We start from the raw sequence: 57,251 nt of genomic DNA on the forward strand, positions 1-57,251 counted from the left end.
GCGTGCCGCACGCGCCTGGGCCAGATGAGCCCGCAATGTAGGATCGCGGGCGGGGTCGGCAATCACTTGGTCGATCGGCTCTCGGGCCTGCAACAGCCGTAGCTGTCCACTGGCGAGCTGACTGTAGTAACCCACGCTTGCACAACCGTTGAGTAACAAAAGCAGGAGGCCTGGAAACAAAATCCGGAAAACACGGTCGAGTAACCGATGGCTTGAATGCGGCCTGATCAATTGGAATCACCCTGGGAAAGTCTGCCCACAAGACTATCCCGCCTGCCTGGAGCTTCGCTATGCGCGTATTGATGCTGACGAGTGGCCTGTTGCTGCTGAGCGGTTGCGCCGGTTTGCCCGATCCCGATCCGTCGCAGGCATGGATCGACCTGGGAAGCCATCAGGACACGGCGCTGCAAGCGCTGGAAGTCGATGACAAGACGTCTCTCGACCGACGTTATTTTGAAGTGCAGCCGGGCAGCCATGAGCTGACGGTGCGTTATCAATTTGCCGTCGAGCCCGGCAACATCGGCCCGAATGCCGAGCCACTGTGGCGCGATTGCCGGTTGAATGTGAAGTTCAAGGACTTCAACGCAGGCCAGCGTTATCAGTTGCAGGCTGGCAACATCGGTTTCCGTCCATGGGCCAAGCTCTATGATCAACAGCGAAAAGTCGTGGGCCAAGGCACGCCAGCAGGCTGTCAGCAAAGCTGATCGGCGCTATGCTCATTGTCTGACTTCAGGAAATCATCATGCGCCTACCTCTGCTGCTATTGGCCTTTGTCTCCATGAGCGGCTGTGCAACCAGCCCGCCGCCCAAGATTGATCCGAACATGGCCTGGATCGACTTCGCCACGCCCATGCCGGGCGGCAAGATGCTGATGGCTGAAAGCCTGGATGGCCAACGACTGCCGGACGGACGTTTCTTCCAGGTTTCTCCGGGCAGCCACGAACTGAAAGTGCGTTTCGACTTCGAGGTGCCTGGCGGTGGTGGGCTGGGTATGCAAGCCGAGCCGCAAGAGCGGCTGTGCTACATGCTTGTGCGTTACGACCATTTCGAGGCGGGCCAGCGTTATCGCCTGGAGGGTCGCAATCTGGCGTTTACCCCCAGCGCCCGACTCTATAACGCCAAGCGTGAAATCGTGGCCGAAGAACGGCAGGTCAATTGCGTTCCGTAGGACGGCTTAGCTGTCGTTCTTCTGGTAGATGATCTTTTTGGTGCCGTTTTCGCAACTGCCCACGACCATATTTTCATCATGCACTTCATCATTGGTCACGATTTCCAATGTGTAGGAAGGCACGTTATTCGCCTGGATCTTCGCTTCGATTTCAGCTTTCAGTTCTTCACAGGATTTGGGGGCCGCGAGGGCCGACGTGGCCAATGCGCAACTGATGACCGCCAGGGCGAATCGTTTCATGCTCGAATTCCTCATGACAGCGCGCACTGCCTGTGCGCTGAAACTGCAGGTGTGCATTCGACCACAATTGCTGCAGGGTAAACAGATCACAGCCTTCAGCCGCAGTTGAAGGCTGTGATGGGTATCGCATCAGCTCACCAGCGTCGCATCCAGCGTAATCTTGGCGTTCAGCACTTTGGAAACCGGGCAACCTTCCTTGGCCTTGTTGCTCAGCTCTTCGAATTGCTCCTGGCTGGCGCCGGGGATCTTCGCTTTAAGCGTCAGTTTCACTGCCGTAATCGCAAAACCGCCCTCGACCTGATCGAGGGTGACATCGGCGTTGGTATCGATACTGCTGGCTGTGAGCCCAGCCTCGCCAAGGATCATCGAAAACGCCATGGAGAAGCAGCCCGCATGGGCCGCGCCGATCAGTTCTTCCGGGTTGGTGCCCTTGCCGCCTTCGAAGCGCGCCTTGAAGCCATAGGGGGCTTCGCGCAGCACGCCGGTTTCCGTGGAGATGGAGCCGATGCCGGTTTTCAGGTCACCTTCCCAATGAGCCGATGCTTTCTTGATGATAGCCATGTCTGCCTCCTCAATATCCGGCGCGAGGGTTCGCGCCTGGGTGTTTTTCGTTGTCAGGGTTGTGAGGATAGACCGCCCGATAAAGTTCATCCTGTCGATTAGCCGACCGATTTAGTAGGAAATTTCATGGTAGCTATTGAAACTCGGGTATATGCCCACATTGCATGGAACACACCTATAGAAACGGCAGGCTTTTGCCCGTAGGAAAAGCCCCTCATGCCGTTGGAGATGCCGGCCCATGAAACAGCTGTCCGAAGTGAAGTTCTCGACCCTCGACCTCGTGCCTGTGCGCGCTGATGGCAACGCTGCCCAGTCCTTGCGCAACTCGCTGGACCTGGCGCAGCACGTGGAAAAATACGGCTACACCCGCTTCTGGGTCGCCGAGCACCACAACATGGATGGCATCGCCAGCTCCGCGACGGCGGTCCTGCTGGGCTATCTGGCGGGGGGCACTTCGACCATTCGGGTCGGCTCCGGCGGCGTGATGCTGCCCAACCATGCGCCGTTGATCATCGCCGAACAGTTCGGCACGCTCGAAAGCCTCTATCCAGGCCGTATTGATCTTGGCCTGGGGCGCGCGCCCGGGTCCGATCAGATGACTGCCCGGGCGTTGCGTCGCGAGCGCTCCGGTAGCGCGGACGATTTCCCTGAAGACGTGGCCGAACTGATGCGCTACCTCGGCCCACGTACGCCGGATCAACGCATCATCGCCATGCCCGGCACCGGGACCAACGTGCCGGTCTGGCTGCTGGGCTCGAGCCTGTTCAGTGCGCAACTGGCCGGCGAGCGCGGCTTGCCCTACGCCTTCGCTTCCCATTTCGCACCGCGCTACATGCATGAGGCGATCCGTATTTATCGCAATCACTTCAAGCCGTCGGCGGTGCTCGACAAGCCTTACGTGATGCTCGGCGTGCCTTTGGTGGCAGCCGACACGGACGAACAGGCTGATTACCTGGCGACCTCGGTGTATCAGCGGATCCTGGCCCTGATGCGTGGCCAGAGCCTGGTGCAGCGCCCGCCTGTGGAAACCATGAACGGTCTCTGGTTGCCCCATGAGAAAGAGGCGGTTGGTGACTTCCTGGGCCTGGCCATGGTCGGCGGCCCGCAGAAAATTCGCGCCAAGCTCGAAGTGCTGATCGAGCAAACCCAGGCCGATGAATTGATCTTCACCAGCGACCTGTATGAGCATGCTGATCGCCTGCACTCCTATGAGTTGCTGGCGCAGGTCATGAAAGGCTGATCACGCGCATAAAAAAGCCGACGCATGCGTCGGCTTTGACCTTCCTGAAGTATCAGCCCTTCTTGTAGACGATTTCCTTCGTGCCGCCTTCGCAGGAGCCGACGACGTCTCCGTCAGTAGCCGTACCCTTATCGACAATTTCCAGCGTATAACCCGATGCACCTTTGGCATCGATTTTCGCTGCGATCTCGCTTTTCAGCTCCTCGCATGGCTTGCCGGCGGCAAACGCAGTACCCGCAAGGCTCAGCAAACCCAGGGCCAACATCAAATTTTTCATCGCTCGCACTCCTTGGTCGGATCAATAGGGCAGGGATCGAACAGACATGACGCGCTTGCCAGATAGCGCATCGCCATTCCCTATGGCACTCCGCCAGCGTGCAAGTTCACAGCCCGTCAGCTATTGGCAATGCGGAAGCCGACTTTAATGGTCACCTGAAAGTGCGCGGCCCGGCCATTTTCGATGTGTCCACGGGTTTCCGTGACTTCGAACCACTCCAGGTGCTTGAGGCTTTTGCTGGCTTCGGCCAGCGCATTGTTGATGGCGTCTTCGATGCTGGTGGGAGAGGAGCCGACCAGCTCGACTTTTTTGTACGTGTGGTGATCACTCATGACGTTCTCCTTGGTTGTCTTTAACAGCCTAGCAGCGAATTTTCGCCTTACGTGTGTCGCCTTTTACCGGGTGAAAGTTCAGATTTACTGCACTTTCAGAAACGGCTGGAGTCCCAATTCACACACGCCACTCAACCACTGCAGGAGAGAGCCACCATGGCCAGCAATTCGTTACGTAAAGCCTCGTTGCAAAGCATGGAAGCGGAGATCGAGAGTCTGCTCAAGTCGTTGGAAAGCCTGAAGGACGACGCTTCGGACGAGTCGCGTAAGACCCTCAAGTCGCTGAAGGCAAACGCCGAAAACGCGCTGAAACATTCCCGGCATCTGCTGAGCGACGCGTATGAAGAGGTCAAGGTGAAAACCCGTGAAACCGGAATCGCCACCCGTGATTACGCTCAGGAGCATCCTTGGACCACCGCTGGCGTCGCGGTCGGGGCCCTGGGTTTGTTGGCGGCTTATTTGCTGTGCAAGCGCGGCGACTGAGTCGGCTGGTTCAGCTCATGCCTGAGCCATTGCGCCAATTGCCGAGCGCGCCCGTCCGCGGCGCGCTTGGGTAGCCACAACGCCAGTCGCGCCGGGGTTTCGTCAAAGCCCCACGGCGCGACCAGGCGCCCGGCGCGCACATCCTCGGCGACCAGCGGTTCGGGTGCGATGGCCACCCCGAGCCCCGCCACGGCCGCCTCCAGCAAGTAATACAAATGCTCGAAACCCTGCCCGAATTTCAGGGCCTTGGGTTCAAGGGCGTTTTGCCGTGCCCAAGTGGGCCACGCCTGGGGACGAGAGGTGGTATGCAGCAGCGCCTCGCCCAGGATTGCACTTGGCGGGGCGTTTTGCAGGCGGGCGAAACCGGCGTAATGAGGGCTCATGACCGGACCGATCCGCTCGCTGACCAGTTCATAGACCTGCATGTCTGCCGGCCACGGCGGTTCTGCGAATACCAGCAACGCGTCAAGCCCCGGTCGCCTCGGGTCCAGGTCGCCTTCGCCAGCGGAGAGATGCAAACGCAGATCCGGCAGGTCGGCGTTGAGCCGGCCCAGGCGAGGAATGAACCAGCGCGCCAGCAGACTACCGGAACAGCCCAATACGAATGGTGCATCTGCCGTGCTTTGCGTCAGCTGCGCACAGACGGTGCGTAATCGCTCGAACGCCTCGGCGCTGGCGACGCGCAGACGCATGCCTGCATCTGTGAGTTTAAGGCCGCGTCCCTCCTTGATGAACAGGCTGACGCCCAAGTGTTCTTCCAGCACCTTCAACTGTCGGCTAACTGCACCATGGGTGACATGCAGCTGTTCGGCCGCCTGACTGACGCTGTTCAGGCGGGCAGTGGCTTCGAAGGCGCGCAAGGCGTTGAGAGGGGGAAGGTCATGGCTCATTTTATCTGTGAGTTTTCCTGACAGGTTGCGGCGATCTTATCGGTTTTCAGCGCGGGATGTCAGGGGTAGAGTGAACCTCATTGTCTTTCTACGCATTCGCCTGGAGCCCCCGATGACCCAGCCTACAACCCCTTTCAACCTGCGCAGTGGCCCGGACGCCAACGGCCTGTTCGGTGCATTCGGCGGTCGTTATGTGGCCGAAACCCTGATGCCGCTGATCCTCGATCTGGCCCGCGAATACGAAGCGGCGAAGGAAGATCCGGCGTTCATTGAAGAACTGGCCTACTTCCAGCGTGACTACGTCGGACGCCCAAGCCCGCTGTATTTCGCTGAGCGCCTGACCGAATACTGCGGCGGCGCCAAGATCTACCTCAAGCGCGAAGAGCTGAACCACACTGGCGCGCACAAGATCAACAACTGCATCGGCCAGATCCTGCTGGCGCGGCGCATGGGCAAGAAACGCATCATTGCCGAGACCGGCGCCGGCATGCACGGCGTGGCCACGGCCACCGTGGCCGCACGTTTCGGTCTGGATTGCGTGATCTACATGGGGACCACCGACATTGAGCGCCAGCAGGCCAACGTGTTCCGCATGAAGCTGCTCGGTGCCGAAGTCATCCCGGTGGTCGCCGGCACCGGTACCCTCAAGGATGCTATGAACGAGGCGCTGCGCGACTGGGTGACCAACGTTGACAGCACGTTCTACCTGATCGGCACCGTGGCCGGCCCGCACCCGTACCCGGCCATGGTTCGCGACTTCCAGGCAGTGATCGGCAAGGAAACCCGCGATCAGTTGCAAGCGCAGGAAGGTCGTTTGCCCGACAGCCTGGTGGCGTGCATCGGCGGCGGTTCCAACGCCATGGGCCTGTTCCATCCGTTCCTGGACGACAAGAGCGTGGAAATCATCGGCGTCGAAGCCGCCGGCTACGGTATCGAGACCGGCAAGCATGCTGCCAGCCTGAACGGCGGCGTCCCCGGTGTATTGCACGGCAACCGCACCTTCCTGTTGCAGGACGATGACGGCCAGATCATCGATGCCCATTCGATTTCCGCTGGCCTCGATTACCCGGGCATCGGCCCTGAACACGCCTGGTTGCACGACATTGGCCGTGTCCAGTACACCTCGGTCACCGACGCCGAAGCCTTGGAAGCCTTTCACAAATGCTGTCGCCTGGAGGGAATCATTCCTGCCCTGGAAAGCGCTCACGCCCTGGCTGAAGTGTTCAAGCGTGCCCCGAACCTGCCCAAGGATCACCTGATGGTGGTCAACCTGTCCGGCCGTGGCGACAAAGACATGCAAACCGTAATGCACCACATGGAACAGTCCCAGCAGGAGAAACACTGATGAGCCGCCTGCAAACTCGTTTTGCCGAACTCAAAGAACAGAACCGCGCCGCCCTGGTGACTTTCGTGACCGCTGGCGACCCGGACTACGACACTTCGCTGGCGATCCTCAAGGGCCTGCCGGCGGCGGGTGCTGACGTGATTGAGCTGGGCATGCCGTTCACCGACCCGATGGCCGACGGTCCGGCGATCCAGTTGGCGAACATCCGCGCCTTGGGCGCACAGCAGAATCTGGCGAAAACCCTGCAGATGGTTCGCGAGTTCCGTGAAGACAATAGCGATACGCCGTTGGTGCTGATGGGCTACTTCAATCCGATCCATCGCTACGGCGTGCAGCGTTTCATTGGCGAAGCGCTGGACTCTGGCGTGGACGGGCTGATCGTGGTGGACATGCCACCTGAGCACAACAGTGAGCTGTGCGAGCCGGCCCAGGCCGCCGGTCTGGACTTCATTCGCCTGACCACGCCGACCACCGATGATGTGCGTTTGCCGACCGTGCTCAACGGCAGTTCTGGCTTTGTGTATTACGTCTCGGTGGCCGGCGTGACCGGCGCCGGCGCCGCGACGTTGGAACATGTGGAAGAAGCCGTGACGCGCCTGCGTCGTCACACCGATCTGCCGATCAGCATTGGTTTCGGCATTCGCACGCCGGAACAAGCTGCGGCCATCGCACGCTTGGCCGACGGGGTTGTGGTCGGTTCGGCCCTGATCGACCATATCGCCAGCGCTGAGACGCCGGAGCAGGCGATCGATGGGGTGTTGAGCCTATGTGCTGCCTTGGCTGATGGGGTGCGTAAGGCGCGGATTAGCTGATTGCCTGATTGAGTCTGCCAGTAATAAAAAAGGGGTTCAGAACTCGGTTCTGAACCCCTTTGTGGCTTCAAGGCAACTCCAACCCGCCACCCGCCTTGTGCAGCTTACGCAAATGCTCGCCTATCTCTTTGACGTTAGCCTCACTGGCACTGATTTCTGCCGCGCGGCTTGGCTCAAGCAAGGCCCTGACTTCCTTATCCAAATCCCCTGTCAGTGTTTGAAGCTGTTTCTGACGCAAGCTGCTTTCGGATTCCAGTCGCTGCCATTCGCTGGGCTGCGGCAGCCCGTAACCGCTGCTGCCCAGCAACTCGGCGGGACGGCTCAGGAAACCGCTGTTGGCGAGGATCTGTTGCAGTGTTGCGTTGGCCCTTTCCATGCCGCCGTTCTGTAATTCACGGGCACCGAGGTAGCGCTGCTTGACCTCATCCTGGGCCAATAACAGTTGTCGGCGATAGCTGGCCTGTTCCAGCAGGAGTAACGCCGCGCTGGTGCGCAGGTCGGCCCGTTCAAACCATGGCCGGCGTTCTGCGGCGCTCAGGGCCAGCCAGTCTTCCACGTTTTGTTGCTTGATCGGCAAGTGTTTCTTCAACACCTCGAACATGGCCTGGTACCGCTCGCGGAAAGAGTCGAAGCGGTAACCCAGGCGCAAGGCCTCCTTGGGATCATCGAGCACGCTGGTATCCGCCAGACCTCGCCCCTTGAGCACTTCCAGCAAACCGTTGGGCATGATGCTGTCCAACCCCTTGAGCTGCGCATTGTTGCTGCCGCTGCGCAGCAATTTCAGGCTTTCCACCGCGCAATTGTTGGACAGGAAGTAATAGTTGCCGTCATAGCTCCAGTGCATTTCGGCGGCGTGTTCAACCGTTTCCTCGATCTCGGACCGTGTCAGGTTCAGCGGCACCGAGGCCAGGCTGCGCAGTTCGGTCTTGGTGTATTCATCGATGACCTGGGCCAGCGGCAGTACGAACAGGCGCGACGGGTATTTGCCCACCAGGCCATCCCAGCTCGACAGCTGCACATCGCCCACGAAGGCGCGGTATGACAGCACCAGGTGTTGATCCAGATCCAGACGGCAATCCGGCCCACGGGGGCGGTCCGGCGCGCAGATCACCAGCCGCAGCATGCTGTGGCCCCAGCGGCTGACCCAGTTCTGGTTGGCTTCGGCCAAGAGGTAATCGATGGCGTAGACCCGCTCTGGATCAACCTTGCCCAGTGGCGTCTTGGCAAAGTCGTTGCCGGCGTTGAGGAACGCGAATGACGGGGCGCAGGTATTCTTGGCGGCGGGGGCCCAGCCAAAGTGTTCCTGATAATAGCGATACAGTGCTGGCCGTCGGCAGGCGTAACTCGGGTCCAGGAGAAAGTACTCCATGTTGACCGCGACGAACTCCTTGGGGCTGCTCGTTTCGTAGATGTCCGGGCTGCGGGCGACCTGGCGATTATGCTGTTCCCGTTCACCACGACGGCCGACGTATTGCGGCCAGCCGGCGAGGTCCAGCAAGCGGGGATCATCACTGAGGGTGAAGCGGCGGTCGTTCTGGCCCCGGCATTCATCGGGAAGGCCGATCAGCCCGGCGCTGCTGGTGCGTCGGGTGCAGCGTTGGATCAGCGCGCGTTCGGCGTTTGGCCATAAACGCGAGCGATCATAAATGTGGGTCAGTTCATGCAGGACCGTGGCGAGCATTTCCCGCCGCACGGTGCCGTGGGGGCGATGGGTCTTTTGCGTTGCGGCACTGCCGTCGGTGAGGCTGTCGAGCAGGTTGCGATTGAGGTCCAACTGCGACACCAGCGAGGCCTGGCCGTAGGCGTTGGCGGGCATCCGGTCAGTCCAGCCCACATTGATGCGTCGGTCCAGCTGTTCGATGAATCGCGGCGGCAGGGCCTGCATCGCTTCATCGAGCAGCGCCTGGCTGGCCTGCTGTTGCGCCGGGGTCAGTCCTTCGTCGTTAAGGTGCAGTTGCAGGCCAGCCTGGGCGGTGCTGCTCAAGAGCAGCACGACCCCGGCCGTCAGCCAGACGGCGAACGGCCTCACAATGCGAGGATGGCTTCGGCGAGAACCTGGTCACTGGCGTCGCGGGCTTCCGGTACGCGGGTGCGCAAGGTGTCGAAGGCGGCCTCGAGGTGAGCGCCACGAATTTCCCCGTTACTGGCGACGAAACTGGCCGCATCGTCATGGGCTTCACGAACGATTTTCGAGTCACGGATGGATGTGGTGGTGTCGGAGGTGAAATCGATCGTGCGCTGGGAGGCGCGAACGACGATGTTACTGGTGGCTACCAGGGTTTGTGCCTGGGCCACATCGGCCAACACCAGCAGGCCTAGGGTGGCAGCAATCAGCGGGCTACGCATGGAACGACTCCGAAGAATAAAGATAACTATTGGACGAGAATTGCCTGTGCCAGTTCAAGGTCGCTGACGTGAAGTTTTGGGTGGGTCCGGTGTAGATAATCCAGGGCCGACTCCAGTTGCGCACCTCTCAACTGCCCATCGCTGGCAACGAATGCCGCAGCGTCATCGTGGGCGGCGGCGATCAGTTTATGGTCGAAGGGCGCGGAGGTCACCATGCTCGTGGCATAGCCGCTGATCACGACCTGCTGGGTGGAGACATCGAAAGCATGGGCCGGAACGGACCAGCATACAGCGCTGAAGAAAAAAGCGAGGGACAGATCTGAGTAGAAACGCATAGGACTCGACTGTTGATGGTGAGTCCGAAGGCTAGCGCAAACCACTGCGCCAGAGCCAGCGCTGAAACATCGGAACACCATTGGCGTCCCGATGTTTCATGTCTGGAATCAGATCACCAGGATGGCTTGGGCCAGCTGCGCGTCGGAGGCGTTCAACTGGGGCGCCTGCTGACGGATGTAATCCAGAGCGCTTTCCAGTTTCACACCGCGGATGGCGCCGTTACTGGCGACGAAACTGGCAGCATCGTCACGAGCGGCCAGGACAATTTTGTCGTCGCGAAACGACGAAGTGATATCGGACGTTGCGTCGGAAGTGGCCTTGAGCGCACCCACGAGGGAGTCGGTGGTGACGATAAAACTACTGGCATTGGAGTGGGCGGCTACGGCCAGCAGGGCGGCGGCGCTGAGCAGACGAAGACGGATCATGATGAAACTCCTTGAATAATGAAGTGGTGCCGGTGCGTGTAGCTGGAAGAGAAGACGCATGCTCGACCCGCTTCGCCACGTTCGTTTCGATATTAGGTCAGAACGAGGTGGATGACAGCTTGGCCATTGGCAATTTCCACGCTTCTACTACAGCTCGATAAAACTGTACTGGTTATTTTCTAACTATTCTTAACTGTGCAGGTGCGTGGTTTTTGGCAAAACCAGGCCTCTGAAACGACAAGACCCGTCGCGGTTTCCCGCGACGGGTCTTGTTTGTTCAATTCGGTGCTGGCGGTGGACCCGGTGGGTCAGGGCCAGCGACGCTGAGTTAGCGCCAGAACGGCTTGCTCAGCTCTTCGTAGCGTTGTGCTTCGCTGATACCGGCGTCAGCCAGCAGGCGTGCATCCAGACGGGCCAGTTGGTGGCGGCTGGCGATGCGGCGCTGCCACAACATCAGGTTAGCGATAACGCGAAGAGGCAGGGAAGCCTGGTTTTTTTCAGCTTTGTCTTCGAAGAACAGCTCGGAACTGAGTGTACGTTCCATGGTTGACATCCTTCCGCTTATGGCGGGATTAGGTAGTGGTTTAACTGGTGCCCATGATCCTCTCGTTTGGCCAGTCTCTCTAGATACAGTTCACCTGTAATGTGAGAGACCAGTTAACTGTTAAACGGTGGTGTACTGGTCAATATTGAGGCAACTGTACCTGTGCGCACTATTTTCGTGCGTTTTTGCTGTGAAAGCGGAGATGTGTGGGAGTTTGCTGTAGGAAATCACAGGTACAGTAGTACAGTTTTTGTGGTTTGTGGGCTGAAAGCGATGGCCAGTGAAAACTGTATTTGCTGCCAGGGTGATCCAGCTGTATTAAACCGCCAGCATCTGCCCGGTCTCTTCCAGATTCAGGTGCCAACTCAGTGCATCGCGCAGGATGTGCGGTGTATGTCCGCCCAAGGCGCACGCCGCTTCAAAATACTCGTTCAATGCCTGGCGATAGGACGGATGCACGCAATTGTCGATGACCACCCGCGCCCGCTCCCTTGGCGCCAGGCCACGCAGGTCGGCCAGGCCAATCTCCGTCACCAGGATGTCGACATCGTGCTCGGTATGGTCCACGTGGCTGACCATCGGCACGACACTGGAAATTGCGCCGCCCTTGGCGATCGACTTGGTCACGAAAATCGCCAGATGCGCATTACGCGCAAAGTCCCCCGAGCCGCCTATCCCATTCATCATCCGCGTGCCGCAGACATGGGTGGAGTTGACGTTGCCGTAGAGGTCGAACTCCAGTGCCGTATTGATGGCGATGATGCCAAGGCGGCGTACCACCTCGGGGTGGTTGGAAATTTCCTGGGGGCGCAGGACCAGCTTGTCCTTGTACTTCTCCAGATTGCCGAATACGTCGGCATTGCGCCGGCCCGACAGCGTAATGGAGCTGCCAGAGGCGAAGCTCAGTTTGCCGGCGTCGATAAGGTCGAATGTAGAGTCCTGCAGGACCTCTGAATACATGGTCAAGTCTTCGAATGGGGAGTCGATCAGCCCGCACATCACGGCATTGGCGATGTTGCCGATCCCGGCCTGTAATGGACCGAGTTTATTGGTCATGCGCCCGGCGGCGACTTCCTGTTTGAAGAAGCCGATCAAATGATCGGCAATGGCCTGGGTGTCGCTGTCCGGCGGCATGACTGTCGAAGGCGAATCCGGCTGATTGGTGATGACAATGGCGGCGATTTTTTCCGGCGGTATCGGGATGGCGGTGCTGCCGATACGGTCGTCGACCTTCACCAAGGGAATCGGTGTGCGGGTCGGGCGATAGGTCGGGATATAGATGTCATGCAACCCTTCCAGATCAGGGTTGTGGGCCAGGTTGATTTCAACAATGACCTGCCTGGCGAAAATAGCGAAGCTGGCCGAGTTGCCCACCGAGGTGGTGGGCACGATATGGCCTTGCTCGGTAATGGCCACGGCTTCGATCACTGCAATGTCCGGCAACTTGAGCTGGGCGTTACGCAATTGCTCGACGGTTTCCGACAGGTGCTGGTCGATGAACATCACCTCGCCAGCGTTGATCGCCTTGCGCAACGTGCTGTCGACCTGGAATGGCATGCGCCGGGCCAGTACGCCGGCTTCGGTGAGTTCCTTGTCGAGGTCGTTCCCCAGGCTCGCACCGGTCATCAGACTGATTTTCAGTGGCGTGACCTTGGCGCGCTCAGCCAGGGCGTGGGGCACTGCTTTCGCTTCTCCGGCGCGGGTGAAACCGCTCATGCCGACGGTCATGCCGTCCTGAATCAGCAAGGCTGCTTCTGCAGCGCTCATCACTTTGTTCAACAACGAGGGCAGGCGGATGCGATCACGGTACATGGGTGGTTATCTCGGGCTGGAAGCTGGATGCGCAGTCTAGTAAATTCGCGCCGTGCCCGACCCGCTACAAAAGTCGCATTTAAGGCGTCTATTACGGGCGTTTCAGGCAAAACATTATTACCGGATCGGTAACGTTCGGCCTTGATACAAATCAAAACGCCCCGACAAGTCGGGGCGTTAGTGGCGAAGCAGTGAGCGTTATTCCACCGCTTTGACCATGTCTTCGATAACCTTCTTGGCGTCACCGAACACCATCATGGTCTTGTCGAGGTAGAACAGCTCGTTGTCCAGGCCGGCGTAACCGCTGGCCATCGAGCGCTTGTTGACGATGATGGTCTTGGCCTTGAAGGCTTCGAGGATCGGCATGCCGGCAATCGGCGACTTCGGATCGTTCTTCGCCGCCGGGTTGACCACGTCGTTGGCACCCAGTACCAGCACCACGTCGGCCTGGCCGAACTCGGAGTTGATGTCTTCCATCTCGAACACCTGGTCGTAAGGCACTTCGGCCTCGGCCAGCAATACGTTCATGTGCCCGGGCATACGACCGGCCACTGGGTGGATCGCGTATTTGACGGTCACGCCGTGATGGGTCAGCTTCTCGGTCAGCTCTTTCAGCGCGTGCTGCGCCCGTGCCACCGCCAGACCATAGCCCGGCACGATGATCACGGTATCGGCATTGGTCAGCAGGAAGGTGGCGTCGTCAGCCGAGCCGGATTTCACCGGACGGGCTTCTTTGGAGCCTGCCGGGCCAGCGGCATCCGCCGTGTTGCCGAAACCGCCGAGCAGCACGTTGAAGAACGAACGGTTCATCGCCTTGCACATGATGTACGAGAGGATCGCACCGCTGGAACCCACCAGGGAGCCAGCGATGATCAGCATCGAGTTGTTCAGCGAGAAGCCGATACCCGCTGCAGCCCAGCCGGAATAGCTGTTGAGCATCGACACCACCACCGGCATGTCGGCACCGCCGATCGGGATGATGATCAGCACGCCCAACACAAACGCCAGGGCCAGCATCAGGGCGAATGCCCCGAGGTTGCCGGTGAACATGAACATCAGGCCCAGACCCAGTGTTGCCAGGCCCAGGATCAGGTTGAGCTTGTGCTGGCCGCCAAACTGTACCGGTGCGCCCTGGAACAGGCGGAACTTGTACTTGCCCGACAGCTTGCCGAAGGCGATCACCGAACCGGAGAAGGTGATTGCACCGATGGCGGCGCCAAGGAACAGCTCCAGACGGTTACCGGCCGGAATTGAATCCCCTAGTTGCTTGACGATGCCCAGGGACTGCGGCTCGACCACGGCGGCGATCGCGATAAATACCGCGGCCAGGCCGATCATGCTGTGCATGAACGCCACCAGCTCGGGCATCTTGGTCATCTCGACGCGCTTGGCCATGATCGACCCGGCAGTGCCGCCGACCAGCAGACCGACGATCACATAGCCGATGCCTGCGGTAGCCAGCTCGGCGCCCAACTTATAGATGAGACCCACGGTAGTGAGCACCGCCAGCGCCATGCCGAGCATGCCGAACAGGTTGCCTCGGCGAGATGTAGTGGGGTGCGACAGGCCTTTGAGGGCCTGGATGAAGCAGATCGACGCGATCAGGTAGAGCGTCGTTACCAGGTTCATGCTCATTACTTGGGCGCCTCTTCTTTTACGGCTTTCGGGGCTTTTTTCTTGAACATCTCAAGCATGCGGCGCGTCACCAGGAAGCCGCCGAACACGTTCACTGCGGCCAGGGCCACGGCGAGGGTGCCCATGGTCTTGCCCAGCGGGGTCACGGTCAGTGCGGCGGCAAGCATGGCGCCGACGATCACGATGGCCGAAATGGCATTGGTCACCGCCATCAGCGGTGTGTGCAGCGCGGGCGTTACGTTCCAGACCACGTGGTAACCGACATAAATCGCCAGCACAAAGATGATCAGGTTGTAGATACCGGGGGAGATAAGCTCTTCCATTGTCTGAATCCCTGCTTAGGCGTTTTTGCGGATGACTTGGCCGTCGCGGCACATCAGGCACGCGGCGACGATGTCGTCTTCCAGGTTCACGTCGAACTGACCTTCCTTGGTGAAGACCAGCTTCAGGAAGTCCAGCAGGTTACGGGCGTACAGCGCCGAAGCGTCTGCCGCGACTTCGCCGGCCAGGTTGGTCGGACCGCAAATGGTCACGCCATTTTCGATCACCACCTGATCGGCCACGGTCAGCGGGCAGTTACCGCCCTGGGCGGCCGCGAGGTCAATGACCACCGAGCCGGGTTTCATCTGTGCGACGGTTTCGGCACTGAGCAAAGTCGGTGCCTTGCGGCCCGGAATCAATGCGGTGGTGATGACGATGTCAGCCTGCTTGGCGCGCTCGTGCACGGCCTGGGCCTGGCGCTGCATCCAGCTGGCGGGCATGGGTCGGGCGTAGCCGCCAACGCCGACGGCGCATTCACGCTCTTCGTCGGTTTCGTAAGGTACATCGACGAACTTGGCGCCGAGGGATTCGATTTGTTCCTTCACTGCCGGACGCACGTCCGACGCCTCGATCACCGCACCCAGGCGCTTGGCCGTGGCAATCGCCTGCAACCCAGCCACGCCAGCACCGAGAATCAGCACCCGCGCCGCTTTCACGGTACCCGCGGCGGTCATCAGCATCGGCATGAAGCGTGGATAATGGTGGGCGGCCAGCAGCACGGCCTTGTAGCCGGCAATGTTCGCTTGAGACGACAGCACATCCAGGCTCTGGGCACGGGAGGTGCGTGGTGCAGCCTCAAGGGCGAAAGCGGTAATGCCGCGTTCGGCCAGCTTGGCAATGGTTTCGTTATTGAACGGATTGAGCATGCCCACCAGAACGGTGCCGCTCTTGATCAGCGTCAGTTCGCTGTCGCTGGGGGCGACCACCTTGAGAATCAGTTCGGCCCCGAAAGCATCACTGGCGCTGCCAATGGTGGCGCCCGCTGCTTCATAGGCACTGTCGATAACGCTGGCCTTGATGCCGGCGCCGCTTTGAACAGTGACCTTATGGCCTTGGCCGATCAGCTTCTTGATGGTTTCCGGGGTTGCAGCAACCCGCGTTTCACCCGTCTGGGTTTCGAGAGGAACACCAATGTGCACGTCAAATCTCCTGCGTGATCTTATTGAGTAAACCCAGGCACTTCGGATGGTGCGGCTGGGGCGGCCGATCAGCACGATCCCGCCGAATCAGGCGGGGCGCGGCATTTTGCAGGCGAAAATTCAGCCCTTCAAGGGATTATGACGGGTGACGGAAAATTAACTACAAGTCACCCTGTGACCGAATGTCGCAATGATCGGCATATATCCCTTGTAGGCTGGGCTTTCCAGGGTTTCAGGCCAAATTTGACGATTTTTCCATTGGCGACGTGAATGAACCCTGATGAGCTGCGTAACGTGGCTCAAAGCCACGTATTTGAACGGTTATGAGACTACGGTACTGATTTCGTAACAGATTGACTGTATGCGACATAAATTTATATCTGTAGCGCTTTTGATTAGCTTACTACCGGAGTCGGATATAGAGTTTTTCCTTTTTAATCAAGGCTGTAGCTACTAGCTTGATTGACCAGCCAATCGCGAAAAGCCCTCAGAGAGGCCGATTCGACCTTTCGTTCGGGGATCATCAGGTAGTAGGCCTTGATGCTCGACAAGGCATTTCGATTGGCAACGACCAATCGTTTCTCGGCCAGCTCGCGCTGGATCAAAAAAGGTGGAATCAAGGCGATTCCCATGTCATGCATCGCCGCTTGGGCAAGCATGGAGAATAGTTCATAACGCGGGCCTGTCAGGTCTCGCGCGATATTGAGGTTTTGAGCGTTGAACCACTGGCGCCACGCATACGGGCGGGTGGTTTGCTGAAGTAGGGGCAGTTCGGCGATGGCTTGCGGTGTCAGGCTGTTCCGGTTGCCCAGTAAGGTAGGGCTGCACACGGGCATCGGGTTTTCTCCCATCAGCTTGTGGGATTCGGTACCGGACCAGTCCGCATCGCCGAAATAAATGGCTGCGTCAAAATCCGTATCCGCAAAGAGAAACGGCCGCGTGCGATTGGTCAGATTGACCGTGACTTCTGGATGCTGCTGTTGGAAGTCCTTGAGGCGCGGTAGCAGCCATTGAGTACCAAACGTCGGAACCACTGCCAGCTCTATCACGTTGGCGCCGGTATGCCCCATCACTGAAAGAGTATCGCGCTCCACGGCGTCCAGTTGAGTGGCAACGCGGCGGCTGTAGGAAAGTCCGGCCTCTGTCAGTTTGACCCCCCGCCGTGAACGTCGGAACAACTCCACACTGAGGAAGTCCTCCAGACTGGCGATCTGTCGACAAATAGCGCCCTGTGTGAGGGAAAGCTCCTGTGCGGCCTTGGTGAAGCTCTCATGACGTGCGGCGGCCTCGAAGCTGACCAGGGCGGCGGTGCTGGGGATTTTTCTGCGCATGTACATCAACCTCACTCGTCAGGATCGTAAACGGGGGTCAGGGCGTTTACGGAGTGAGAAATTAGCACAAGAGCGTGCGTAATCCTCGTTTGCTCTGATAGGAAAGCGCGCCTAGGATCAATCCACGATTTTTAATCTGATTGGCGAGGATTCTTTCATGGCCGGTAAAGCGAGTTTCAACTGGATTGATCCATTGTTGTTGGACCAGCAACTCACCGAAGAAGAACGCATGATTCGCGACACTGCCGAGCAGTTCGCCCAACAGAAGCTCGCGCCGCGGGTGTTGGAAGCGTTCCGTCATGAAAAAACCGACCCGGCGATTTTTCGTGAGATGGGTGAGGTCGGCTTGTTAGGCGCAACCATTCCTGAACAGTACGGCGGCAGCGGCTTGAACTACGTCAGCTATGGCTTGATCGCTCGTGAAGTGGAACGCGTTGATTCAGGTTATCGCTCGATGATGAGCGTGCAGTCCTCGTTGGTCATGGTGCCGATCAATGAGTTCGGTACCGAAGCTCAAAAGCAGAAGTACCTGCCGAAGCTGGCTTCCGGCGAGTGGATCGGCTGCTTTGGTCTGACAGAGCCGAACCACGGTTCCGACCCGGGAGCGATGATTACCCGTGCGCGCAAAGTAGAAGGCGGCTACAGCCTCACGGGTAGCAAGATGTGGATCACCAACAGTCCGATTGCCGATGTATTTGTCGTCTGGGGTAAGGATGACGCCGGTGATATCCGCGGCTTTGTTCTCGAGAAAGGCTGGAAAGGCCTGAGTGCACCGGCGATTCACGGCAAGGTCGGTCTGCGCGCTTCGATCACTGGCGAGATCGTCATGGATAACGTCTTCGTTCCAGAAGAAAACATCTTTCCGGATGTGCGTGGGCTGAAAGGGCCTTTTACCTGTCTGAACTCGGCTCGCTATGGCATCTCCTGGGGGGCCTTGGGTGCTGCCGAGTTCTGCTGGCACACCGCTCGCCAGTACACCCTGGATCGGCAGCAGTTTGGTCGTCCTTTGGCTGCCACTCAGTTGATCCAGAAAAAGCTGGCCGACATGCAGACTGAAATCACCCTTGCCCTACAAGGATGCCTGCGTCTGGGGCGTATGAAGGATGAGGGTACGGCCGCTGTTGAAATCACATCGATCATGAAGCGCAACTCCTGCGGCAAGTCCCTGGATATTGCTCGCATGGCGCGGGACATGCTGGGCGGCAATGGCATCTCCGATGAGTTCGGCATCGCTCGCCATCTCGTGAACCTGGAAGTGGTGAACACTTACGAAGGTACTCATGACGTTCATGCACTGATCCTGGGGCGTGCGCAGACCGGTATCCAGGCGTTCTATTAATAGGGGGAACGGCATGGGCGCGCTTTCGCATCTGCGGGTACTGGATTTATCGAGGGTGCTGGCCGGGCCGTGGGCTGGTCAGATCCTGGCGGACCTGGGAGCTGAGGTCATCAAGGTCGAGCGGCCGGGTGGTGGCGACGATACGCGCGCCTGGGGACCGCCGTTCCTGAAGGATGCGTCTGGCGAGAATACCACCGAGGCGGCCTATTACTTGTCGGCCAATCGCAACAAGCAATCGGTGACCATCGATTTCACGCACCCCGAGGGGCAAAGGTTGGTGCGGGAGTTGGCGGCCAAGTCCGACATTCTGATTGAGAACTTCAAGGTAGGTGGGCTGGCGGCCTATGGCCTGGACTACGACTCGCTGAAGGAGATCAACCCACAACTGATCTATTGCTCGATTACCGGGTTTGGTCAAACCGGTCCTTACGCCAAGCGCGCCGGATATGACTTCATGATCCAGGGGTTGGGGGGCTTGATGAGTCTCACCGGTCGGCCTGAAGGTGATGCGGGGGCGGGCCCGGTGAAGGTAGGGGTGGCGCTGACGGATATCCTGACCGGTGTCTATTCGGCCGTGGCCATCCTGGCAGCGTTGGCTCACCGCGATCATGCCGGCGGCGGGCAGCATATCGACATGGCCTTGCTGGACGTTCAAGTGGCTTGCCTGGCGAACCAGGCGATGAATTACCTGACTACGGGTAACGCGCCGAAGCGGTTGGGGAACGCTCATCCGAACATAGTGCCTTATCAGGATTTTCCTACGGCGGACGGTGACTTCATCCTTACGGTGGGCAATGACGGTCAGTTCCGAAAGTTCGCCGAGGTCGCGGGTCAGCCGCAGTGGGCTGATGACCCTCGTTTTGCGACAAACAAGTTGCGGGTGGCGAACCGTGCAGTATTGATACCTTTGATTCGCCAGGCGACGGTATTCAAGACCACTGCCGAATGGGTCGCTCAGTTGGAGCAGGCTGGTGTCCCCTGTGGGCCGATCAACGATTTGTCCCAGGTGTTTGCTGATCCTCAGGTCCAGGCGCGTGGGCTGGCGATGGAGTTGCCTCATGCACTGGCGGGTAAAGTGCCGCAGGTTGCCAACCCGATCCGGCTGTCCGCGACCCCGGTGGAATATCGCAATGCGCCTCCTTTATTAGGGGAGCACACGCGGGATGTCCTGCAGCGAGTATTGGGGTTGGATGAGGCGATGGTGACGGGGTTGAGAGAGGCTGGGGTGCTCTGATTCTCTCTGCTATATAGAAGAGGCTTTTTGAGGGGCACGGTGGCTTTTTCGAATGCCCTGCAACTTATTGATAGAAAAACGAAATTAAGTGTTGACGGCAAATCCTGGACGTCTATAATTCGCCCCACTTCCGGCGCAGTCGAAACGAAAAACTCCTTGAGTTTCAATGAGTTAAACGATTTTAGGCAGCGCAGGGCTTCAGGTCATCGAAGCTTTGGAAGCAGTTAGTGGGGCGGTTTTCCTGGCTCCGTTAACGATTCGATCTTCTCGATCGAAAGCGTCAAAAAGAGGTGTTGACAGCAGCGAGTAACGCTGTAGAATTCGCCTCCCGCTAACGAGAGATCGGAAGCGCAAGTGGTTGAAGTTGCAGAGGAAACTTTGAAAACTTCTTAAAATAACCGCTTGACAGATACACCGGGCGCTGTAGAATGCGCGCCTCGGTTGAGACGAAAGGCTCAACCCACCGCTCTTTAACAATTGAATCAAGCAATTCGTGTGGGTGCTTGTGGAGTCAGACTGCTAGTCAACAGATTATCAGCATCACAAGTTACTCCGCGAGAAATCAAAGATGTAACCAACGATTGCTGAGCCAAGTTTAGGGTTTTCTCAAAACCCAAAGATGTTTGAACTGAAGAGTTTGATCATGGCTCAGATTGAACGCTGGCGGCAGGCCTAACACATGCAAGTCGAGCGGTAGAGAGGTGCTTGCACCTCTTGAGAGCGGCGGACGGGTGAGTAAAGCCTAGGAATCTGCCTGGTAGTGGGGGATAACGCTCGGAAACGGACGCTAATACCGCATACGTCCTACGGGAGAAAGCAGGGGACCTTCGGGCCTTGCGCTATCAGATGAGCCTAGGTCGGATTAGCTAGTTGGTGAGGTAATGGCTCACCAAGGCGACGATCCGTAACTGGTCTGAGAGGATGATCAGTCACACTGGAACTGAGACACGGTCCAGACTCCTACGGGAGGCAGCAGTGGGGAATATTGGACAATGGGCGAAAGCCTGATCCAGCCATGCCGCGTGTGTGAAGAAGGTCTTCGGATTGTAAAGCACTTTAAGTTGGGAGGAAGGGCATTAACCTAATACGTTAGTGTTTTGACGTTACCGACAGAATAAGCACCGGCTAACTCTGTGCCAGCAGCCGCGGTAATACAGAGGGTGCAAGCGTTAATCGGAATTACTGGGCGTAAAGCGCGCGTAGGTGGTTCGTTAAGTTGGATGTGAAATCCCCGGGCTCAACCTGGGAACTGCATTCAAAACTGTCGAGCTAGAGTATGGTAGAGGGTGGTGGAATTTCCTGTGTAGCGGTGAAATGCGTAGATATAGGAAGGAACACCAGTGGCGAAGGCGACCACCTGGACTGATACTGACACTGAGGTGCGAAAGCGTGGGGAGCAAACAGGATTAGATACCCTGGTAGTCCACGCCGTAAACGATGTCAACTAGCCGTTGGGAGCCTTGAGCTCTTAGTGGCGCAGCTAACGCATTAAGTTGACCGCCTGGGGAGTACGGCCGCAAGGTTAAAACTCAAATGAATTGACGGGGGCCCGCACAAGCGGTGGAGCATGTGGTTTAATTCGAAGCAACGCGAAGAACCTTACCAGGCCTTGACATCCAATGAACTTTCCAGAGATGGATTGGTGCCTTCGGGAACATTGAGACAGGTGCTGCATGGCTGTCGTCAGCTCGTGTCGTGAGATGTTGGGTTAAGTCCCGTAACGAGCGCAACCCTTGTCCTTAGTTACCAGCACGTCATGGTGGGCACTCTAAGGAGACTGCCGGTGACAAACCGGAGGAAGGTGGGGATGACGTCAAGTCATCATGGCCCTTACGGCCTGGGCTACACACGTGCTACAATGGTCGGTACAGAGGGTTGCCAAGCCGCGAGGTGGAGCTAATCCCACAAAACCGATCGTAGTCCGGATCGCAGTCTGCAACTCGACTGCGTGAAGTCGGAATCGCTAGTAATCGCGAATCAGAATGTCGCGGTGAATACGTTCCCGGGCCTTGTACACACCGCCCGTCACACCATGGGAGTGGGTTGCACCAGAAGTAGCTAGTCTAACCTTCGGGGGGACGGTTACCACGGTGTGATTCATGACTGGGGTGAAGTCGTAACAAGGTAGCCGTAGGGGAACCTGCGGCTGGATCACCTCCTTAATCGACGACCGCAGCTGCTCCATGAGCTCCCACACGAATTGCTTGATTCATTGAAGAAGACGATTGGGTCTGTAGCTCAGTTGGTTAGAGCGCACCCCTGATAAGGGTGAGGTCGGCAGTTCGAATCTGCCCAGACCCACCAATTTCATGGTGTTCCCTGTAGAAATACGGGGCCATAGCTCAGCTGGGAGAGCGCCTGCCTTGCACGCAGGAGGTCAGCGGTTCGATCCCGCTTGGCTCCACCATTACAGATTGGCACCAACGTTTAAAGCTTAGAAATGAGCATTCCACCAAGACGGTGCTGAATGTTGATTTCTAGTCTTTTGATTAGATCGTTCTTTAAAAATTTGGGTATGTGATAGAAAGATAGACTGAACGTTACTTTCACTGGTAACGGATCAGGCTAAGGTAAAATTTGTGAGTTGCTCTTTGAGCATGCGAATTTTCGGCGAATGTCGTCTTCACAGTATAACCAGATTGCTTGGGGTTATATGGTCAAGTGAAGAAGCGCATACGGTGGATGCCTTGGCAGTCAGAGGCGATGAAAGACGTGGTAGCCTGCGAAAAGCTTCGGGGAGTCGGCAAACAGACTTTGATCCGGAGATGTCTGAATGGGGGAACCCAGCCATCATAAGATGGTTATCTTGTACTGAATACATAGGTGCAAGAGGCGAACCAGGGGAACTGAAACATCTAAGTACCCTGAGGAAAAGAAATCAACCGAGATTCCCTTAGTAGTGGCGAGCGAACGGGGACTAGCCCTTAAGTGGCTTTGAGATTAGCGGAACGCTCTGGAAAGTGCGGCCATAGTGGGTGATAGCCCTGTACGCGAAAATCTCTTAGTCATGAAATCGAGTAGGACGGAGCACGAGAAACTTTGTCTGAATATGGGGGGACCATCCTCCAAGGCTAAATACTACTGACTGACCGATAGTGAACTAGTACCGTGAGGGAAAGGCGAAAAGAACCCCGGAGAGGGGAGTGAAATAGATCCTGAAACCGTATGCGTACAAGCAGTGGGAGCCCACTTTGTTGGGTGACTGCGTACCTTTTGTATAATGGGTCAGCGACTTATTTTCAGTGGCGAGCTTAACCGAATAGGGGAGGCGTAGCGAAAGCGAGTCTTAATAGGGCGTCTAGTCGCTGGGAATAGACCCGAAACCGGGCGATCTATCCATGGGCAGGTTGAAGGTTAGGTAACACTGACTGGAGGACCGAACCGACTACCGTTGAAAAGTTAGCGGATGACCTGTGGATCGGAGTGAAAGGCTAATCAAGCTCGGAGATAGCTGGTTCTCCTCGAAAGCTATTTAGGTAGCGCCTCATGTATCACTGTAGGGGGTAGAGCACTGTTTCGGCTAGGGGGTCATCCCGACTTACCAAACCGATGCAAACTCCGAATACCTACAAGTGCCGAGCATGGGAGACACACGGCGGGTGCTAACGTCCGTCGTGAAAAGGGAAACAACCCAGACCGTCAGCTAAGGTCCCAAAGTTATGGTTAAGTGGGAAACGATGTGGGAAGGCTTAGACAGCTAGGAGGTTGGCTTAGAAGCAGCCACCCTTTAAAGAAAGCGTAATAGCTCACTAGTCGAGTCGGCCTGCGCGGAAGATGTAACGGGGCTCAAACCATACACCGAAGCTACGGGTATCACTTAGGTGATGCGGTAGAGGAGCGTTCTGTAAGCCTGTGAAGGTGAGTTGAGAAGCTTGCTGGAGGTATCAGAAGTGCGAATGCTGACATGAGTAACGACAATGGGTGTGAAAAACACCCACGCCGAAAGACCAAGGTTTCCTGCGCAACGTTAATCGACGCAGGGTTAGTCGGTCCCTAAGGCGAGGCTGAAAAGCGTAGTCGATGGAAAACAGGTTAATATTCCTGTACTTCTGGTTATTGCGATGGAGGGACGGAGAAGGCTAGGCCAGCTTGGCGTTGGTTGTCCAAGTTTAAGGTGGTAGGCTGGAATCTTAGGTAAATCCGGGATTCTAAGGCCGAGAGCTGATGACGAGTTACCCTTTGGGTGACGAAGTGGTTGATGCCATGCTTCCAAGAAAAGCTTCTAAGCTTCAGGTAACCAGGAACCGTACCCCAAACCGACACAGGTGGTTGGGTAGAGAATACCAAGGCGCTTGAGAGAACTCGGGTGAAGGAACTAGGCAAAATGGCACCGTAACTTCGGGAGAAGGTGCGCCGGTGAGGGTGAAGCACTTGCTGCATAAGCCCACGCCGGTCGAAGATACCAGGCCGCTGCGACTGTTTATTAAAAACACAGCACTCTGCAAACACGAAAGTGGACGTATAGGGTGTGACGCCTGCCCGGTGCCGGAAGGTTAATTGATGGGGTTAGCTAACGCGAAGCTCTTGATCGAAGCCCCGGTAAACGGCGGCCGTAACTATAACGGTCCTAAGGTAGCGAAATTCCTTGTCGGGTAAGTTCCGACCTGCACGAATGGCGTAACGATGGCGGCGCTGTCTCCACCCGAGACTCAGTGAAATTGAAATCGCTGTGAAGATGCAGTGTATCCGCGGCTAGACGGAAAGACCCCGTGAACCTTTACTATAGCTTTGCACTGGACTTTGAATTTGCTTGTGTAGGATAGGTGGGAGGCTTTGAAGCGTGGACGCCAGTTCGCGTGGAGCCATCCTTGAAATACCACCCTGGCAACTTTGAGGTTCTAACTCAGGTCCGTTATCCGGATCGAGGACAGTGTATGGTGGGTAGTTTGACTGGGGCGGTCTCCTCCTAAAGAGTAACGGAGGAGTACGAAGGTGCGCTCAGACCGGTCGGAAATCGGTCGTAGAGTATAAAGGCAAAAGCGCGCTTGACTGCGAGACAGACACGTCGAGCAGGTACGAAAGTAGGTCTTAGTGATCCGGTGGTTCTGTATGGAAGGGCCATCGCTCAACGGATAAAAGGTACTCCGGGGATAACAGGCTGATACCGCCCAAGAGTTCATATCGACGGCGGTGTTTGGCACCTCGATGTCGGCTCATCACATCCTGGGGCTGAAGCCGGTCCCAAGGGTATGGCTGTTCGCCATTTAAAGTGGTACGCGAGCTGGGTTTAGAACGTCGTGAGACAGTTCGGTCCCTATCTGCCGTGGACGTTTGAGATTTGAGAGGGGCTGCTCCTAGTACGAGAGGACCGGAGTGGACGAACCTCTGGTGTTCCGGTTGTCACGCCAGTGGCATTGCCGGGTAGCTATGTTCGGAAAAGATAACCGCTGAAAGCATCTAAGCGGGAAACTTGCCTCAAGATGAGATCTCACTGGGACCTTGAGTCCCCTGAAGGGCCGTCGAAGACTACGACGTTGATAGGTGGGGTGTGTAAGCGCTGTGAGGCGTTGAGCTAACCCATACTAATTGCCCGTGAGGCTTGACCATATAACACCCAAGCAATTTGCTGACCCGATACAGGGCACCAGATTGCGGTGTGTGAAGACGCTATGAACCGAAAGTTCGCACAACACACAAACCTATCGCATACCCATTTGCTGGAACGTGACCGTAAGGCACGCGCTGGCTACCGAATTTCTTGACGACCATAGAGCATTGGAACCACCTGATCCCATCCCGAACTCAGCAGTGAAACGATGCATCGCCGATGGTAGTGTGGGGTTTCCCCATGTGAGAGTAGGTCATCGTCAAGATTAAATTCCAAAACCCCTATCTGCTGACGCAGGTAGGGGTTTTGTTTTAGTAGAAGTTATCGATTTTCGCTGGCACGTTGCTGTTGAACGGGCCGGTCACAGAATTTCTTGACGACCATAGAGCATTGGAACCACCTGATCCCATCCCGAACTCAGCAGTGAAACGATGCATCGCCGATGGTAGTGTGGGGTTTCCCCATGTGAGAGTAGGTCATCGTCAAGATTGAATTCCCAGAACCCCTGTCTGCTGATGCAGACAGGGGTTCTGTCGTTTTGGGCCGGTAATCGGATCGCCCCTCATGATTGCTGTCCACACACGGCAAACCCTGTGGCCATTGCTATGCTGTGATAGTCGGGGCATCTGAAAAATGGCCCGCGATGTCACTGGTCATGGGGATTCCAATAATGAAAAACCCTTATGCTCCTGGCTTCTGGTGCGCCCTCGCAGCGTTGGTGTTGCTTTCGGCCACTTATTTCTATGGCGTCATGCTGACTCACCAGATCGACAAAGCACTGATCTTCCTCGATAGCGCGGCTGCGCTGATCGGTGTGATATCCATCGCAATCGTGGCCTGGGCATCGCTCCAAGGGCAACGCATCAAAAAAAAGCATCTTGAGCAGGGTAAGACTCTGGTGCTGATCTGGGATACCAAGGTTGCATTACGCCGGGTCGAAACGGTCTTCGATCGTTATTTCTGGGGCAGTTACTGGCAGCCTGGCCGCACATTCCAGGAAGTCATGGGTGAACTCACCGGTACTCCATTGGAAAAAAGTCTCGAGGCCTTGAAGACCCAATGTGCGGCACTGGACAAACAGGTCGCCGAAGACGACTGGCATTGGCTGAACAACGCTCGTGAGCTCTGCGACGTCGCTAACGCTATGGCGCGGGAGCGCTATCAACTGGACTTCTGCGATCCTCGCGCGGACTCATCGGGCGCGACGGTGATCAATCGTGATTTCGAAGTGTTGGTGTACACCTGGACGGCACGGCTGAAGACGTTCGACCATCAACTCGATGAGATTGAAGTTCAATATTCGTAGACCCTCTCTCAAGAAAACGCTTCCCCCCTTTAAACATTGGGCCCGTTGGCATGCCTGATGGTAATCTCCCTCCACTTCGCGGCGTCGAGCCACACCCTTAGCGGTGTCAGGGAAGACGACGGCTTTTTCAACCATGGATATGATCGGATCACTCATGAATAAATCAGCAAGCGTACTTCTGGGAATCGTTGTGGTCGTCGGTGCAATCAGCGCGGGTGGCGCCTGGTACACCGGAACGAAACTCGAAGGAGTGCTGCAAACCGCCATTGCCGACAGCAACAAGCAAATGCAAACGGCCCTGGCTGGGTCAAATGGCACGGCTTCGATCGAGCTGGTGTCATTGGACCGTGGGACTTTCAGCAGCACCGCCCATTATCGCCTCAAAGGTGAAGGCGAGATGTTTGGTGATGAACCGGTTGAATTGCTGTTCGTCGACAACATCGAACATGGCCCGCTGCCGTTCTCGCGCCTGATGACGCTCAAATGGTTGCCGGTCATGGCTACCAGCCACACCGAACTTGAACGCACGCCGTTGACCGAGAAATGGTTCGTCGCTGCCAAGGACAAGTCGCCGCTCAAAGGTGTGGTCAACCTGGGCTACGACCAGTCGACCCACGGCACGTTCGAGTTGCTGCCCCTGGACACCAAGCTGGATGAACAGTCCGAGCTCAGTTTCTCTGGTCTGAAGATCGACCTGGCCTCCAGCGCCCAGGCAGAGAAAATCAAGGCTGACGGTTATATGGACAGCTTCAAGCTGACCACCGTCGCTGAGGACCAGACGCCGGTGCAAGTCGAGCTCAACGGCCTGACGCTCGCCAGCAACCTGAGCAAGAGCACTTATGGTTATTACATGGGTGATAACGTTTTGATGCTCAGCAACAGCAAGACTACTTTTGGTGAGCAGAAGTCGGTCTTGGGCCTGAAGAACTTCGAAATGAAGAACAACAGCACCGAAAATGGCACCAGCGCATCGGGGCGTGCTGATTACAAGGTCGGTGAGTTGTCCTTCAACGATAAGGCTATCGGTTCTGCGCAGATGGCGGTCAGCCTGAAGAACCTGGACATCCCGGCCACCATGTCGCTCATGCAGGTCTATCAAACCAAGCTGCAACCCTACGAGCAGGCGGCGGCTGAAGCGGCAGCAGCCGGTGAGCCAGCGCCGGAGCTGGTGCTGAGCGAGGCTGAGGAGGCGCAGGTCAAGGCCGACCTGGAAAAACTCCTGGCCGGCGGCCCGCAAGTGGCACTGGAAAATCTGTCGTTCACTACAGCCAATGGCGAAAGCCGCGCGACGCTGGTCATCGACCTTACCAAGCCGCAATCCATGGACCTGCCGCCTGATCAACTGGGTCGTCAGTTGCTCGCCTTGCTGGATTTCAATTTGAAAGTCTCCAAGCCGATGCTGGTTGATCTGTTGACCGTGCAGGCGCAAATGGAAGGCCAGACCGACGCCAAGTTGATCGCCGATCAGGCCACTGCCACCAGCGATATGTTCAGCGCGATGGCGGTGGGCACAGAGCTGGCAACGCTTGAAGGCAACGATGTGGTCACCAAGCTGCACTACGCCAACAATCAAGTTGATTTCAACGGTCAGAAGATGACAGTCGAACAATTCACCGCGTTTGTGATGAACAAGTTGGGTGGCGGCGTAACCATCCAGTAATCGACTGGAGCAACATCCAAAGCCCGGCCTGTGCATTGCGCACAGGCCGGTTTTTTTTGCCCGCGAAAATCTGCATCGATTCTGAAGAATTATGGCGTTTTGGAAAACGACCCGCTCCAGAGTGCAAAACTAGGTCCATTAGAGCTTGGCTGGATTCCTTTGATCCGGCTTCCTGTTTGATGGGCAAGGGGGCACTGCGACCCGGCTGGCCATGTAAGGATGCTGACGAATGCCGCGTACTGTGGGTCCCTTTATTCAATGTGGTTTGCGCCCGTTGTTTCGCCTCGCGCTGTGCAGCCAATTGTGCTGGCCGGTGCTGGCGTTTGCCGATACCGCCTATGACCAGATGGTGCATGACGCTCGCGCCGGCCATTACACGCCTGCATTGTCCGCCTTGCGCCAGGTCCCGGTCGATCAGGCCAGCACCGCGCAAATCAGTGACCATCTGCAGATTGCCAGCTGGGCCGGTTTTGATGCCGAGGTGGTGAAAGTCTATGAAGCCCAAGGCCGCTATCGCGACCTGCCCGTTGCGGCGCTGACTGCAACGGCACGTGCCTATCGCAATCTCAAGCGTTGGGACTCGGCCACCGCGCTCTATCGCCAGGCTTTAATCGTCGAACCTCAGAATCCCCATCTGCAACTGGGTCTGGCCTTAACCCAGGCCGACGCCGGTAAACCCGACGAAGCAGTCAGTCGTGCCAGGACCATGGTTGCAGCCAAACCTGAGGACCCGACGCGTCGACTGGCCTTGGGTTATGCCCTGACCCGTGCCAACAGTCCACACGAGGCGCTGTTCGAATACGACCAGGCCTTTACTCGCGCCGGTAACAATCTCGAGGTCGCCCGCGAATACATCATTGCGCTGCAACGTGCCCGCTTGCCTGAGCCGGCCTTGCGCCTGGCTCGTCTGCAACCCGGGTTGATCGATCAGGGCGTGCAGCGGCGACTGGAGGGCGATGTTGCGGCTGAACGGGTGCGCCTGGCGGACATGGCGAGCCGCAGCGAGAAGGATCGCTTCGTTATCGCAGACCGCGCCCTGGCCGATTACGACAAACTGCTCGCCACCTGGACTCCGGTGGCCGAGGCTCATGACGATGTACTGCGCTGGCGCATCGACCGCATCGGCGCCCTGAACGCCCGTGCTCGACGAGCTGAAGTGATTGCTGAATACCAAAGGCTGCTCGCCGAAGGGGTTGCCATTCCCACTTATGCCTTGCGCTGGGTGGCGTCCTCCTATCTGGAGCAGCGTGAACCGGAGATTGCCGTCGATCTGTACCGCCGGGTACTGACGGCACCCGATGCCGATCCGGCGGACCGCTTCGAAGACAGCACCGCGCTCTACTACGCACTGCTGGAAAGTGAAAAATCCGAAGAGGCCCGTGCCCTGGCTGAAGACTTGGCCAAATCCCAGCAACCACGCGTCGAGCTCAAGGGGCTGCCCATCGGCAACCCCAATGACGAGTGGATGGACGCACAACAACTCGCCGCTCAGGCCGGCACATATGGCGCCGACCTGCCCACCGCCGAGACGCGTCTGGCGACCCTGGTCAATCAAGGCCCCGGCAACATCGGGTTGCGACTGGCCCAGGCTGATCTGTACCAGGCCCGGCAATGGCCGCGACGTTCTGAAAGCCTGCTCAAGGAAGTCGAGACCACGACCCCGCGTAACCGTGAGCTGGAAGTCGCCCAGGCCCGCGCCGCCATGGATCTGCAGGAGTGGCGGCAGATGGACGCGCTGACCGATGACGTGGTCGCCCGGTACCCGGAGAACGCCCACGTCAAACGCCTGCAACGCCAGCGCGAAGTGCACGACATGGCCGAACTGCGTATCGAAGCCTACACCGGCAAGAGTTATGGCGGCGGCAGCGGCGATGCCGGTGCAGTCACCGGTAGTCGCGACTTCGGCATTGAAACGCTGCTCTACAGCCCACCCATCAATGAAGACTGGCGGCTATTCGGTGGCGTCGGTTACGCCACCGGCGATTTCGAAGAAGGCACCGGCCACCATCGCTGGCAGCGTCTGGGTGTGGAGCGCCGCACCCGTGACATGACGCTGGAAGCGGAAGTCTCCAACCACTCTTACGGCTCCGGTGACAAGCAGGGGGCACGTCTGGCCGTGGCCCGGGACATCAACGATCACTGGCAGTACGGTGGCAGCCTGGATTACCTCTCGGCCGCCACCCCGCTGCGGGCGCTCAACAGCGGTATCCGCGCCAACGGCGGCAGTGGTTTCGTTCGCTGGCGTGCCCACGAAAGCCGGGAGTGGCAACTGGCGGTCAGCCCATCGCATTTCAGTGACGGTAACAACCGTCTCGAAACCCTGCTCACCGGTCGCGAAGGCATTTACAGCGCTCCGCGGCTGCAAGTGGAGCTGGGCCTGGAAGTGGGTGCCAGTCGCAACAGCGGCTCTGACGAAGTCCCCTACTTCAACCCCAAGTCAGATCTGAGCGTCATGCCGACCGTCAGCGCCAATCATGTGTTGTACCGCCGCTACGAAACGACGTGGAGTCAGCAGTTCCAGGCCGGCGCCGGTACCTACAGCCAGCGCGACCACAGCACCGGTGCCATGGGCCTGCTCAGCTACGGCCAGCGTTTTATCTGGAACGACGTGCTTGAGGCAGGTGCCGCACTGAGTTGGCTCAACCGCCCCTATGACGGCGACCGCGAAAGCGATCTGCGCCTGCTTGTCGACCTCACCTACCGCTTCTAGAAGAGTTTGAAGATGCCTGTCATTTCGCGATTCATCCTTCTGCTGGGGGTCTTGCTGATCAGCGCTTGTGCCCAGCAAGCCCCGGCGTTCACACCGCCCTCACAGCGCCCGCTGGCGGCCAACGACGCCCCGTGGCCGAAAAACCATGTGCTCGGCATCGCCTATCACGACGTGGAAGACCGCGACCCCGACCAGGCGCTCGTGGCCGTGCGTACCGAACGCCTGATCGAGCAATTGGCTTGGCTGCGGGAAAACAACTACCAGCCGGTCACCGTGGACCAGATCATCACCGCTCGCAACGGTGGCCCGGAACTGCCGCCGCGGGCGGTGTTGTTGAGTTTTGACGACGGTTACTCAAGCTTTTACACCCGCGTCATGCCGATCCTGCGCGCCTATAACTGGCCGGCGCTATTGGCCCCGGTCGGTAGTTGGATCGACACGCCGTCGAACCAGCCGGTGGACTTCGCTGGAGTGCCGCGCAAGCGCTCCGAGTTTTTGACCTGGGAGCAAATTCGCGAGGTCTCGAAATCGGGCCTGGTGGAAATCGCCGCCCACACCGACGCCAATCACAAAGGGGTACTGGCCAACCCGCAAGGCAACCTGCAACCGGCGGCGACGACCCGGCGCTACGATCCCGCCACCGGTCGTTATGAAAGCGAAGCTGATTTCCAGGCTCGCCAGCGCAAGGACGTGGTGGCCATTTCCGAGAAGATCCGCAAGGTCACCGGCTACAGTCCGCGCGTGTGGGTCTGGCCCTACGGTGCCGCCGATGGCACCGCCTTGCAGGTGATTGGCAGCGAAGGCTACCAAATGGCCCTGACTCTGGAAGATGGTCTGGACAGCCTCAATAACCTGATGAGTGGCCCGCGTTTTCTGGTGGCCTCCGATCCGGATGGTGCGCACTTCGCCGAGAGCGTCGTCGGCGTGCAGACCATGGACCCCTTGCGGGTGGTCCATGTCGACCTGGATTACGTCTATGACCCGGATCCTGTGCAGCAGGAAGCCAATGTCGGCAAGCTGATCCAGCGCATTTACGACCTGGGCGCCAACACCGTTTTCCTGCAAGCCTTTGCCGATCCGAAAGGTGATGGTCTGGTGCATTCGCTGTACTTTCCCAACCGTCATCTGCCGGTACGGGCCGATCTGTTCGATCGGGTTGCGTGGCAACTGAAAACCCGGGCCAACGCCAAGGTCTTCGCCTGGATGCCAGTGCTCAGTTTTGGCCTGGATTCGAAACTGCCCCGCGTACAACGTTGGGACCCGGAAACCGGCCGCACGGGTGTGGACCCGGATCAGTACGTACGTTTGTCGCCCTTCGATCCGAGCGTGCGGCGGGTCATCGGCGAAATCTACGAAGACCTGGCGCGGATGAGTTCGGTGGACGGCGTTCTGTACCACGACGACGCCGTGTTTTCTGACTTCGAGGACGCCGGCCCCGCTGCCCTGAAAGTCTATGCCGCCAACGGCCTGCCGACGTCCATCGCCGCTCTGCGGGACGACCCAGCGGCGATGCAGCGCTGGACCCGTTTCAAGAGCCGCTACCTGATCGACTTCACCCACGAGCTCACTGCCAAGGTCCGCGCGATTCGTGGCCCGCAGGTGCTGACAGCGCGCAATATTTTCGCCGAACCGATGCTCAATCCCGAAAGCGAAGCCTGGTTCGCCCAGAACCTGGACGACTTCCTCGGTGCCTACAACTGGACGGCCCCGATGGCCATGCCGTTGATGGAAAAGCAGACCCGCGAGCAATCCGGTCCCTGGCTTGAGCGCCTGGTGGAGACCGTCAAGGCCCGCCCCGGTGCGCTCAAGCGCACGGTGTTCGAATTGCAGGCCCGTGACTGGCACAGCAAACCGGTCAGCGACATCGACGGCGAACAATTGGCCGAATGGATGGGACGCCTCAAGCGTTCAGGCGTGACCAGTTTCGGCTACTACCCGGACAACTTCATCGAAGACCAGCCCGCTGTGAAAACCGTGCGGCCGGCGCTCTCCAACAAGTGGAATCCTTGACATGCTCGACAGACTGCTCGCCCTGCTGGTGCTGGCGATCGTCCTTGGGGTGCCCCTGGGCCTGATCTTCCTGGTCACCGGGCAATTCCTGATGGACTTCGTGTTCTTTTACCCGCTGTTCATGTCCGGGCTGTGGATCGCCGGCGGCCTGTATTTCTGGCTGCACTGGGAGCGTCACTGGCCGTGGAAGGACGACACCCTGCCGCCGCCGCTGGCCGGGGAACCGCTGATCAGCATTCTGATTCCGTGCTTCAACGAGGGCGACAACGTCGCCGATACCATACACGCCGCGCTGGGCCAGCATTACCCGAACATCGAGGTCATCGCCATCAACGACGGCTCGAAAGACAACACCGCGCAAGTGCTCGACCAACTGGCGGCTGATGACCCGCGCCTGCGCGTGCTGCATCTGGCGGAAAACCAGGGCAAGGCCGTGGCCCTGCGCATGGGCGCCATCGCGGCGCGCAGTGAATACCTGGTGTGCATCGACGGTGATGCGCTGTTGGCACCCAACACTTGCGCCTACCTGGTGGCACCGATGCTGGACAATGCCCGCCTCGGTGCAGTGACCGGTAATCCGCGTATCCGTACTCGTTCGACTTTGATCGGCCGGGTGCAGGTTGGCGAGTTCTCCTCGATCATTGGCTTGATCAAGCGTACCCAGCGCGTCTTCGGGCGGATCTTCACCGTCTCCGGTGTGATCGTCGCCTTCCGTCGTACGGCCCTGCACCGGGTCGGCTACTGGAGCCCGGACATGATCACCGAAGACATCGACATCAGCTGGAAGCTGCAACTGGACCACTGGAGCATCTTCTACGAACCCCGTGCCCTGTGCTGGATCCTCATGCCCGAAACCCTGCGCGGCCTGTGGCGGCAGCGCCTGCGCTGGGCCCAGGGCGGGGCCGAAGTGCTGTTCAAGAACATCCGCGGCATCTGGCAATACCGCCACCGCTACCTGTGGCCGCTGCTGTTCGAATATTGCCTGTCCACCGGTTGGGCGTTCACGTTCCTGCTGTCGGTGATCTTCTGGGGCGCCGGTAAATTCGTCGAAATGCCAGCGGCCATCGCGGTCGATCACCTCATGCCGCCGGCCTTCACCGGGTTGCTGTTGGCGGTGGTGTGCCTGATGCAGTTCGCGGTGAGCATCCTGATCGATCGCCGTTACGAAAAGGGTTTGTGGCACATCATGTTCTGGGTGGTGTGGTACCCATTGGTGTTCTGGCTGATCAGTCTGTTCACCACCTTGGTGAGTTTCCCGAAAGTGCTGTTCGGGCAGCATCAGAAACGCGCGCGCTGGGTCAGCCCGGATCGCGGCATCAAACCGTTCGATGACGAAGAAGAGGAAGTGATCCGATGAAAATTATCAGGACCCGACAAAGACCTTTTCTGGTGGTCATCGATGCGCTCTTTACCGTGCTGGCGTGGCTGGGGCTGTTGTATCTGTTGGTCAACGGGCTCTGGCCCCTGTTTGACAGCCAGGCAGGCCCGCGCCTAGGTGGCTCGCTCATGGACACGCTCGGGACGTTGCAGATATATGGCTGGATCGCCTTGGTCAACGCGGTGATCCTGATTACCTGGGCGCGCTATCAGCAGCGCAAAAGCCGCAGCTTCGCCCAGCGTCGGCTGCCAGCGCCGGTGGTGGACGATCAAGGCTTGAGCGAAAGCTTCAAATTGACCGACGCGCGTCTGGACACGTTGCGCCGGCCCGGCTCCAAGATCATCCATAACAACCAGGACGGTGATATCAGCCACGTCGTGGCGCATTTCCATCTGCTGAGCCCGGAACTGCAACCGCCGCCACTGGCACCACTGGAAAGGCCCCGGGTGATTCACCTGCCGGTCGATCACTCGGTGTAAGCGCTGCCGCAGGCTGTGATTGTTGATCTTGTTGCTTTCCAGTTCCTCGGAGATTTCCTTCAAAACTCCGCGCTCGCTCCCACAGAGTACGGTCAGCACAAATCAAAATGTGGGAGCGAGCCTGCTCGCGATAGCGGTATTTCAGTCAACATGGATGCCAACTGAACCATCGCCATCGCGAGCAGGCTCGCTCCCACAGGGGGATGGGTGATGTCGCGAATCACGGTCAACGCAGATCAATGTGGCGGATTCGAAGTTCATCGTAATTGTCACTGAAACCTGGCAGGCGCTGCGGCTATAGTTCGCAGGCCGTCCATGGCCTGATCTGCATAAGGTGCCCGGTATGACTCGATCGACTTCCCTTACTCCCTGGCTGGCGGCCATCGCCCTCGTGCTGTGCGCACAAGGGGCGGCCCAGGCTCAGGAACGTTTCACCCTCAGCATGCCAGGTGTGTCGGATAACCGGCTGTTCACCGCGGCGGCCGCCAGTGACGCCAACAACTGCGGCGGTAAGAACATTTCCCCGGCCTTGAGCTGGACAGCGGGCCCGCCTGGCACCCTCAGCTACGCCATTGTCATGCACGACCCGGACGGCCAGAAAGGCCAGGGCGTCGACCACTGGGTTCATTACGGCATCAAGGCCAGCACGCGGCAAATCCCGACGGGCATGGGCACCCAGTCCGCCCTTGAAGGCATAAGTGGCACCAACAGTAAAAACACCCGCGGCTACATTGGCCCTTGTCCGCCCATTGGCGACAGCGCTCATCATTACCTGATTCAGATATACGCGCTCGACCTGCCCCCGCACGCCCTGCCAGCCGGCCTCACACGCCCTCAACTGATGGAAAGAATCAACGGTCACGTCTTGCGCAACAGCAGCGTAGTGCGTCGCTACCACCGCTAATCCAAGCAACAGCTCCCTGTGGCCAGGGAGCTTGCTCCCGCTGGGTCGGGCAGCAACCCTCAACCACAAAATTGGCATCACGCGCCAAAAGCGAGCACTATCGAGCCCCTGTTCATTCATACCGGAGGATGGCGATGACGCAGAAACCCGACGGCATCGCCCGCCTCAAGAACTGCCCCACCAAAGGCGACGAAATACGCCGGGCCATCGCCCAGAGCCGCAAGGATTTCCTGCCTGCTGAAGAGGCCGAAGACGCTGAGCCAGACCAACCACCGGCACAGCCCATGGACGACGGCCAAGACGCCTGAACCGTCCTTCTCAAAAACTTTTCTTGTTTAAATCTGCCCATGACTGCCACAACTCATCTGCCAGACGCCCGATTCAGCCGATCCGACTACAAAACCCTGGGCCTCGCCGCCCTGGGTGGCGCGCTGGAAATCTACGACTTCATCATCTTCGTCTTCTTCGCCCTGGTGCTCAGCCAACTGTTCTTCCCGCCGCAAATGCCCGAATGGCTACGCCTGTTGCAAAGTTTCGGGATTTTCGCCACCGGCTACCTGGCACGCCCCCTGGGCGGCATCCTCATGGCGCACTTCGCCGATCGCCTGGGGCGCAAGCGGGTGTTCAGCCTGAGCATCCTGATGATGGCCTTGCCCTGCCTGCTTATCGGCGTGATGCCGACTTACGCGCAAATCGGCTATTTCGCCCCGTTGTTGCTGCTGGCGCTGCGCATCCTGCAAGGCGCGGCGGTGGGCGGCGAAGTACCGAGCGCCTGGGTGTTCGTGGCCGAACATGCACCGCTGCGGCATCGCGGCTACGCACTGGGTTTCCTCCAGGCTGGTCTGACCTTCGGCTATTTGCTGGGCGCCCTGACCGCCACGGCGCTGGCGCAGATATTCACGGCAGCAGAAATTCTCGATTACGCCTGGCGCTTGCCGTTCCTGCTGGGTGGGGTCTTCGGTGTAATCGGCGTCTGGCTGCGTCGCTGGCTGAGCGAAACGCCGATCTTTATGGCCCTGCAAGCCAAGCGCGAAGGTGCGACGGAACTGCCGCTACGCACCGTGCTGCGGGACCATCGCCACGCCTTGTTGCCCGCCGCCATCCTCACCTGCGTGCTGACGTCCGCCGTGGTGGTGTTCGTGGTCATCACCCCGACCGTTATGCAAAAAAGTTTCGGCATGACCCCCAGTCACACGTTCGCTTTGAGCAGTCTGGGCATCGTCTTCCTGAACATCGGCTGCGTTCTGGCCGGCCTCATCGTCGACCGCATCGGCGCCTGGCGCACTGTCATGCTCTACAGCCTGCTGTTGCCGATGGGCATCGCCGTGCTCTACGCCAGCCTGATCAGCGGCGGCGCCTGGCTGGGCCTGGCCTACGCTGTGGCGGGCCTGGGTTGCGGCGTGGTTGGCGCGGTGCCATCGGTGATGGTCAGCCTGTTTCCGCCGAAAATCCGCGTGTCCGGCATCTCGTTCACCTACAACATTGCCTATGCCTTGTGGGCCAGCGTGACGCCTTTGGTGCTGATCGCACTGGTGCCGTGGAGCCCATGGGTGTGCGTGGGGTATTGCGTGGTGATGGGCGCGGTGGGTGTGGCTGCGGCGGCGTATTTTCCCGCCCGGCATTCGAAGACCGCGCAGGCCTCGTTGGCCTGTGAATCGTAAGGACTCTGCCCCAGGTGCACGACTACACTCATGAATGACCCCGTTTCCAACTCGAGGAGGACGGCCATCATGAAGGCGCACAAGCACGACCTGCTGGAACAAGTCCTGATTGCCCACGGCGGTCTCGAGCGCTGGAACACTTTCAACACTGTCCAGGTCACCCTTGTGACCGGCGGTTCGTTGTGGGCCATGAAGGGGTTAACGCAAGACAATGCACCCCGGCAGATGACTGTCTGGCTGCATGAACAGCGCGCCTCGGTCATGCCGTTCGGTGCGCTGAACCAGCGCACCGCCTTCACGCCTGATCGCATCGCCATCGAAACCACCGAGGGCAAAGTGATCGCTGAGCGTTCGGACCCTAGGGCTTCGTTCTTCAAGCACGAGCAAACCACTCCGTGGGATCCGCTTCACCGTGCCTACTTCAATGGATATGCGCTCTGGTCCTACCTGACCATGCCGTTCCTGTTTACTTTTCCGGGTGTCACCAGCCAGGAGCTGGAACCCTGGAAGGAAGGTGGCCAGGTCTGGCGCCGCTTGCGGGTGAACTTCCCGGACACCCTCGCCACTCACTGCCCGGTCCAGGACTTCTACTTTGGCGATGACTATCTGCTGCGCCGGCATGATTACACCGTGGACGTGAGCGGTGGCCTGCCGGCGGCCCAGTATGTGGAGGACTACATCAAGGCCGATGGGCTGTGCATGCCCAGCAAGCGCCGGGCGTATCGGCGGGATGCGGACGATCAGGCGGTGGAGGGGGAATTGCTGGTGGCGATTGATATCAGTCAGGTTCGTTACGCATAACCGGCTGCTCAAAGACGCTCGCGCAGAAAATCCACAAAGGCGCGAGTTCTTGCCGAGCGGCGCCGGTCTTGGCTGAACACGGCGCTGATGGGCAGCGCTACGGGTTGATAAGCCTCCAGCAGGCTGGACACGGTTCCCTGGCGAACATCCGCGGCGAATAACCACTGCGGTGAAAGCGAAATGCCCAGCCCGCTAAGAACCATCTCGCGAATTGCCTCGCTGCTGTTGCTGGTGACATTGCCCTTGATCGTCACTCGGTGCTGTTTGTCCTGCTGGTCGAAACGCCAAACGTCGTAATGCTCCAGCAGCGTGAAGCCCAAGCAATTGTGGCGGGCAAGATCCGCCGGCTCCAGCGGGGTGCCGTGTTGTTGCAGGTAGGCGGGAGCGGCATACACCCGGCGCGGACTATCGCCGAGGGAAACCGCGACCAGCCCTTCGTTTTTCACCACGCCGATACGAATGGCGACGTCGATGTTTTCTTTCAGCACATCTTCATTTTGGTCGTTCAGTTTCAGGTCGATTTGAACCTGTGGATGGCGCGCCAAAAACTCCCTCATCAAGGGCGCAATGCACAGCCGCCCGAAACTCACCGGGGCGGCCACACGCAAAGGGCCGGCGATCTGCTCCTGGCCACGGGTGAAACTGAGCCGGGCCGTGTCGAGGCTGCTGAGTATTTCCTTGCTGTGGATATAGAAGCGCTGGCCTTGGTCGGTCAGCGCGAGATGGCGAGTACTGCGGGCAAACAACGCACCGCCAAGGTGTTGTTCCAGCGCGCGGATCTGCTTGCTAACCGCTGGTTGACCCAGGTTCAGCTCCCGGGCGACCGCCGAGAACGAACCGCGCTCTACCACTCGCACGAACATCTGCATCGCGTCGAATAGATCCATCTGGATTTGGCCTCTGGTTGGAATAAATCCTATCCATAGTTGCTTACTTATCGGAATGCATCGACGGCCGCAACATGTACTCACCCACTCATTGGAGGTTTACCGTCATGAACAACACCATGTTCGCCGCCATTGCCCAAACCGCTCAGGCTCCGCTGGTCGTTCGCCACATCCCCCGGCCTGTTCCCGGCAAAGGACAGGTATTGATCAGGGTTCACGCCGCAGGGATCAATCCTCTGGATACCAAGATCGCGGCAGGTGGCGGCGCTCATGCCCGCCAGCCGCTGCCCGCCGTACTGGGCATCGATCTGGCCGGAACAGTCGTTGAGCTGGGAGAGGGCGTGCACGATTTCGCCCCCGGCGATGACGTGTTCGGCATGGCCGGCGGCATCGGCGGCGCCCAGGGTGCGCTGGCCGAATACATTGCCGTCGATGCTCACCTGATTGCGCTCAAGCCCGGTTCGTTGAGCATGCGCGAAGCGGCAGCCTTGCCATTGGTCTTCATCACCGCCTGGGAAGGGTTGGTAGACCGGGCAAATGTTCGGGCCGGCCAACAAGTGCTGATCCACGGCGGCGCGGGCGGCGTCGGTCAAATGGCCGTGCAAATTGCCAAGGCCCGCGGCGCCGAGGTCTATGCCACCGGCTCGGCCACCAGCCTGGATTTCATCCGTGAACTGGGCGCGACCCCTATCGACTACCGGGCGCAGGACACCGACAGTTATGTGGGCCTGCACACCGATGGCGAAGGTTTCGACATCGTCTACGACACCGTCGGCGGCTCGACACTGGATGCGTCCTTCAACGCAGTGAAAACCTATACCGGCCACGTACTCAGCTGTCTGGGCTGGGGACAACACAGCCTGGCACCGTTGTCGTTCAAGGGGGCGAGTTATTCCGGGGTGTTTACCTTGATGCCGTTGCTGACCGGCAAGGGGCGCGAGCACCATGGTCGGATAATGCGCAAAGCGGCGGCTTTGGTTGAGGCCGGGGTGCTGCGCATCAAGGTAGACCCACATCGGTTTGGCCTGGGAGACGTGAATGAGGCGTTTGCGCAAGTAGCTCAGGTGCGTGGGCAAGGGAAGACGGTGGTAGAGATGGCGGGGGAGTGACGCGGTCTGCAACTGTTATCCGGAAGCCGCACCCATAAAATCGCCCCGGTCTGCAGCGGCCGGGGTTTTGCCGCCATCCGCTGCCGCCAAAACTTGAGAACCCGTCCAAACTCCGTAGAATGCCGCTGTCACTATGCCACTACCTTTCAGGGACGAATTCAGACATGCGCGTTTTTGCCATATTCCTGGCCCTCTGCCTTATGGCGGGCTGTGCCTCCAAACCCGATTACTACGTTTCCGCCACTCCGGTAACGATCCCCAAGACCGCCACCTTCTGGATCGACACCTTCGACGTTGAAGTCGTAGGCAAGAACGATCGCTTTTTGCCTGACGAAAAGGTCCGTGAGCAATTGCACACCGACCTGATCGGCCGCCTGCTCGAGGACAATCGCTATGCCTCCAGCAAGGAAACCGCCGACTATCTGCTGGACGTCAATGGCGTCTACGCGCGACGTATTCAAGATACCCAAGGTGGCTTCATGAGCAAAATCGTCGCCGATGGCACATTCCTCGCCAGTGTCGATTTCAGCTATCAGGTCAAGGTGAAGAAGGCCGGCGCAGAGGTTTTGCACTTTGCCCAGGCCCGGCAGGGCCTGATGCCGGGCGGCGCGATCGGGCAATTCCAGAACATGAGAAGCATGGTGGGCGCTCTGACCAACAGAGGTAACTCGGATGTCGAAGGCTTTTACACCGGCCAACTGAGCCGCTTTATCGCCGACGACCTGCGGGCCATTCCGTCCCGTTAGGCATGCTCGCATATTAAAAATCTCGTGGTCGTTAACCCGAACCACGAGTGCCTCGCGTCTGACCTTGTGAACGGATCATTCATTCACGAGGTTCAACCCATGTCCCGTCCTCCTTCATTCCTACGTCCTGCAGCCCAGGGCTTCGCCGTGACCTTGCTGGTGGCATTGGCCGGTTGTGGGTTGTCTTCGTCCCGGGAGGCTGCCACGCCGGCCGAACCACCGTCTGCGTCCCCCGCCCCGGTGCGGCAAAGCGAAGTTGCTAACGTGCGCGAGCCTCTGGTCAAGCGTATGGCCGCTCCGGTTTCGATGCCCTCGCCAAGGGTGAGGACCGATGCTGTCGCGGGGGATTACCGCGCCGAGCCCCGCGAGCAGTATGAAAAACTGCAGGACAATCCTATTCATAGTGTTGCCCAAACGCCGGTCTCGACCTTCAGCGTCGATGTCGACACCGGCAGCTATGCCAATGTGCGACGTTTCCTCAATCAAGGTAGCCTGCCGCCCGAAGGCGCCGTGCGACTGGAGGAAATGGTCAACTATTTCCCTTACGACTATGCCGTGCCCACCGACGGTTCTCCCTTCGGCGTGACCACTGAAGTGGCCCCGTCGCCATGGAACCCTCACACGCGCCTGTTGCGTATTGGCATCAAGGCGAGCGATCGCGCCGTGGTGGACCTAGCACCGGCCAACCTGGTGTTTTTGGTGGATGTTTCCGGCTCCATGGACCGACGCGAGGGCCTGCCGCTAGTCAAGAGCACCCTGAAGTTATTGGTGGAGCAATTGCGCGAGCAGGACCGGGTGTCTCTGGTGGTGTACGCCGGCGAATCCCGGGTGGTGCTTAAGCCGACCTCGGGCCGCGACAAGGTCAAGATCCGCAACGCAATCGATCAGTTGGACGCCGGCGGTTCCACCGCAGGTGCGTCGGGTATCGAGCTGGCCTATCAGATGGCTCAGGATAGCTTTATCGACAAAGGCATCAATCGCATTCTGCTGGCCACCGATGGCGACTTCAATGTCGGCGTCAGTGACTTCGACAGCCTCAAGCAAATGGCGGTGGACCGGCGTAAAAGCGGTGTATCCCTGACCACGCTGGGCTTCGGTGTGGATAACTACAATGAGCATCTGATGGAGCAATTGGCCGATGCCGGTGATGGCAATTACGCCTACATCGACAACTTGCTTGAAGCGCGCAAGGTATTGGTCGACCAGCTCAGCTCAACCCTGGCGGTGGTGGCGCGGGATGTGAAGTTGCAGGTGGAGTTCAACCCCGCTCAGGTCAGTGAGTATCGGCTGTTGGGGTATGAGAACCGTGCGCTCAAGCGTGAGGATTTCAACAACGACAAGGTTGATGCGGGCGAAATCGGTGCTGGGCACACAGTGACCGCGTTGTATGAAATTGTTCCGAAAGGCGAGCAGGGCTGGTTGGAACCGTTGCGTTATGCGAGCACACCTAAGCTGGGCGACGAGACAGGGGAGTTGGCGATGCTGCGCGTGCGCTACAAGCCCGTTGAGGGCGGGAGCAGCCGATTGATCGAGCATCCTGTCGCCAGTACGCAAAAAAATGACAAGGCCAGCGATGACTTGCGCTTCTCGGCCGCTGTGGCCGCCTTCGCCCAACAGCTCAAGGGGGATGGCCGCTACACTGGGACGATGAGCTTGAAGGACACCGCGCAATTGGCCCGTTCCGCCCGGGGCGATGATCCGTTTGGGCTGCGCGCCGAATTTGTCCAGTTGGTGGAACTCGCGCAGAGCCTTGAGCGCTGATCCTGACCACGACGAGGATCAAATGTGGGAGCGAGCCTGTTCGCGATAGCGGTGGATCGATCACGATCATTATTGACTGATCCGACGCAATCGCGAGCAGGCTCGCTCCCACGGTATTCTCTTGTCGCCTGCCAGAACTGTGTTAACCGCAAAGGAGTTCGTCACCGACATGCCCGCTCCGCATGATTGTCCCAGCGACGAATCGCTGCTGGCCCGCTACCGCGATGGCGACGGGGCGTGTTTTGAAGTCCTGTACGCCCGCCATCGACAGGGGCTATATCGTTTTCTGGTGTCCTTGAGCAACAAAGCCGAACTGGCCGAGGAAGTCTTCCAGGACACTTGGCTCAGCCTGATCCGCAGCACTACCCAGCCACAAGGACGGGCGAGTTTTCGTACATGGTTGTTCCAGATTGCCCGCAACCGCTTGATTGATCACTGGCGCAAACACGGTGTCCGCAACCCGCTGCACGACAGTTACGACGAACAGGTTCATGTCCAGCCCGACGACACCAGCAACCCCGAACAGCAGGTGAGCCTGAGTCGCGATCAGGCCCGCCTGGACGCCGCGTTGCAAGCCTTGCCCGAAGACCAGCGGGAAGTCTTCCTGCTGCGACTGCACGGCGACCTGGAGCTGCCGCAGATCGCCGCCCTGACCGGCGCCCCGCTGGAAACGGTAAAAAGCCGCTTGCGTTACGCCCAGCAGAAATTGCATCGACTGCTGGCCGAGGAGGTACCCGCATGATTGATTCCAAACAGACCTCGAATTCCACTGATGAAGCCCTGATCGAGCATTTTCGCCAACACACCAGCGGCGAACCGCCCGCGTCCCTGGATGCCTTCATCCTGGCTGCCGCCCGTCGCGAAGCCCCGACGCCTACGCCCAGTTTGTGGAAACGCTGGCTACAGGCCTGCCAACGGCCGCGCTGGCAGATGGCATTCGCCACGGTCGCCGGTGTCGCGTTGATGATCGGTCTGGTGGTTCGCTTGCCAGTACCTCAGAGCGACCTGTCTGCGCCAGCTCCGATGGAGTTTTCCGCCAATCGACAGGAGTCCGCCGTCGCCGCCGCACCGCCGCCCGCCATGTCCGCTCCCGCGCCGATAGCTCGCATGGCAGCACCCCAGGGCGAAATCGCTCAAGCCCCGGCAAGCGCTGACCAGGCCCAGGCGGAAAAGCCTGCGGCGAAAATGAGCAAACGCGTGCCCGCTGCACGGCCGTCGCTGGAGCAGGAACTGCTGGAAATCCTGCGCTTGCGCGAGGCGGGTGAGGACAAGGCTGCTGATGAAAAGCTGCTGGCGCTGCATCAGCGCTTTCCCAAGGAGGACTTGCCGGCGCGGTTGGAGGCGTTGCGCAAGCGTTGAGTGAAATCAGCGTCCACAAAAAAGCCCCAGGTCGCAAGACCTGGGGCTTTTGATTCTGCAGATGGTGCACCAGGCGGGATTCGAACCCACGACCCCTGCCTTCGGAGGGCAGTACTCTATCCAGCTGAGCTACTGGTGCGACGCGGGCGCCATGATACTCATATGCAATGCGGGCGTCCATGCTGCTGATTTGCCGGTGTTTTCATAAGCATAGGCGGGCATGGGCTACGCTGATCAGAAAAAGCAGGCAAATTCAGGTTTTTCGTTCTTTTTTTCGAACAGCCTATTGTCCTTCCCCCCCATCGGCCCTAGGATTCGTTTGAGATTTCAAACGCTCTTGTCTGGGTGCTGAACCGCACGTCTGTGCTTATGTGCGTTATTTCTGTGCTTCAGCCCGGTGGATGATTTCCCTGACGGCAGCCCTTGGGGCGCCTTTCTACAAATCTAATTCGCTCCGCGTGCGCGCGGTGCTGTTAAGGAAAGCCGACATGCAGCTTAAAGACACCCAGTTGTTCCGCCAGCAAGCCTTTATCGATGGCGCTTGGGTCGACGCGGACAATGGTCAGACGATCAAGGTTACCAACCCGGCAACGGGTGAAGTGCTGGGCACTGTGCCGAAGATGGGCGCTGCCGAAACCCGGCGGGCGATTGAAGCCGCCGACAAGGCGTTGCCGGCCTGGCGCGCCCTCACCGCCAAAGAGCGCGCCAACAAGCTGCGCCGCTGGTACGAATTGCTGATCGAAAACCAGGACGACCTCGGCCGCCTGATGACGATGGAACAAGGCAAGCCGCTTGCCGAAGCCAAGGGCGAAATTGTTTACGCCGCCTCGTTTATCGAATGGTTCGCCGAAGAAGCCAAGCGCATCTACGGTGATGTGATTCCTGGCCACCAGCCCGACAAGCGCCTGATCGTGATCAAGCAGCCAATCGGTGTGACTGCTGCCATTACCCCATGGAATTTCCCGGCTGCGATGATCACCCGCAAGGCCGGCCCGGCTCTGGCCGCGGGCTGCACCATGGTCATCAAGCCGGCTTCGCAAACCCCGTTCTCGGCGCTGGCGCTGGTTGAGCTGGCCCACCGTGCCGGCATCCCGCAGGGCGTGCTGAGCGTGGTTACCGGCAGTGCCGGCGACATCGGCGGCGAGCTGACCAGCAATCCGATCGTGCGCAAGCTGTCGTTCACCGGCTCGACCGAAATCGGTCGTCAGTTGATGGCCGAATGTGCCAAGGACATCAAGAAAGTCTCCCTGGAACTGGGCGGCAACGCGCCGTTCATCGTGTTCGACGACGCGGACCTGGATAAGGCCGTCGAAGGCGCAATCATTTCCAAATACCGCAACAACGGTCAGACCTGCGTCTGCGCCAACCGTCTGTACATCCAGGATTCGGTGTACGACGCCTTCGCTGAAAAACTCAAAGTGGCAGTCGCCAAGCTCAAGATCGGCAATGGTCTGGAAGATGGCACCACCACCGGTCCGTTGATCGACGAGAAAGCGGTTGCCAAGGTGCAAGAGCACATCGCTGATGCGGTCAGCAAAGGCGCGACCGTGCTGGCTGGCGGCAAGGCCATGGAAGGCAACTTCTTCGAGCCGACTATCCTGACCAACGTACCCTCGAGTGCCGCCGTGGCGAAGGAAGAGACCTTCGGCCCGTTGGCGCCGCTGTTCCGCTTCAAAGACGAAGCCGAAGTGATCGCGATGTCCAACGACACCGAGTTCGGCCTGGCCTCGTACTTCTATGCCCGCGACCTGGGCCGTGTGTTCCGCGTGGCCGAAGCCCTGGAATACGGCATGGTTGGCGTCAACACCGGGTTGATCTCCAACGAAGTCGCGCCGTTCGGCGGCATCAAGGCCTCCGGTCTGGGCCGTGAAGGCTCCAAGTACGGAATCGAGGATTACCTGGAAATCAAATACCTCTGCCTCGGTATCTGATCCTGCTGCAAGCGCAAAGGGCACGAGAGCGCTGTCCCTTTGCGCGTTTTACCCGTTCTGTTTCTTGTGGCCGGAACGCTGTGACAGTCGATCATCGCATGCTGTCGCAGTTGCCTCCCGTCCATGTACGCCTTGACCCACGCCGACCGATGAGCGGCGAATGAGGACATATTCAATGAGCAACAAGACCAACGCTTCCCTGATGAAACGCCGCGAAGCCGCTGTACCACGCGGTGTTGGCCAGATTCACCCGATCTTCGCCGAATCGGCGAAGAATGCCACGGTAACCGACGTTGAAGGCCGTGAATTCATCGACTTCGCGGGCGGTATCGCGGTGCTGAACACCGGCCACGTACATCCGAAAATCATCGCCGCCGTGACCGAACAGCTGAACAAGCTGACCCACACTTGCTTCCAGGTGCTGGCTTACGAGCCGTATGTGGAGCTGTGCGAAAAAATCAACGCGAAGGTGCCAGGTGATTTCGCCAAGAAAACCCTGCTGGTGACCACCGGTTCCGAAGCGGTGGAGAACGCGGTAAAAATCGCTCGCGCCGCCACGGGTCGCGCGGGTGTCATCGCTTTTACCGGCGCCTACCACGGCCGCACCATGATGACTCTGGGCCTGACCGGTAAAGTCGTGCCGTATTCGGCCGGCATGGGCTTGATGCCCGGCGGCATCTTCCGCGCGCTGTACCCGAACGAACTGCACGGCGTGAGCATCGACGACTCCATTGCCAGCATCGAGCGTATTTTCAAGAACGACGCCGAACCACGTGACATCGCGGCAATCATCATCGAGCCAGTACAGGGCGAGGGTGGTTTCTACGTGGCGCCCAAGGAATTCATGAAGCGCCTGCGCGCCCTCTGTGATCAGCACGGCATTCTGCTGATCGCTGACGAAGTACAGACCGGCGCCGGTCGGACTGGCACCTTCTTCGCCATGGAGCAAATGGGTGTTGCCGCCGACCTGACGACTTTCGCCAAATCCATCGCCGGCGGTTTCCCGTTGGCCGGTGTCTGCGGTAAGGCCGAGTACATGGACGCTATTGCCCCTGGTGGCCTGGGTGGCACCTACGCCGGCAGCCCGATTGCCTGCGCTGCTGCGCTGGCGGTGATGGAGGTGTTTGAGGAAGAGCACTTGCTGGATCGCTGCAAGGCGGTGGGCGAGCGTCTGGTGACTGGCCTCAAGGCCATCCAGAAGAAATACCCGGTCATCGGCGAAGTCCGTGCCCTGGGTGCGATGATCGCCGTGGAGTTGTTCGAAAATGGCGATACCCACAAGCCGAACGCGGCGGCCGTGGCTCAGGTTGTGGCCAAGGCCCGCGACAAGGGCTTGATCCTGCTGTCCTGCGGCACCTACGGCAACGTCCTGCGGGTGCTGGTACCGCTGACCTCGCCAGACGAGCAATTGGACAAAGGCTTGGCAATCATCGAAGAGTGCTTCTCCGAGCTCTGATTTTACGAGCCCTGAGCTGTGCGCTGACCCACAAAAAACCCGCTTCGCAGCGGGTTTTTTCATATTCGGGAACATATTCCCAAGGGTAGAGCTGTCTGCAACGGCCACCATTGGCTAAGGTGCAAGTATTGCGAGGGAGCGATGCTGCATGACTGCCGTGGATTTACCCGCTGTACCCCGTGTGTTGATCGCCGAGGCCGATCCGGTGTCTCGGGAGCTGCTTGAGCAGGTGTTATCGGGCATACGCTGCGATGCTCGGGTGGATACGTGCGGCGAGGGCCAGCAGGCCCTGAATCTGCTTGCGCACAACGCCTATGACCTGGTGATCGCCGATTGGGAATTGCCGGGCGTCGATGGCCTGAGCATCCTGCGGGGCCTTCGCCAGCAGCATCGAAAACCGGTGTTGCCGTTCATTCTCATGAGCCGGCGCAACGATAGCGCCAGCGTACGTGAGGTCTTGCCGCTGGCGCCTGCGGCCTACCTGACCAAACCCTTGAACCGGGAAGACCTGACCCAGCGTTTGCAGGGGCTACTGTTGAGCAGCGCAGAGGATTGCTCCACCGACGTGTCAGCCCCGGAGCAGACCCTGACAACCTTTCTGGAGCGTCGACGTGATTCTTCCGAAGGCGCGCCGCTGATGACCGATGTGCAAGTGGCAGTCAAGCGCAGCCTCAACCCCGGCGGTCTGGACCTGAAACTGCTGGAAGAAGAAATCCGCACCGACCCGCAAATTACCGCCGTGCTGATTGCTGCGGCCAACGGCGCTGCGCAGCATCAGGGCGGCGGCCTGGTGCAGACGGTCGCGCAGTCGCTGCATCAGCTTGGTACCGGGCAGAGCATGAACCTGATTCTGGGGCTGACCCTCAAGCGCTGTGCCCGACTCAGTGTCCCGTGCCTGGCAGACTATGCCGAGCGTTACTGGGAGTTGTCGCTGCACACCGGTGAGTACGCCCGGATGCTGGCGCGGCTGCTGGATCTGGAGCAGGAGCGTTGCTATTGCGCCGGGTTGTTGCATCGCTTGGGGGACTTGGCGTTGTTGCGATGCCTGGAGGAATGGACGCAGGCCGGCGGCGAGCTCGACGAATCGGAGGAGGTGGGCAATTTGCTCGATCAGTTCGGTGCCAGCTTCGGTTCCGCGCTGCGCACCCGCTGGCGTCTGCCGCTGGAGCTGCGGGAGTTGATTGCGGCGGCCTATGGCCTGGGCGGCGGGGTTTACTCCCGCGAGGCACTGGTGATGAACATGGCGGCGCAAATGGCCCATCTGACCGAGCATGAAGGGCTTGAAGAACTGGCCCGTGGGCGCACGGCGCGTTTGCTGAAGATCGGATTGCCGGAGTTGATGCGATTGCGCCGCAAGTAAGGCCGCTGACCAACCCTGTGGGAGCGAGCCTGCTCGCGATGGCGGACTGACAGCCAGCGCATCGGTGAATGGCACACCCCTCATCGCGAGCAGGCTCGCTCCCACAGGGGGTATGACTGGAGTTTTGCTGACGCCTTGGCGACGAGATTGCTCAAGCCGCAATGATGCGATTTTTCCCCTGGCGCTTGGCTTCGTACATGGCCGCATCGGCGCGGGAGAACAGGGTGTCGAGGCTCTGATCTTCGGCGGTAAGGCTGGTCAAGCCTTGGCTGACGGTGATGCCGAAGCCTTTCTCCCCGCTGCGGAAAGCCAGGCGCTGAATCTCGCGCTGCAGACGCTCGGCGACTTGCAGTGCCATGTCCGGGGCACAGCCAGGGAACACCGCGGCGAATTCTTCACCACCGATTCGTCCAAACAGATCACCGCGTCTGAGAACGGAACGTCCGCTTTCGGCGATTTTCTGCAGCACGTTATCGCCTTCCTGATGACCGTAGGTGTCGTTGATCACTTTGAAATCATCGATGTCCAGCAACAGGAACGCCATGGGTGTGCCCTGCAGTCGTGCCTGCTCGAATTCACGGTGAGCGCATTCGAAGAAGTGGCGGCGATTGCTGCTCTGGGTCAGCACGTCGGTGGTTGCCAGTCGTTGCAGTTCGCTTTCCAGCAGCTTCTTTTCAGTGATGTCTTCGGCAATGCCCACCACGATCACCGGTTGCCCCGACTCAGCCTTACGGTTGATGAAGCATTTGTCGCTCAGCCAGCGGATCTGGCCATTGGCAGCGATGATGCGGTACTCACGATCCTCCACGGCACCTTTGACCAGCACTTCGGCCAGGCTGCGCTCCGCGTATTCGAGGTCGTCGGGGTAGATTGCATCGCGCCATTCGTTGAAATCAGCCAGCACCAGACCTGCCGGCCGACCGAAGATTCGTTCATAGGCGGGGCTGACATACAGGACTTGTCGGGTTTCCCAGTTGAACGCCCAGAGCACCGCGTTGACGCTGACCAGCAATGAGCTGAATAGCTGCTCACGCTCGCTCAGGCGCGCGACTTCGCCCTGGGCGTGCATCAGCGCCATGAGCGTCTGGGCCGCTTCGGGCCAATGAGGGTGGGATGAATCCTGTAGGTTCTTGTCGACCATCGGCACAAATCTCAAAGAACGTGCACTGCTGTGGATTGGCACGCGCTTGCTCCAAAGCCCGCCAGTATGGCGAAGTGCTCTTTGAGATAAGGGATTCGGGGCGAAGTTCCTTTTCAGGCGACGAAGGGCCGGGTGCAGTGTTGGAGTTGCCGAAGGCTGCGATCTTTTGATCCTGATCTTTCGCTCACGACTCAATTGTCGAGGGATTCTGGCGCAGTTGTAGGCACGGTCTGAAGGATGCCTGCAATTTGTGGCGAGAGAGTGGCGCTTGTACCGTGCCCGTTTGCATTTTTGTTCAATAGCCTGAGCCACCGGTAACGAACAGAGGCTGATGCGTCATTCCTTGTGGGAATGCAGCGCATAAAAACAATGAATTTTTATAATCGCGGCGCATGACGTAGCGTGATTGGCGGACAGGAGAACCGCCTTGAAATCATCCACCCACACCTCAGTTGATAAATTCGATACTTCTCGCGCCAATGAGTACGGCCGACAGAGCCGTATAGCGCTGGCTGGGTATGACGCCTGCCAGGATCTGGCGGCGTGCATGCTGGCGGCGAGCCTTGGGGATCAACGCTCAGCAAACATACTGGTGGTGGGTGCTGGCGGTACGGCGCAGGAAATTATCGCGATGGCTTCGCTGGAGCCGGGGTGGCGCTTCACGGCGGTTGATCCATCCGAGCCGATGCTGGAGGCCGCCAAGCAGCAGTTGCAGGCCCACCATTTGCTTGAAAGAACCCGCGTGTACTTGGGGCATGTCGAGGACCTGGCGGCAGATGAGTCATACGACGCCGCGACGTTGGTCGGTGTGTTCCATCATCTTGATGGCGATGAGGCCAAGCGCCAGATTTTTCAAGCCATTCGGGCTCGTCTCAAGCCGGGGGCGCCGCTGATCGTCGCGGGCAATCAATACGCTTACGCCAGCCAACCGTTGTTGCTCGCCGCCTGGGGCCAACGTTGGCGGCAGCACGGCGCAAGCCCGGATGAAGTGAAGGCCAAGCTTGGGAAAATCCTCCAGGGCGCGGACCCGCCGCATTCCGAGGCGGCGGTTCAGCAATTGTTGCATGAGGCGGGATTCGGCGATGCCACCCGCTTCTTCAGCAGCCTGTTCTGGAGTGCTTGGTTGACGTGCAAAAGGGCCTGAGGCGTGCGTCCAGGTAGACCGCGTGGGTCATCGGTCTTAATCCAGATCAGCTTTTGATTTTTAGTGATCTTGAGCAGCGAAACAGACCGGCCGAGCGATGCGAGCGTGGCCCCGCTAGCGCCATGGTGCGGCGTGTCCGGTCAACCTTTTCGGGGTGGCTTCGCCGCCTTGGCGGGAGCAAGTTCCCGCGCCACAGGCCTGAGGGGTAGAGGCCATCGCGGGGTGACGTTCTCCAGCACGCGGTTCTGCTACTGGTGGGTTAAGGCATGCTCATCAAGGCCATTCTCAGACGCTTGATCAGTTTCGGGGTCTTGAGACAATCGGCCGGGCGTTTGTTACCCAGGGCGGGCACGGTCTGTTCCAGCCACCAGAACCCTTCCTTGAGCCCCCTTTTTCCGTAGAGCACCACTGCCATGTCGAGGTTGTCATCCATGGCCTTGGCCAGCATGCGGGCGTTGTCGTCGAGGTAGTCCTCTTCGTACAACCGCACGAAAGTTTGCCAATCGGCATCGCCGACGTATTCGTCTTCCAGTCCCATTTTAAAAACCTGCAAAGGAAATCAAGTTGCTGCCGGTCGGGTTTCGCGCCGACGGTGCCAGGATCCCATCATAACCATTGGCCTTGGCCCAGGCGCCTATTTGATGAGTCTGGGTGTATTTGTTGCCGGTAATGCTCTTTAGCGAAACCCCCAGTTGTTTACGCACGTCAGCCCGGGTCAGATCCAGAACGTTGTTGAGCTGCACTTTCTTGCTTACCAACACCCGGGTGGAAAGGTCCACACCCCAGTGGTTGACTTCGCCCATGGCGGTCTTGCGTGAGTTGGCGCCATAGACACCACCCAGTCCGGGGGCGGTGTAACGGTGTCTGGAGGCAACGTTCCACTTGTGCGACGTCCAGGTTGTGCTGATCCGTCCTGGCTCTTCAAAGCGATAAACCGTCCGGTTGACCTTGCGGCCCTTAGGTGGCGTCGAGCACTTCATCAGACCCGAGGGGTCGATCCAGCTCACCGGGTTTGGCGCGTACTGGTAGAGGTTCAGCCCACCGGCCAAACCGATGGGGTCCGGTGTGGTAAAGCGACCGATGTCCGGGTCGTAGAAGCGCAAGGTGTTGTAGTGCAGCCCGGTTTCCCGGTCCAGGTATTGGCCCTGGAACCGCAGGTTCTGCTCTTCGATGTAATACGGTTCGCGTAGCTCTTCTACGGTGTTGCCCCACACCTGGTAACGGGCCCGCCAAAGCGTGTGCCCGTCGGCTTCCGAGAGTTGTTCGGGCAGGCCGTTGGAGTCGTTGTGGTAGTAACGGATTTTCTGGTGTTCACCCAGGCCGTCGACCCTTGCCAACGGTTCGTGGCTGTCGTCGGCGTAGATGTACAGGCTGGTCTGGTTGTCGCGGTGTTCCTGCAACAGTTGCAGTGCATCCCAGGTGAAGCGGGTGCGGCTAAGCAGGGTGGCATGGCGGTCGTATTCGGCTTTTTCGATGCGCCGGCCCAGCGGGTCGTAGGTCATTTTCACGACCGAGCCATTATCGTTACTCACCTCCACCAAACGCTGTTCGGCGTCGTAGCGCATGCGCTGGACACCCCGCCGGGCGCTGCGCTTTTCCACCATGCGGCCGAAGCCGTCATAGCGGTAGCGCTTGTCCTGATAGGTCAGCAAACGGTTATGAGCGACCCGTTCGGTGCCCAGGCTATCGAGCAAGTTGGCGGCCGGATCATAGGCGAAGCCTTCACGCTGGCCCTGGAGGTTGTCCTGGCTGGCGAGAATGCGTCCGGTGGCGTCGTAGTGCAGCAGATGGCGATGAGGGGCGTCAGGCTGGCTGTCGAAGCGTTCTACCAGTTGATCACTGCTGTCATAGCCGAACAGTGATTGCGCCGCCGGTGGTAACAGCGCGGACTGGCCCTGTTGCCGACGTTGGCGTGCGCGCAGGCGACCGCTGCGGTCGTATTCGCTGCGGGTGCTGAGGCGCCCTTGGGTGCGCAGCACTTCACGGTGCAGGCGGTCGCGTTCAAAGTCGCTGATGACCTGGCCGTCAAGGTTGATCTGGTGCAGGTGGCCGCTGCCGTAATGCAGTCGGTTTAGCCAGCGACCATCGGGGAGCAGCGTCTGGGTCAGATTGCCCAGCTCATCGTAGCGATGCTCCAGGCGTCCGGCCCAGCCTTGCTCGGCGATCAGTTGCCCAAGAGCGTCGTAGTTCAAGCCGATGCTTTGCTGCTCACCGGTAAGCGCGGTGAAGGTGATGGTGTTGACCTGATCGAGCGCGTCATAGCAGTACTCGGTGCGCCCGTCTGTGGTGACTTTGGCCACCAGCCGACCCATTGCGTCGCGCTCCAGCTCATGGGTGATCGATGCTTGCGGCGCGAGGTCCAGGTCGGTGCTGCCCGCAACCGCGAGCGCTTCCATGCGGGTGACGTTGTCCAGCGGGTCGTAGGCGTAGCGTTTGAGGCTGCCGTCCAGGCTGTGCTGGGCGGTCAAACGGTCGCCAGCGTCCCAGGCAAACCGGTAGCATTCACCGTTTTCGTTGGTCAGCGCCAGCAGGCGGCCGTAGTTGTCGTAGCTCAGCTCTACCCGTCGACCATGCGCGTCGGTACGCACGCGCAGTTGCCCATTGAGGGTGTGCTGGAAATGCGTAGTGTGCCCGGCGGGGTCGCTGTAGCCGATCAACTGGCCGCTCGCATCGCGCTGATATTGCTCGGTACGTCCGTCCGGTAATTGCTTGGTCAGCAGCCTGCCTTGGTCGTCATAGCTGAAAAGCGTCCGTTCCCCCAGTGCGTCGGTGCTGCTGAGCAACGTCCCGCGCTCGCAATAACTGAACCGTGTGGTGTAGCCGGAACAATCAGTGTGCTCGCTGAGCTGGCCAAGGGGCGTCCAACGCATGGTTTTGCGTTTGCCGATGGCGTCGACAACTTCCACCACCTGACCGTGGGCGTCATGACGATAGCGGGTGACGTTGCCCAACGGATCGGTTTCGCGAATGCGGTTGCCACGCGAGTCATAGCGGTACTGCCAGGTATTGCCCGCGGCATCGGTTTCGGTCAGGGGCAGCGCCCAGTGTTCGAGCCACAGTGTTGACTCACTGCGTCCGAGTGGGTCAGACGTCTGGCAAAGGTTACCCGCCTCGTCATAACTGAATTGATGTTGTCCGCCGTTGGGGGCCGTTGCCGCCACCAACTGGCTTTCGTCGTTCCACTGGAAGACCCAGGTACGGTCCAGGGCATCGGTGGCTTCGGTGATCTGATACCGCCTATCCCAGCGACGGGTGCTGATGCGATTCAAACCGTCGGTGATGCGCGTAGTCCCGGCAGCCAGGTCGTAGTCAAAGGCGTAAGTGTCGCCCGCGTCGGTCCAGTGGCGAACAACCCGCCATTCTCGCTTTTCGATTAAGGCCCATTCGTAAAAGCAGCGCAGCCCGGTGGGCAGTTGGTGCTCAACCATGCGCCGTCCGGCATCGTAGGCGTAGCGGCGTTTCACGTGACCGTTGGATTGACGGACCTCGGTCAGATCACCCTGGGCGTCGTAATCGTAGTGCATCAGCACTTCACGGCGTTGATCAGCGTAAAGCCGGTCTATCCGGCTGACCCGTTGCGGCCAGCGTTTGTGGTACGCCAGCGCGATGCTGGTCAGGTCAAAGGTGTCTCGCAGCTGTACCAACCGACCTGTGTCGTCGTAGTCGAGGTAGATGCGGTTGTCATTGCGGTCGCCCAACTGACTCAGGCGCAGCAGCGATGCACGGCCCGGGGTGGGTTCGAACAGCCGGTACAGGCCGTCTGAGCTGTCGATCAGCAATTGGCCATTGGCATGCCGTCGTACGCTGAGCCCTTCACCGGGACTGAACACGGCGCCGCCCAGAGGGATGGAACCCATGTCGATGCGCCGGCCCTGTTCATCGGTGTAGACCAGCGTTTCACCGCCCTCGGGGTGAGGCAGGATCTCGACGCGCACCTCGTAGGCCACGCTCCAGCCCGCACCGAACATACCTTCGCGGCGCTCGTCGCGGCTGTTGTAGAAGCGTTGCCAGTCGATTGGCAAGATGCCGGGCAGGACGAAGTCCATCTCCTCTACATCGCCCAGAACTTTGGCCCCGGTAGCGGCATGCACCGGGTTCGACGAACCCATAGTAGCGTTGGCCGCGGCGCCCATCGCGCTGCTGACCGCCATCGACGCCGCACCGCCCACCAGCATGCACGGCAGGTTACTCAGGAACTTGCCTTTGCCGCCCTTGAGCATCAGCAGCGCGGTGACTGCCAGACCGACGCCCGGAGTCTTGCCGCTGCGAATCTCGCGCACCACCACCGAGCCGCCGCCAATGGTGACATCGGGTGAAATCAGCCCGGATGACACGACCTTGGCATCGCAGGTGCTGCGGTCGCCGCTGCGCACTGCTGGCTGGCCGTTGATGGTGACTTTGTCCGACCCTTCGGCCAAAAACTGCGGCGGCATCGGCGGATGTTTCATGCACGCGATCATGTCCAGCGGCTTGGGTACGGCGCCGGGCGCGGGTGTTGCAACAGTGGGGCGCCACATCTGCGAGAAAAAGTTCTCGGCCATGTCCAGATAGCTGGGCTCGGCTTGCGGCTCAGGTGCCTCAAGCTCGGTGCCTGCTGGTGCGACATGGGATTGAATCGCCCCAGCGGCGCGAGCGGCTGGGATGTTGTTGGTCAGGGTGTTGGTTGAGCCGGTGAGGATGTTCGCTTGCACCGTGGGCGGGAACAGCGCGTTGCCAATGCCTTCGCAGATATTGCTCAGCCCTTCGTCGGCCCCAGTCTTGCTCATGGCAAGGCCAACGACGGCGCCCACCACGGCGCCGAGCAGGAAGCAACCTAACCCGCCTGTGGCGACTGTGATGCCCGTAGCCGCCACTACCGCAGCCGTCGCTAGGGCGGTAATCGCAATGTTGGCTGCTACCTCCAGCACGCCTCCAAGAATGTCAGCCATCATTGAGGTGTGGTCCAGCGCATCGCCCAGCCGGGCGGCCCAGAGAGCGTCAGACATGCAGTTCGCTCATCAAGCCGGAACGTCAAACAACAACGAACCCTTGATCGTCGCCCAATGCGCTGCTTCAGCATCACCGAGCTTCTCGGCTTTCACATAGCTCAAGGCAAGCATCTTGCGCGTGCCGGGCAGTACCAGGGCGAGCTGAAACTGGAAGACCTTTTCGTTGCCCTTGTTGAACTGGCTGCGCAGCTCGATGCCTTCGACTTCCTGATTGGCGCCCAGGCGCACGGCGACGCCCGGTTGAGCGCGCAGGTCCTGGACCTGTTTTTCCAGGCGTTTGAGCTGCTCGTCGAGGTTGCTCTGCAGGGTTTCGCCGTCGGCCAGCAAGCTGCGGCTGACGATCAAGGAGGTGCCCAGTTCAGGGAACTTGAGGATGTTGATCGTTGCATCCAGCAACTCGCTGGGCGGCAGCTGGAACTGAAATTCATTGATGCGGTAAGTCATGGCGCATAAATCTCGAGGTTAACCCTTGGGGAACGCGGCAGCGATATTGGCGTCGATGCTGGCCTTGACGCCCTGGCCGTCGGGCGTGGCACCGGGACCGCCGCCGTTGTTCAGGTGCAGCACGCCGCCGGTGTTGAATTCGGCATCGCCGCTGGCATAGAAGCTGATTTGCACGCCGGTCAAATTGATCTGACCGCTGGCGTTGAGCTCCAGAATGCTTTCGCCGCAGACCAGGCGCAGGTTCTCGCCCACTTCAATGACGTAGCTCTGGCTGATGCTGTCGGTCTTGCGCAGGCCCACCGACAGGATGTCTTCCTGCTTGACGATGCGCAGGCGGTTATTGCCGATGGTCACCGTCTCGTTGTGGCCGATGCTCTTGTTGCGGTCGTGGCCCACGCAATGGCTTTCATCCACCTCCACCACAATGTCCTGGTTGCGCTCGGCATGGATGTACAACTGCTCGGCGCCTTTTTTGTCTTCCATGCGGATTTCGTTGAAATTCGCTGGCGTGCCGCCCTTGCTCGAACGGCTTTTCATGCCGCTCTGGGTGGCGTTTGCGGGCAGGTCATAAGGCACGGTCTGTTCGGCGTTGTAGACGCGACCGGTGATGATCGGCCGGTCGGGGTCGCCTTCGAGGAAGCTGACAATCACTTCCTGG

At 59.2% G+C, this 57,251-nt stretch carries 49 protein-coding genes, 3 tRNA genes and 4 rRNA genes (2 of these 56 only partly in view); 33 read left to right on the top strand and 23 right to left on the bottom strand.

Going from position 1 to position 57,251, the window contains the following annotated elements; all coding sequences use genetic code 11:
* Positions 1-231, bottom strand: partial view of an aminopeptidase gene (locus QOM08_RS00535; RefSeq protein WP_316912425.1) — the beginning only. 861 nt of this gene lie to the left of the window's left edge; only the first 231 of its 1,092 coding nucleotides appear in the window; its start codon is at positions 229-231; its stop codon lies beyond the left edge, outside the window.
* Positions 232-290: 59 nt separating this feature from the next.
* On the opposite strand from QOM08_RS00535, the gene QOM08_RS00540 reads away from it, so the two are divergent.
* The gene (locus QOM08_RS00540) at positions 291-704 is read left to right on the top strand and encodes a hypothetical protein (RefSeq protein ID WP_047230066.1); all 414 of its coding nucleotides are present in this window, start codon (positions 291-293) and stop codon (positions 702-704) included.
* 38 nt (positions 705-742) lie between these two features.
* Positions 743-1,168, top strand: coding sequence for a hypothetical protein (locus QOM08_RS00545; protein WP_316912426.1), 426 nt, complete (start codon positions 743-745; stop codon positions 1,166-1,168).
* A gap of 6 nt (positions 1,169-1,174) precedes the next feature.
* On the opposite strand, the gene QOM08_RS00550 is transcribed toward QOM08_RS00545, so the two are convergent.
* Entirely contained in the window at positions 1,175-1,408 is a 234-nt protein-coding gene (locus tag QOM08_RS00550; protein ID WP_092399797.1) for a DUF1161 domain-containing protein, read from the bottom strand.
* A 129-nt stretch (positions 1,409-1,537) separates the two neighbouring features.
* Positions 1,538-1,969: an OsmC family protein gene (locus tag QOM08_RS00555; protein WP_047230069.1), complete on the bottom strand. Its 432-nt coding sequence runs from the start codon at positions 1,967-1,969 to the stop codon at positions 1,538-1,540.
* Between the two features lie 238 nt (positions 1,970-2,207).
* Between QOM08_RS00555 and QOM08_RS00560 the strand changes: the two genes are divergently transcribed.
* Positions 2,208-3,209, top strand: a complete 1,002-nt coding sequence (locus tag QOM08_RS00560; protein ID WP_058544936.1) for an LLM class flavin-dependent oxidoreductase — start codon at positions 2,208-2,210, stop codon at positions 3,207-3,209.
* A 52-nt stretch (positions 3,210-3,261) separates the two neighbouring features.
* Here the strand turns inward: QOM08_RS00560 and QOM08_RS00565 are convergent, their stop codons facing one another.
* Together QOM08_RS00565 and QOM08_RS00570 are read right to left on the bottom strand one after the other, a co-directional pair.
* A complete protein-coding gene (locus QOM08_RS00565; RefSeq protein ID WP_047230071.1) occupies positions 3,262-3,486 on the bottom strand; it encodes a DUF1161 domain-containing protein in 225 nt (74 codons plus the stop codon).
* A 116-nt stretch (positions 3,487-3,602) separates the two neighbouring features.
* The gene (locus QOM08_RS00570) at positions 3,603-3,818 is read right to left on the bottom strand and encodes a dodecin (RefSeq protein ID WP_003177209.1); all 216 of its coding nucleotides are present in this window, start codon (positions 3,816-3,818) and stop codon (positions 3,603-3,605) included.
* 156 nt (positions 3,819-3,974) lie between these two features.
* Between QOM08_RS00570 and QOM08_RS00575 the strand changes: the two genes are divergently transcribed.
* Entirely contained in the window at positions 3,975-4,301 is a 327-nt protein-coding gene (locus QOM08_RS00575; RefSeq protein WP_003196426.1) for a YqjD family protein, read from the top strand.
* Here QOM08_RS00575 and QOM08_RS00580 read toward each other — a convergent pair.
* Positions 4,274-5,191, bottom strand: a complete 918-nt coding sequence (locus QOM08_RS00580) for a LysR family transcriptional regulator (protein WP_316912427.1) — start codon at positions 5,189-5,191, stop codon at positions 4,274-4,276. The genes QOM08_RS00575 and QOM08_RS00580 overlap by 28 nt on opposite strands.
* A 112-nt stretch (positions 5,192-5,303) precedes the next feature.
* On the opposite strand from QOM08_RS00580, the gene trpB reads away from it, so the two are divergent.
* Positions 5,304-6,536 carry a tryptophan synthase subunit beta gene (gene trpB / locus QOM08_RS00585; protein ID WP_047230073.1) on the top strand — a complete coding sequence of 411 codons (1,233 nt, stop codon included), beginning with the start codon at positions 5,304-5,306 and terminating at the stop codon, positions 6,534-6,536.
* On the top strand, positions 6,536-7,348 hold the full coding sequence (gene trpA, locus QOM08_RS00590) for a tryptophan synthase subunit alpha (RefSeq protein WP_047230074.1): 813 nt from the start codon (positions 6,536-6,538) through the stop codon (positions 7,346-7,348). Before trpB ends, trpA begins: the two co-directional genes overlap by 1 nt.
* 67 nt (positions 7,349-7,415) lie before the next feature.
* Here the strand turns inward: trpA and QOM08_RS00595 are convergent, their stop codons facing one another.
* The 10 genes from QOM08_RS00595 to QOM08_RS00640 form a co-directional block, all read right to left on the bottom strand.
* A complete protein-coding gene (locus QOM08_RS00595; RefSeq protein ID WP_076383121.1) occupies positions 7,416-9,377 on the bottom strand; it encodes a DUF4105 domain-containing protein in 1,962 nt (653 codons plus the stop codon).
* Positions 9,374-9,694 (bottom strand): DUF2388 domain-containing protein, encoded by a 321-nt coding sequence (locus QOM08_RS00600; protein ID WP_047230076.1) that lies wholly within the window; start codon positions 9,692-9,694, stop codon positions 9,374-9,376. Before QOM08_RS00600 ends, QOM08_RS00595 begins: the two co-directional genes overlap by 4 nt.
* A gap of 26 nt (positions 9,695-9,720) precedes the next feature.
* Positions 9,721-10,029, bottom strand: coding sequence for a DUF2388 domain-containing protein (locus QOM08_RS00605; protein WP_316912428.1), 309 nt, complete (start codon positions 10,027-10,029; stop codon positions 9,721-9,723).
* 108 nt (positions 10,030-10,137) lie between these two features.
* Positions 10,138-10,455, bottom strand: a complete 318-nt coding sequence (locus tag QOM08_RS00610) for a DUF2388 domain-containing protein (RefSeq protein ID WP_047230078.1) — start codon at positions 10,453-10,455, stop codon at positions 10,138-10,140.
* A gap of 328 nt (positions 10,456-10,783) precedes the next feature.
* The gene (locus tag QOM08_RS00615; RefSeq protein WP_047230079.1) at positions 10,784-10,999 is read right to left on the bottom strand and encodes a DUF1127 domain-containing protein; all 216 of its coding nucleotides are present in this window, start codon (positions 10,997-10,999) and stop codon (positions 10,784-10,786) included.
* A 318-nt stretch (positions 11,000-11,317) separates the two neighbouring features.
* A complete protein-coding gene (locus QOM08_RS00620) occupies positions 11,318-12,811 on the bottom strand; it encodes an acetyl-CoA hydrolase/transferase family protein (RefSeq protein ID WP_047230080.1) in 1,494 nt (497 codons plus the stop codon).
* Between the two features lie 198 nt (positions 12,812-13,009).
* Complete coding sequence (locus QOM08_RS00625) at positions 13,010-14,446, bottom strand: NAD(P)(+) transhydrogenase (Re/Si-specific) subunit beta (RefSeq protein ID WP_047230081.1); 1,437 nt, start codon at positions 14,444-14,446, stop codon at positions 13,010-13,012.
* Complete coding sequence (locus QOM08_RS00630) at positions 14,446-14,769, bottom strand: NAD(P) transhydrogenase subunit alpha (protein WP_003187010.1); 324 nt, start codon at positions 14,767-14,769, stop codon at positions 14,446-14,448. Before QOM08_RS00630 ends, QOM08_RS00625 begins: the two co-directional genes overlap by 1 nt.
* A gap of 15 nt (positions 14,770-14,784) precedes the next feature.
* Positions 14,785-15,906: a Re/Si-specific NAD(P)(+) transhydrogenase subunit alpha gene (locus tag QOM08_RS00635; protein ID WP_047230082.1), complete on the bottom strand. Its 1,122-nt coding sequence runs from the start codon at positions 15,904-15,906 to the stop codon at positions 14,785-14,787.
* A gap of 434 nt (positions 15,907-16,340) precedes the next feature.
* On the bottom strand, positions 16,341-17,237 hold the full coding sequence (locus QOM08_RS00640) for a LysR family transcriptional regulator (RefSeq protein WP_316912429.1): 897 nt from the start codon (positions 17,235-17,237) through the stop codon (positions 16,341-16,343).
* A gap of 157 nt (positions 17,238-17,394) precedes the next feature.
* Between QOM08_RS00640 and QOM08_RS00645 the strand changes: the two genes are divergently transcribed.
* The 18 genes from QOM08_RS00645 to QOM08_RS00730 all read left to right on the top strand — a co-directional run bounded on the left by QOM08_RS00645 (position 17,395) and on the right by QOM08_RS00730 (position 38,267).
* Positions 17,395-18,576, top strand: coding sequence for an acyl-CoA dehydrogenase (locus QOM08_RS00645; RefSeq protein ID WP_025216186.1), 1,182 nt, complete (start codon positions 17,395-17,397; stop codon positions 18,574-18,576).
* Between the two features lie 13 nt (positions 18,577-18,589).
* Entirely contained in the window at positions 18,590-19,810 is a 1,221-nt protein-coding gene (locus tag QOM08_RS00650; RefSeq protein WP_139048755.1) for a CaiB/BaiF CoA transferase family protein, read from the top strand.
* Positions 19,811-20,435: 625 nt separating this feature from the next.
* Positions 20,436-21,972: ribosomal RNA gene (locus QOM08_RS00655) — 16S ribosomal RNA — on the top strand.
* Between the two features lie 65 nt (positions 21,973-22,037).
* A tRNA-Ile gene (locus QOM08_RS00660) sits at positions 22,038-22,114 on the top strand.
* A 27-nt stretch (positions 22,115-22,141) separates the two neighbouring features.
* A tRNA-Ala gene (locus QOM08_RS00665) sits at positions 22,142-22,217 on the top strand.
* Between the two features lie 248 nt (positions 22,218-22,465).
* A 23S ribosomal RNA gene (locus QOM08_RS00670) occupies positions 22,466-25,357 on the top strand.
* 150 nt (positions 25,358-25,507) lie between these two features.
* A 5S ribosomal RNA gene (rrf, locus tag QOM08_RS00675) occupies positions 25,508-25,623 on the top strand.
* Between the two features lie 107 nt (positions 25,624-25,730).
* Positions 25,731-25,846 (top strand): 5S ribosomal RNA (rrf, locus tag QOM08_RS00680).
* Together the 16S, 23S and 5S rRNA genes with 2 tRNA genes alongside form the textbook arrangement of a ribosomal RNA operon.
* A 182-nt stretch (positions 25,847-26,028) precedes the next feature.
* Positions 26,029-26,664, top strand: a complete 636-nt coding sequence (locus QOM08_RS00685) for a hypothetical protein (RefSeq protein ID WP_047230327.1) — start codon at positions 26,029-26,031, stop codon at positions 26,662-26,664.
* A gap of 154 nt (positions 26,665-26,818) precedes the next feature.
* Entirely contained in the window at positions 26,819-28,324 is a 1,506-nt protein-coding gene (locus QOM08_RS00690; protein ID WP_139048756.1) for a YdgA family protein, read from the top strand.
* Positions 28,325-28,553: 229 nt separating this feature from the next.
* Complete coding sequence (pgaA, locus tag QOM08_RS00695; RefSeq protein ID WP_139048757.1) at positions 28,554-31,034, top strand: poly-beta-1,6 N-acetyl-D-glucosamine export porin PgaA; 2,481 nt, start codon at positions 28,554-28,556, stop codon at positions 31,032-31,034.
* A gap of 12 nt (positions 31,035-31,046) precedes the next feature.
* A complete protein-coding gene (gene pgaB, locus QOM08_RS00700) occupies positions 31,047-33,044 on the top strand; it encodes a poly-beta-1,6-N-acetyl-D-glucosamine N-deacetylase PgaB (RefSeq protein WP_160891509.1) in 1,998 nt (665 codons plus the stop codon).
* 1 nt (position 33,045) lies between these two features.
* Positions 33,046-34,401, top strand: coding sequence for a poly-beta-1,6-N-acetyl-D-glucosamine synthase (gene pgaC, locus QOM08_RS00705; protein WP_076383117.1), 1,356 nt, complete (start codon positions 33,046-33,048; stop codon positions 34,399-34,401).
* Positions 34,398-34,901, top strand: coding sequence for a poly-beta-1,6-N-acetyl-D-glucosamine biosynthesis protein PgaD (gene pgaD / locus QOM08_RS00710; RefSeq protein ID WP_139048758.1), 504 nt, complete (start codon positions 34,398-34,400; stop codon positions 34,899-34,901). The genes pgaC and pgaD overlap by 4 nt, the downstream gene beginning before the upstream one ends.
* A 343-nt stretch (positions 34,902-35,244) precedes the next feature.
* Entirely contained in the window at positions 35,245-35,805 is a 561-nt protein-coding gene (locus QOM08_RS00715) for a YbhB/YbcL family Raf kinase inhibitor-like protein (RefSeq protein ID WP_139048759.1), read from the top strand.
* A 134-nt stretch (positions 35,806-35,939) separates the two neighbouring features.
* Positions 35,940-36,113, top strand: a complete 174-nt coding sequence (locus QOM08_RS00720; protein WP_171061296.1) for a hypothetical protein — start codon at positions 35,940-35,942, stop codon at positions 36,111-36,113.
* A 39-nt stretch (positions 36,114-36,152) separates the two neighbouring features.
* A complete protein-coding gene (locus QOM08_RS00725; RefSeq protein WP_139048760.1) occupies positions 36,153-37,466 on the top strand; it encodes an MFS transporter in 1,314 nt (437 codons plus the stop codon).
* A 69-nt stretch (positions 37,467-37,535) separates the two neighbouring features.
* The gene (locus QOM08_RS00730) at positions 37,536-38,267 is read left to right on the top strand and encodes a hypothetical protein (protein WP_047230319.1); all 732 of its coding nucleotides are present in this window, start codon (positions 37,536-37,538) and stop codon (positions 38,265-38,267) included.
* Positions 38,268-38,275: 8 nt separating this feature from the next.
* Here the strand turns inward: QOM08_RS00730 and QOM08_RS00735 are convergent, their stop codons facing one another.
* The gene (locus QOM08_RS00735) at positions 38,276-39,154 is read right to left on the bottom strand and encodes a LysR family transcriptional regulator (protein WP_107321442.1); all 879 of its coding nucleotides are present in this window, start codon (positions 39,152-39,154) and stop codon (positions 38,276-38,278) included.
* A gap of 107 nt (positions 39,155-39,261) precedes the next feature.
* On the opposite strand from QOM08_RS00735, the gene QOM08_RS00740 reads away from it, so the two are divergent.
* From QOM08_RS00740 to QOM08_RS00760, 5 genes are all read left to right on the top strand, one after another.
* Complete coding sequence (locus QOM08_RS00740) at positions 39,262-40,263, top strand: zinc-dependent alcohol dehydrogenase family protein (RefSeq protein ID WP_139048761.1); 1,002 nt, start codon at positions 39,262-39,264, stop codon at positions 40,261-40,263.
* Positions 40,264-40,427: 164 nt separating this feature from the next.
* The gene (locus tag QOM08_RS00745) at positions 40,428-41,009 is read left to right on the top strand and encodes a hypothetical protein (RefSeq protein ID WP_139048762.1); all 582 of its coding nucleotides are present in this window, start codon (positions 40,428-40,430) and stop codon (positions 41,007-41,009) included.
* Between the two features lie 99 nt (positions 41,010-41,108).
* Positions 41,109-42,770 carry a vWA domain-containing protein gene (locus QOM08_RS00750; RefSeq protein WP_139048763.1) on the top strand — a complete coding sequence of 554 codons (1,662 nt, stop codon included), beginning with the start codon at positions 41,109-41,111 and terminating at the stop codon, positions 42,768-42,770.
* Between the two features lie 169 nt (positions 42,771-42,939).
* Positions 42,940-43,512, top strand: coding sequence for an RNA polymerase sigma factor (locus tag QOM08_RS00755; protein ID WP_316912430.1), 573 nt, complete (start codon positions 42,940-42,942; stop codon positions 43,510-43,512).
* A complete protein-coding gene (locus tag QOM08_RS00760; protein ID WP_316912431.1) occupies positions 43,509-44,129 on the top strand; it encodes a hypothetical protein in 621 nt (206 codons plus the stop codon). Before QOM08_RS00755 ends, QOM08_RS00760 begins: the two co-directional genes overlap by 4 nt.
* Positions 44,130-44,191: 62 nt before the next feature.
* Here the strand turns inward: QOM08_RS00760 and QOM08_RS00765 are convergent.
* Positions 44,192-44,268, bottom strand: a tRNA-Arg gene (locus tag QOM08_RS00765).
* A 349-nt stretch (positions 44,269-44,617) separates the two neighbouring features.
* Between QOM08_RS00765 and gabD the strand changes: the two genes are divergently transcribed.
* The 3 genes from gabD to QOM08_RS00780 all read left to right on the top strand — a co-directional run bounded on the left by gabD (position 44,618) and on the right by QOM08_RS00780 (position 48,876).
* Complete coding sequence (gene gabD, locus QOM08_RS00770) at positions 44,618-46,060, top strand: NADP-dependent succinate-semialdehyde dehydrogenase (protein ID WP_139048765.1); 1,443 nt, start codon at positions 44,618-44,620, stop codon at positions 46,058-46,060.
* A 175-nt stretch (positions 46,061-46,235) separates the two neighbouring features.
* Positions 46,236-47,516, top strand: coding sequence for a 4-aminobutyrate--2-oxoglutarate transaminase (gabT, locus tag QOM08_RS00775; protein ID WP_047226758.1), 1,281 nt, complete (start codon positions 46,236-46,238; stop codon positions 47,514-47,516).
* Between the two features lie 148 nt (positions 47,517-47,664).
* Complete coding sequence (locus QOM08_RS00780; RefSeq protein ID WP_316912432.1) at positions 47,665-48,876, top strand: HDOD domain-containing protein; 1,212 nt, start codon at positions 47,665-47,667, stop codon at positions 48,874-48,876.
* Positions 48,877-49,027: 151 nt separating this feature from the next.
* Here QOM08_RS00780 and QOM08_RS00785 read toward each other — a convergent pair whose 3' ends face one another.
* Positions 49,028-50,017, bottom strand: a complete 990-nt coding sequence (locus tag QOM08_RS00785; RefSeq protein WP_316912433.1) for a sensor domain-containing diguanylate cyclase — start codon at positions 50,015-50,017, stop codon at positions 49,028-49,030.
* Between the two features lie 427 nt (positions 50,018-50,444).
* Between QOM08_RS00785 and QOM08_RS00790 the strand changes: the two genes are divergently transcribed.
* Entirely contained in the window at positions 50,445-51,161 is a 717-nt protein-coding gene (locus tag QOM08_RS00790) for a class I SAM-dependent methyltransferase (protein ID WP_316912434.1), read from the top strand.
* Between the two features lie 259 nt (positions 51,162-51,420).
* Here QOM08_RS00790 and QOM08_RS00795 read toward each other — a convergent pair whose 3' ends face one another.
* The 4 genes in view from QOM08_RS00795 to QOM08_RS00810 are tightly spaced (at most 18 nt apart) and all read right to left on the bottom strand, a layout consistent with a single transcriptional unit that may run on beyond the window.
* Positions 51,421-51,699 (bottom strand): hypothetical protein, encoded by a 279-nt coding sequence (locus tag QOM08_RS00795; RefSeq protein WP_107323122.1) that lies wholly within the window; start codon positions 51,697-51,699, stop codon positions 51,421-51,423.
* A gap of 1 nt (position 51,700) precedes the next feature.
* A complete protein-coding gene (locus QOM08_RS00800; RefSeq protein WP_316912435.1) occupies positions 51,701-56,146 on the bottom strand; it encodes an RHS repeat-associated core domain-containing protein in 4,446 nt (1,481 codons plus the stop codon).
* Between the two features lie 12 nt (positions 56,147-56,158).
* A complete protein-coding gene (locus tag QOM08_RS00805; RefSeq protein WP_047226763.1) occupies positions 56,159-56,593 on the bottom strand; it encodes a DcrB-related protein in 435 nt (144 codons plus the stop codon).
* A gap of 18 nt (positions 56,594-56,611) precedes the next feature.
* On the bottom strand, positions 56,612-57,251 hold the final stretch of the coding sequence (locus QOM08_RS00810; RefSeq protein WP_139048767.1) for a type VI secretion system tip protein VgrG. It continues 1,292 nt past the right edge of the window; only the last 640 of its 1,932 coding nucleotides appear in the window; the start codon falls outside the window, past its right edge; it ends in the stop codon at positions 56,612-56,614.

This window comes from Pseudomonas sp. P105 (assembly GCF_032614175.1).
GTDB classification, from domain to species: domain Bacteria; phylum Pseudomonadota; class Gammaproteobacteria; order Pseudomonadales; family Pseudomonadaceae; genus Aquipseudomonas; species Aquipseudomonas rhizophila.

Bases quoted from the DNA above. Each gene is read 5' to 3' on its own strand.
- QOM08_RS00540 (WP_047230066.1), top strand. From the start codon at position 291: ATGCGCGTATTGATGCTGACGAGTGGCCTGTTGCTGCTGAGCGGTTGC.
- QOM08_RS00545 (WP_316912426.1), top strand. From the start codon at position 743: ATGCGCCTACCTCTGCTGCTATTGGCCTTTGTCTCCATGAGCGGCTGT.
- QOM08_RS00550 (WP_092399797.1), bottom strand. From the start codon at position 1,408: ATGAAACGATTCGCCCTGGCGGTCATCAGTTGCGCATTGGCCACGTCG.
- QOM08_RS00555 (WP_047230069.1), bottom strand. From the start codon at position 1,969: ATGGCTATCATCAAGAAAGCATCGGCTCATTGGGAAGGTGACCTGAAA.
- QOM08_RS00560 (WP_058544936.1), top strand. From the start codon at position 2,208: ATGAAACAGCTGTCCGAAGTGAAGTTCTCGACCCTCGACCTCGTGCCT.
- QOM08_RS00565 (WP_047230071.1), bottom strand. From the start codon at position 3,486: ATGAAAAATTTGATGTTGGCCCTGGGTTTGCTGAGCCTTGCGGGTACT.
- QOM08_RS00570 (WP_003177209.1), bottom strand. From the start codon at position 3,818: ATGAGTGATCACCACACGTACAAAAAAGTCGAGCTGGTCGGCTCCTCT.
- QOM08_RS00575 (WP_003196426.1), top strand. From the start codon at position 3,975: ATGGCCAGCAATTCGTTACGTAAAGCCTCGTTGCAAAGCATGGAAGCG.
- QOM08_RS00580 (WP_316912427.1), bottom strand. From the start codon at position 5,191: ATGAGCCATGACCTTCCCCCTCTCAACGCCTTGCGCGCCTTCGAAGCC.
- trpB (WP_047230073.1), top strand. From the start codon at position 5,304: ATGACCCAGCCTACAACCCCTTTCAACCTGCGCAGTGGCCCGGACGCC.
- trpA (WP_047230074.1), top strand. From the start codon at position 6,536: ATGAGCCGCCTGCAAACTCGTTTTGCCGAACTCAAAGAACAGAACCGC.
- QOM08_RS00600 (WP_047230076.1), bottom strand. From the start codon at position 9,694: ATGCGTAGCCCGCTGATTGCTGCCACCCTAGGCCTGCTGGTGTTGGCC.
- QOM08_RS00605 (WP_316912428.1), bottom strand. From the start codon at position 10,029: ATGCGTTTCTACTCAGATCTGTCCCTCGCTTTTTTCTTCAGCGCTGTA.
- QOM08_RS00610 (WP_047230078.1), bottom strand. From the start codon at position 10,455: ATGATCCGTCTTCGTCTGCTCAGCGCCGCCGCCCTGCTGGCCGTAGCC.
- QOM08_RS00615 (WP_047230079.1), bottom strand. From the start codon at position 10,999: ATGGAACGTACACTCAGTTCCGAGCTGTTCTTCGAAGACAAAGCTGAA.
- QOM08_RS00620 (WP_047230080.1), bottom strand. From the start codon at position 12,811: ATGTACCGTGATCGCATCCGCCTGCCCTCGTTGTTGAACAAAGTGATG.
- QOM08_RS00625 (WP_047230081.1), bottom strand. From the start codon at position 14,446: ATGAGCATGAACCTGGTAACGACGCTCTACCTGATCGCGTCGATCTGC.
- QOM08_RS00630 (WP_003187010.1), bottom strand. From the start codon at position 14,769: ATGGAAGAGCTTATCTCCCCCGGTATCTACAACCTGATCATCTTTGTG.
- QOM08_RS00640 (WP_316912429.1), bottom strand. From the start codon at position 17,237: ATGCGCAGAAAAATCCCCAGCACCGCCGCCCTGGTCAGCTTCGAGGCC.
- QOM08_RS00645 (WP_025216186.1), top strand. From the start codon at position 17,395: ATGGCCGGTAAAGCGAGTTTCAACTGGATTGATCCATTGTTGTTGGAC.
- QOM08_RS00650 (WP_139048755.1), top strand. From the start codon at position 18,590: ATGGGCGCGCTTTCGCATCTGCGGGTACTGGATTTATCGAGGGTGCTG.
- QOM08_RS00685 (WP_047230327.1), top strand. From the start codon at position 26,029: ATGAAAAACCCTTATGCTCCTGGCTTCTGGTGCGCCCTCGCAGCGTTG.
- QOM08_RS00690 (WP_139048756.1), top strand. From the start codon at position 26,819: ATGAATAAATCAGCAAGCGTACTTCTGGGAATCGTTGTGGTCGTCGGT.
- pgaA (WP_139048757.1), top strand. From the start codon at position 28,554: ATGCCGCGTACTGTGGGTCCCTTTATTCAATGTGGTTTGCGCCCGTTG.
- pgaB (WP_160891509.1), top strand. From the start codon at position 31,047: ATGCCTGTCATTTCGCGATTCATCCTTCTGCTGGGGGTCTTGCTGATC.
- pgaC (WP_076383117.1), top strand. From the start codon at position 33,046: ATGCTCGACAGACTGCTCGCCCTGCTGGTGCTGGCGATCGTCCTTGGG.
- pgaD (WP_139048758.1), top strand. From the start codon at position 34,398: ATGAAAATTATCAGGACCCGACAAAGACCTTTTCTGGTGGTCATCGAT.
- QOM08_RS00715 (WP_139048759.1), top strand. From the start codon at position 35,245: ATGACTCGATCGACTTCCCTTACTCCCTGGCTGGCGGCCATCGCCCTC.
- QOM08_RS00720 (WP_171061296.1), top strand. From the start codon at position 35,940: ATGACGCAGAAACCCGACGGCATCGCCCGCCTCAAGAACTGCCCCACC.
- QOM08_RS00725 (WP_139048760.1), top strand. From the start codon at position 36,153: ATGACTGCCACAACTCATCTGCCAGACGCCCGATTCAGCCGATCCGAC.
- QOM08_RS00730 (WP_047230319.1), top strand. From the start codon at position 37,536: ATGAAGGCGCACAAGCACGACCTGCTGGAACAAGTCCTGATTGCCCAC.
- QOM08_RS00735 (WP_107321442.1), bottom strand. From the start codon at position 39,154: ATGGATCTATTCGACGCGATGCAGATGTTCGTGCGAGTGGTAGAGCGC.
- QOM08_RS00740 (WP_139048761.1), top strand. From the start codon at position 39,262: ATGAACAACACCATGTTCGCCGCCATTGCCCAAACCGCTCAGGCTCCG.
- QOM08_RS00745 (WP_139048762.1), top strand. From the start codon at position 40,428: ATGCGCGTTTTTGCCATATTCCTGGCCCTCTGCCTTATGGCGGGCTGT.
- QOM08_RS00750 (WP_139048763.1), top strand. From the start codon at position 41,109: ATGTCCCGTCCTCCTTCATTCCTACGTCCTGCAGCCCAGGGCTTCGCC.
- QOM08_RS00755 (WP_316912430.1), top strand. From the start codon at position 42,940: ATGCCCGCTCCGCATGATTGTCCCAGCGACGAATCGCTGCTGGCCCGC.
- QOM08_RS00760 (WP_316912431.1), top strand. From the start codon at position 43,509: ATGATTGATTCCAAACAGACCTCGAATTCCACTGATGAAGCCCTGATC.
- gabD (WP_139048765.1), top strand. From the start codon at position 44,618: ATGCAGCTTAAAGACACCCAGTTGTTCCGCCAGCAAGCCTTTATCGAT.
- gabT (WP_047226758.1), top strand. From the start codon at position 46,236: ATGAGCAACAAGACCAACGCTTCCCTGATGAAACGCCGCGAAGCCGCT.
- QOM08_RS00780 (WP_316912432.1), top strand. From the start codon at position 47,665: ATGACTGCCGTGGATTTACCCGCTGTACCCCGTGTGTTGATCGCCGAG.
- QOM08_RS00785 (WP_316912433.1), bottom strand. From the start codon at position 50,017: ATGGTCGACAAGAACCTACAGGATTCATCCCACCCTCATTGGCCCGAA.
- QOM08_RS00795 (WP_107323122.1), bottom strand. From the start codon at position 51,699: ATGGGACTGGAAGACGAATACGTCGGCGATGCCGATTGGCAAACTTTC.
- QOM08_RS00800 (WP_316912435.1), bottom strand. From the start codon at position 56,146: ATGTCTGACGCTCTCTGGGCCGCCCGGCTGGGCGATGCGCTGGACCAC.
- QOM08_RS00805 (WP_047226763.1), bottom strand. From the start codon at position 56,593: ATGACTTACCGCATCAATGAATTTCAGTTCCAGCTGCCGCCCAGCGAG.